This is a genomic window from Flavobacterium sp. LK-23 (genome assembly GCF_058135255.1).
In genome coordinates this window covers 403699-459567 of the sequence record NZ_JBYUVT010000002.1, presented here as the reverse complement: position 1 = coordinate 459567, position 55869 = coordinate 403699, and the positions used below count along the sequence as shown (strand labels likewise).

Genomic DNA, 55869 nt, shown 5'->3' with positions numbered 1-55869 from the left:
TATTTATTCATGCATTGGTTAACTTTTACAACAGATCACGGTCACGAAATTGCGGTTCCGAATTTGTCTAAACTAACTGAAGAGCAAGTTGAAAATAAATTGGATGAACTGGATTTAGATTATGTTCTTTTGGACAGTGTTGATTACAGAAGTGAATACCCAAAATACAGCGTTGTAGAGCAAGATCCACTGCCTGGAACGATGGTAAAAGTGGGTAGAAAAATTTATATTAAGATTAATGCATCTGGTTTTTCTTCTGTGAAAATTCCAGATTTAATCGAAAAAACATATCGTGAAGCTGTACCAACGTTGAAAGCGTTAGGTCTTGAGCCAGGAACGATTACGTATATTCCGAATCTTGGAAAAGATATGGTTTTGGAAATGCGTTTAAAAGGAAGAAACTTAAAAGTAGGAGACCGCGTTTTGAAAGCTTCTAAAATCGATTTGGTTTTAGGAGACGGAAAAGCAAGTTATGTAGATGAAAGTCAGGCAACAGATAGTACTGCAGCGCCTGTAGAAACCCCAAGTGATGAACAATAATATTGAAGAAAATTTAGATCTGGAAGACGAATTATTTGAGCACTACAGATTTGAAGTCCCAAAAGGTCAAGCGTTTTTGCGTATTGACAAATATTTAATGTATTTGATTCCGAATGCCACGCGAAATAAAATTCAGAATGCGGCAACTAATGGAAACATTTTTGTGAATGAGATTCCAGTAAAATCAAATTACAAAGTAAAACCTTTTGATGTGATTACGGTTATGTTGTCGCATCCTCCGTTTGAAAATCATATTCTTCCTGAAGATATTCCGCTGAATATTGTTTATGAAGACGATGCTCTTTTGTTGATAAATAAAGAGCCTGGAATGGTGGTGCATCCTGGTCACGGAAACTATACCGGAACTTTGGTAAATGCTTTGGCGCATCATTTTGATAATTTGCCAATGAATAGCAGTGAACGTCCAGGTTTGGTTCATAGAATCGATAAAGATACTTCTGGTCTTTTGGTTGTCGCTAAAACAGAAGCTGCTATGACGCATTTAGCAAAGCAATTTGAGGCTAAAACTACCGAACGTGAGTATATTGCTTTAGTTTGGGGAAATGTTGCGGCTGAAAGCGGTACAATTGAAGGAAATCTAGCGAGACATTTAAAAGACCGTATGCAAATGGCGGTTTTTGATGATCCAGAAATTGGAAAACCAGCTATTACGCATTATAAAGTTTTGGAGCGTTTTGGTTATGTAACTTTAATTTCTTGTAAACTGGAAACGGGTAGAACGCACCAGATTCGTGCGCATATGAAACACATCGGTCATCCATTGTTTAATGATGAGCGTTACGGTGGGCATTTGATTTTGAAAGGAACGACTTTTACCAAATACAAACAGTTTATTGAGAATTGTTTTAAAGCTTTGCCACGTCAGGCGCTGCATGCAAAAACGCTTGGATTTGTTCACCCAAATACGGGAGAATTAATGCGTTTTGATACAGAATTGCCTCAGGATTTTCAGGATTGTATTGAGAAATGGCGTGTTTATGTCAAGTCGCATAATACGGAAGATGAGAATTAATTAGATAATTTGTCAATTTGAAAATTAGATAATTTATAGTAATAAAAAAAACTCCTTTTGGGAGTTTTTTTGTTTTATCGTTCCAATATTCTGTAGAGGCGCACTGCAGTGCGTCTTCGCAACGAATATCTACAATACGTTAGACGCACTGCAGTGCGCCTCTACTGAAATACTTTGCGTTCTAATTGGGCACATTGTCTAATTGACAAATTATCTAATTTAATTCTGAATATATTTAATTCTTAAATCGGTTATTTTGACTTCTCCGTTGGTTATGAAACCTAGTTTTCCTTTTTGGTTTAGGTTGCTTTTTTCAATGGAACATTCTAAATAAGTTTTGTTGTCTACGGAATAATATAATTGGTTATTTGTAACTCTAATTTTTACTGCATACCATTTGTTGTTTTCTAATTTCATTGGTTTTCTAAACAACGTTTTTCCGCCTCTTTTTCCATACGAATCGTATTTTTTATTATACATTCCGTCGCCAATTACAATGTTTTGATCAATTTGGTATAAGTAGGTTCTAATGTATTTTCCTTTATCCAAATTGAGCATGATTTCGAATAAAGATGAATTTGTCATGTTGACTTTCAAATCAATTTCATAATTTTTAGGAAGCTGTTTTTTTGAAACCAAAACTCCCCAAGGCGAAAGAGAACCGTTTCCTGTAAGGGTATCATTTTTTAAAACCCATTCTTTAGAATCGATTGTCCAATTTGATTTTAGTTTTTTTGAATCCTGTAAAATGTATTCTTTTTTAGAAGTCGATATCGTGCTTGAACACGAACTTAAAATCAGTAAAAAAATAAATGTAATGCTTATTTGCTTTATCATAATTTGGTATTGTTGCGGTATTGCGTAGGGGTGAATTGCTGTACGTTTAACATATTGTGAATATTCGTTGCGGAGACGCACTGCAGTGCATCTCTACAGATATGCTTTGCGTTCTGTCGATAAATTATCTAATTGACCTATTATCTAATTAACTCATTTTAATTCAATTCTGATTGCTATTTTATTTTTCCGATTGATCCCGTTTCTGATGGCAAAAGTTCGAAAACAGAAGTAGGAGCAAGGCCTTGTTCGATTCGGTGCGAAACATAGAGTATAGAAACATTTGTTTCTTGTTTTATGGTGTTAATAAGCTGAATTACCAAATCTACATTTTCGTCGTCTAAACCTTCTACAGGTTCGTCTAAAATTAATAATGGCGGATGTTTTAAAACGGCGCGAACAATTAATGCCACACGCTGCTGTCCGATAGAAAGATCTATAAAACGTTTTTTTCTTAAATGCGTCATTTCAATCACTTCGAGCCATTGCGTTACGATATTTTTCTGATGTGTTGTAGGTTCTGTATACAATCCGATTTGGTCAAAGAATCCCGATAAGATCATCTGTTCCACCGTATGGCCCTTCTGAAACAGATCCATCATTGAAGTAGTGTAAATCCCGATTTGTTTTTTAATATCCCAAACACTTTCGCCAGTTCCTTTTTTTCTTCCAAACAAAAATAAATTTTGTCCAAACCCTTTCGGGTTATCTCCTGTAATCAAAGATAAAATGGTGCTTTTTCCAGAACCATTTGGACCAATTAACTGCCAGAATTCGCCTTGTTTGATTGTCCAGGAAATGTTGTCGAGAATCTTTCTTTCGTCATAACTTACCGAAACATTTTCAAGTCTGATTAGTTCATCTTCTGGAAAAGTATGAGTTTCTGTTGCTTTAGGAATTGCAGTTGTATTTAATGTTTTGAAATGATTTTCGGCTTTTTTAAATGGATGCAATTCGAATGTGTTATCTTTAATTTGAGCTTTATTGGGCGCAAATTCAAGTACATCAACAGTACGATTTAAAAGCTGAATAATTGCAATATCGTTGGTTAGATCTTTTAACGAATCGGCTAAAATTACTCGTGAAGCCTGATCCAAATGATCAAAAGGATTATCGAAAATAATGTAATCTGGTTCTTGATTGATGCAGTATTTTAAAAACTCTTTTTTACGTTCGCCAGACGAAAAAGTTCGAAGTTGTCTGTGCGAATCTGGAGAAGCTTCTACGCTGTCATATTGAAATTCTTTTTCGATGAATTTTTCGATGGCAATATCAGAAAACAGTATTCCTTTTTGATGGTTAAAAACGGCTAATTCGCCCGTTGCTTCGCCATTTAATATATTATCTATTAATTTCTTTTTATTTACCTGATTTGATAAAAGTATATCCCAGTGTTGCATTGTAATTTTTATTTGTATTATTTTTTTTTGCCACAGATTTCGCAGATTAAAAGGATTAAAAAAAAATGTGCTGCCACGAATTACGCGAATTTGCACGAATTTTTTATCATTTATAATTAGTGAAATTAGTGAAACTCGAGGCTAAAAAAATCACCCTAATCTGCGAAATCTGTGGCTAAAAATTATTCTGTTTGTCGAGTTGCCATTTCGCGATCGTTTCTTGACCATTCGCTCCAAGAACCTGCATATAATTTCGGAATTGGAAGTCCAGCGTAATCCATCGCCAATAACGTGTGACAGGCTGTAACGCCAGAGCCGCAATGGACAATTGTGTTTTCTGGTTTTATATCTTTAAGAACAGCTTTGTATTTTTCGGCCAATTCTTCGGCAGATTTAAACAATCCGTTTTCGTCCAAATTTTCAGTTAACGGAACGTTGATAGCTCCAGGAATATGTCCAGCAATTAAATCCAGAGGTTCTGTTAAGCCATCGTAACGGTTTTTGTCACGAACATCGATTACGATATTTTGATCGTTTTTACGAGCTTTTTCGACCTCTTCAATATCTGCTAAAGCCAATTTCCATTCTTGAGAAGGATAGTCTGTTTTTTCAAAAGTCTCATTTCCAGAATTGGTTGGAAAACAAGCTTGAATCGCAACTTGATAACCACCATTTAAAACCTGAATCTTTTCATGTCCAATGGCACGCATCATCCACCAGAATCGCGCAGCGAAATTAGAGCCATTTTTATCATCGTAAACCACAACATGATCGGAAGGTGCAATTCCTAATGCAGAAAGTGTTTTTGCGAATTGTTCAGGAGAAGGCAAGGGGTGTCTTCCGCCATTTGCAGGATTTTCTGGAATTGCTGCCAAATCACGATTTAAATCGATAAATCGAGCACCTTTTAAATGTTCTTTTTGATAATTTTCAAAAGTATTCGTGCCAGCCCGAGCATCAATTAAAATAATTTTAGAATTAGCAATTAATTCTTGAGTCGTAATGATAGGAGAAAGAGTAGTTGACATTTTTTATTTTTTCTTTGAATTTCCAAGCCAAAGCAAAGCATTCAAAATTAATTGACTTTGTGTTTTGTTTTCAAAAGTATATGATAACGTTTTGTTTGTTCCGCCTTCATAATCAATATCGTTGTGTCCCATATTTACGTACAGCATTTTATACTTTTTATTTGTCCAAACCACAGGATAATAACCGCTATGCCAGATTTCGTGGGCTTTTGGACCAGTTCCGAGTGGAAAACTAGATTCGTCAATAGCTACTAAAATTTCAATATCTGGATTTTTGGTTAAATCATTCGACCATCTGTACCATTCATTTGGAGCAGAAGAGAAGGTTTTAGGCAAATTTTTAGTCACAGGGTGCTCATTTTCTACTCTCAAAACTGCCGAAGTTGGTTTCCAAGTATTGCTTCCGTATTCGCCAGAACCTAAGAAGGTGTTGTGATACCAGTTCCAATCTTGATTATAGCTAGAATCATTTAAAGCGAATGCAGAGAAATGAAATCCAATAAAACCGCTGCCATTTTCCATATACTTTTGAAAAGCTTCTCGCTGTTCTTTTTTCTCCGGTCTTGTATCTAAAAATAAAACAACCTGATATTTCGCTAAAAACTTAGCATTTAAATTATCCCAATTGCTTGTAGAATCGTATTGAAATTGATTTTCTGCAGCTAATTTTGGAAAGTATTTATTGGCTTCGTGTACAAAACTAATATGCGCCTGATCGTTTTTAGCCGTATAAAAAGCAATGACTTTGAATTTTGAATGTTCTTTTTTGTTTTGAGAAAAGCCAAAGAAAGAAACTATTAAAGCAAAAAGTAAAATGCTTTTTTTGAATATGGCTTGGTGGTTTTGGTTGAAAATAGTCATGAATATTGAAGCAGTTAAACAGGAATTTTTTCGATTAAAACTTCGTGTTCCGATTTATCAAAATACGTGCAAGTCATTTCAATAATATCAACACGCCATTTTGCAATTCCAGCTTGTGCGCAATGATTACAGAAAGTCATATAATCGGTTTCGCCATGCTGATGTTTTACCAAATTTTCTATAAAAAGTTCTTTGTTTGGAGAATCAGCAACTTTAATTTCCGGATATTTTTCTTCGGCAGCTGCGGTATAATTGTTTAATCCATAGTAAACAGTGCTTCCGTCGTGAACGTAAGTATCATATCCTTTTACGCCTAAAATGATTAAATCCTGGATGTAATTTGGAAAATCTGCACCACTTTTTACTTTTCCATGTGCTTCCTTTATTTGTTCGATTGTAAACATATTTTTAATTTTAGATTGTTGATTTTAGATTTTAGATTTTGCCACGACCCGAGCGGTAGCGAAAAGGCGAAGCAATTGCACGAATTAAATTTTTTGCCACAGATTAAAGGATTAAAATGATTTAATCTGTGCTAATCTTTTTAATCTGTGGCAAAATAAAAAATAATTAGCGCAAATTTGTGTAATTCTTGGCTAATAAACTATTTCAAAAATACGATTAATGATTTTATAAACGAATCAAAAGATTCGATATGTGGCAAATGCCCTGTATTTGGAATTTCTACGAGTTTTGAATTCGGAATTGCTTTCTGTGTTTTTTTGCCCAGTTCAGCATAATTACCCATCGTTTTTCGTACTTCTTCAGAAACTAGTGGCTTTCCTAAAGCGGTTTTATCTCTCGTTCCTATAATCAATAGCGTTGGACATTTAATATTTTTAAATTCATACAAAACAGGTTGTGTAAAAATCATATCGTATAACAGAGCAGAATTCCAAGCAACGCGATCATAGTCTGGTGCCGTTGTCCATCCTGCACCCAGTTCAGCCCATTTTTGATAATCTGCATTCCACTTTCCATCGTAATAATTTGCCATTTGGTATTGCTTGATGCCTTCGTAATTCTGTTTTAATTCCGATTCGTACCACCAATCAACAAGTTTGTACGGAACAACTAATTTCCAGTCTTCCAAACCAATCGGATTTTCTAAAACTAGTTTTTCTGTTGTTTCAGGATACATCAATGCAAAACGTGTCGCCAGCATTCCGCCCATAGAATGTCCTAAAATTGTCGTTTTTTGAATTCCCAAATGATCTAGAAGTTTTTTGGTATTTTTGGCTAACTGCTGAAAAGTGTATTGAAAATGGTCTGGTTTTGTCGATTTCCCAAATCCAATCTGGTCAGGAACAATTACCCGATAACCTTCTTTTGTCAAGGCTTTAATAGTAGTTTCCCAATAAGCGCCATTGAAATTTTTTCCGTGAAGTAACACGATATTTTTTTGATTGTAGTTTTCTGGAATGACATCCATGTAGCTCATTTTCATGTACTGACGCTGACTGCTCAATTCGATAAAATGAACAGGAAACGGATATTCATAATTACTTAAATTAATATCCAGTGCTTTTATATTTCCTTGCTGGCCAAAACCTAAGAAAGGAATTAGTATAAAGAGTAGTTTGAGTATTTTCATTTTAAAGGCATTTATTATTACGACTTATAAAATTAAAGCGAACCATTTTTAAAACAAAGCGTAATATCTTAAAGTTATCAGAAAAAAAGCTTTCAAAATGTTTTCATTGTTTTTAGTGTTAATAATCGATTATTTATTGAGTTTTTATCGATTAAATGAAGCTGATTATGAAAATAATGTATTTTGACGAGTAATGTGGCACTTCAAAGAACTTCTTTTATTAACAGGAAAAATGTATGTAATTTAGTATCAGAATGTTGTAAGCCTTAAAAAATAGTATTATGAAAAAGACACTGCTTTTGCTCCTGCTCACTGTCCCCACATTTGCCCAAGAACTCAATACTTTTGATTTCACCGTTATAAACTCAACCTTAATTTCTCCCAATATAGATCTCGATAAAGGCAGGAGTGTCGTCGCGGCAAATCAAGATCAATATTCAGCTTATTTTCAGTATGCTCTTACCATGTGTGAAGACGATATCATTTTTGGTGCTGGAATTGACAAATCCGAAATCGATCGCACTTATGTGGGTTACATAGGGAAAATTTGCGAAAAATTTAGAGCTACAATTGGTATCGGTTATGTAGATTCTAGAAGCGGTTATGAAGGAACTTTTACAGGTTTCAGTATCTCATGGCATTTTTCTGAAAATACCTATATTGGCGGAAACCTCGAAAATTTGCATTCGTCAATTATTGATTATGAAACTGACGAAAGTTTTGATTATTACAAAAAGCTGGTTCCTAAAGTTTTTGGGAGTTATGAAATTATCCCGCATGTAATTGCTTTTGGACAGTTGAGTTCGAGGGTAAATGATATTGCTTTAAAGTATCAGGTTCGCCGATTTTCTGCTGGCGGATTTTATTCTGGACATTCCGTTGGCGGCATTTTCGGAACTGTTAATGTCGGACGATTTGCCTTTTCGTGCAGTACCACTTTTGAAAAAGTAAACTTTGGATTAAAGTTTGAATAACGAAATTAAAAATACAATTTGGTTAAGAGAAAAATCCCAAAAACAAGATTTAAAATTGTTTTTGGGATTTTTTTATAAGATTACAATTTGCTGGTTTATAGTCCAACAAAATCATCACTTTTTGGGAAAATACTCAAAGCCTGAATCGCGATTTCTGGCGTTGGAGAAGCTAGTTTTCTCAGTTTTGTATCCATCCACGCACCATCAACCGTGATTGTTGCGCAAAGTGTATCGTCTTCTCTTCTAAATTCGTGAATGATCGACCAGCGAGAAGCATCGGCTTTCATTTTTGAAGTTTTAGTATGAATGAATATTTTATCAGAAAGTTTTAATTCTTTTCTAAAAACGCATTCTTCTCTAAACAAAACAGGACCAAAACCTTGCGTTTGCATTACTTTTAATGTTAAACCCAATTCTTCTAAAATTTCGATACGATGCTGCGCACCAAAATCATAATAAGCGCTGTGACGAACGTGAAAATTAGGATCAAGATCTGACCAACGGAAAGATATTTCTTTTGTAAATGAAGCCATTTTTAATATTGTATTTTATTGAAAAACCGAAATTACAAATAAAAAACAAACGAATATCATAAAATTACTATGCGTGCATAATTTTTTTGTTTTAAAATTATAAACAGCTGGTCCAATAATCTATTTTGAAAGCAGTTTTTTGATTTCGCTTGCTATCTTGTCTAGGTTTCCTTCAGCATTTCCTACTGCCACATATTGTATAATTCCGTTTTGATCAATTAAAAAGTTTTTAGGAATTGCATTTGTTGCATATTGATTCCATATTATATTATTTGGATCAATGCCGAAATTAAAATTAAGGCCATCATTTTTTAGTTTCGTTACTTTTTTAGCCACTGCAGTTTCTTTTTCTCCGCTTGAAATTGCTAAAAACACAAAGTTGTCATTTTTAAAAGGTTCAAGAATTTTTGATGGAATATCGTAGAACTCTTGTAGGCAAGGCGCGCACCAGGTTGCCCAGAAATTAACCAGTACCACTTTTCCTTTTAAGTCAGAAAGTTTTACCTCTTTGTCGTCGACAAGTTTTAAGGTAAAGTCTTTGGCTTTGTCGTTTACATTTAAGAGAAATTGTTTTTGTTCGACCTGAGGTTTTGGATCTAAGGCAGTGTCTTTAGTCTTTTTATCATTTTCGATTTTTTCTTGTTCTGTAAAAACTTCTACGACCACTATAAATTCTCTGTCGCCAATTTTATCGCCAAATTTTTTTGCTAGTTCATTTCGTTTTTCTTCACTAACGCCTTTATTCATTGATTTGATGTAGCCCTCATTGCCATATTTCATCACTTGATCCATTGTGGCAATTTCGTTGTTGATAATAATAACGGTTTCAGGTTTTTTTGCGACTTGGTTCTGCGCATAAAAGGATTGAGCAATTAGAAAAATTGCTAGAAGGATAATTTTTTTCATGTGATTGATTTTTGATTGTTTGATGATTGATGATAAGGTAAAAATACGGAATTAAGTTTTCATAATTACATTTTAGATAATTCAACTTCCAGTTTATCAAAGTTTTCTTCGTTTTTATCGACAACATAAGGCTTTAATTTCTGGCATTCTGCCTCAGTTTCAAAAAGCATTTTAAAAACTACTTTGGTTTGGTTTTCGGCAACAGTTTCAAAAGTAGTTAAGATTTGAAAAAGTGGTTTCGTATGGCGTTTCCAAGCAATAAGATTGGGTTTGTCTATTTTGATGAATTCGCATTCATTGGCATAATTTCCAACTTCTGGACCATGCATAATAAATCTCCATTTTCCGCCTTCGCAAAAGTTAAACTCCTGAAAAGTATTAGTAAAACCTTTTGGTCCCCACCAATTTTGTAAATGTTCTGGATCGCTCCAAGCTTTAAAAACAAGTTCTTGCGGGAAATTCAGGATACGTGTGGTTACAATTTCTGAATCTGATGTCGTAGTAAGAATATCTGAAGTCATTTTTTGATAGTTTTAAATTAAGCATCAAATAGGGCTATTAAAATTAAGTTATTTCTAAGAAATGAGAGCTTTATAATATCTTTTTAACTTCTTTAGTAGATTTCTTTTTTTCTTCAATTTCATTTATTTTTTTGACAATCCACGGCAATGTTAATCCTTGCCCGATTAATGTCAATAATACAACTGCAACAGATATAAAGATAATAGCATTTCTGAGCGGAAAAGGAGTTCCGTCTTCTAGGAATTTAGGAAGTCCAATGGCAATGGCTAGGGATACTATGCCTCGCATTCCAGACCAGCTTATAATTAAGCTGTTTCCAAAATCGAGAAGAGCATTTTCACTTACTTTTCTTTTTCCGTTTTTCTTTTTCAGAAATGCTTTTTGCAAGTTTTTCTTTTGAAAAAACACTCTTGTCATTCTAGTTAATAATGCAACGATTGTAATTATTACGGCATAACCAATATAGGGTAAAATCATACCATCGTCTATGTCTTTTAATATATATCGAAAATTGAGTCCGATTAATATGAAAATCAATCCGTTGAGTAGAAAAATAATAACATCCCAAAGACTTTTAGAACTGTTTTTTAAGTGCTCAGGAAAGACTTTACTACTTAAACGCGCCATTGCCAAACCTAGAATAACAACAGCGATTACTCCAGAAACGTGTAAATGCTCGGCAACAAGATAGGTGACAAAAGGCATTAAAAGCATAAAACTCACAACGACATTAATGTTGTTTCTAACCGTTCTTAGTATGATTCCTAATATTTTCCCCATTACCGCGCCTACCAAAAAACCTCCTCCTAATAAGAAAACAAATTGAAAAGCGGCTTTCCAGATTATAAAAGTAGCACCCATAACGGCAGCAACTGCAAAATGATAGGCAACCAATGCTGAGGCGTCGTTTATAAGACTTTCGCCTTCTAATATTGTAAGTGTTTTTTCGGGTAAACCAAGGCCTTTTGTAATGTTTATTGCAGCAACAGCGTCTGTAGCAGAGAGAATCGCACCTAGTACAAAAGCCAAAGGCCATATCATGCCTGGAATCATGTAGTGAGAAACAACTGCAATCCAAAAAGTAGTAAGAAATACAAGTGGGATTGCTAATGTGCTAATAGTACTAAGATTCGTTTTAAAATGTTTTGGGGAAATATTGAAAGAAGCATCATATAACAATGGCGGAAGAAATATCAGGAAAATAATTTCCGGATTGATTTCTATTTCTTGCATTGTAGGGATAAATCCGATGGCAACTCCAACAATAACAAGCAGAATCGGGTAGGGAAGTTTGGCTTTGTCTGCAAAAGCTGATAGTCCTATTACGATTGCAAGTATAAAGATGATAATGCTGTAGTTTTCCATTATTTTAATTTTGAAAAGTGCTAATGTAAAAAATATTGTTTCAACTGTTTATCTGCTTAATAGAAAACATTGAAGCACTTACTATTAATGAATTTTATTTTACTTCGAATATTCTATTTTGATTTTTTAAAGATTTACTAATTAGTATTCCAATAATGAAACCGCTCAAAAGACCACCAATATGAGCAGCATTATCTATTCCACCAGCTAATCCCATAATTAAATTGTAACCTATAAAAATTAATGCTGTAGTTAAAAATGTTTTGCTAAAATCTGGAGGAAATACATTTGTTAATAATAAACCAAGAAATAAACCGTAAAGCCCAAAAATTGCACCTGAAGCACCTATGCTTACCGTTGCTTCATGCCACCAAATACTCGCACAACTTGCCAGTATACCAGTAATCAAGTATATGACTAGATATTTTGTTTTGCCTAATACAGGTTCAATGAATAAGCCAATAAACAAAAGTCCAAACATATTTGATACGAGATGAATTAAACCACCATGAAGAAAAATGTTTGTTAAAAGCCGCCACCATTGTCCATTGATTGTAATCGGTTTGAAATTTCCTCCCCAGTTTAATAAATCTTGTCCATTAAAAGATATAAATCCTAAGCCAGCAATAGCCATTATTAAAAAAATCAAGATATTGGTATATATTAAAATTGGTGTGATGAAGTAGCCTTCTTTTGGTTTTAGAAAATCCAAAAACTCTTTCAAATCTTTATCTTTGGATGTTCCATTTTTTAAGCGTCTTAATTCTATTTCGTTATATTTTGGAATTAATACCATTATCAACCAAACAATATTACCAATTAAAAATATTCCAATGAGCCAATTAAGAGTGTCACCCTTTCTGTTTTCAAATGGTTTATCGTTTGAAATAAATATTATTGAACCTTCAGTGTTCAATTTTGTGACTTTTTTTAATGCCATTTTGTAGCCATCACCAATGTCAGAATTACCAACTCTTTCTAAATAAACGAAATCACTTAAATCTTTTTTATCGAATTCAAATTGACTTAATTTTAAAAACTCTTCATATCTATGTTGTTTTTCTCTTTCATCAAGTCTATTGCTCATAAGATCACTAAATTTTATCCCTAACCAATATTTACAACTTGAATTTGTAGTGTCTTTTTTTTTATCAAACATAGGAACAACTACAAATAAGGTTATACCAAAGTTTTCATTATTCCTTCCTCCAGTTTCAAACGATGCATGAACTCCAATTTTTGATTTATCTGGATAGAAGCGTTTTACTTTGTAATATTTTGTTTGTTCTTGCTTTGAAATCTGACTAATATAATCGATGTGACTTAATTTTCCTGTTGAGTTTTTTAAATAATCTTGAGCAATTAAAGTAGGGACTGAAATTGCAAGCCAAAGAATAAGTAAGTAGAAGTCATTGTAACTTTTTCCCGTTGATTTTTTTAAATGCAAAATTTTTAACCGAGGTCTGAAAAAGAATAATACAGGAATTATGGGAAGTATAAATGGAATACCAAATTCAACAATAATTTCCTTTACAGAAAATAATTGTAATTTGATTAATAAAAACCAATTTAAAAAAGTATAAGCACTACAAAAGCCAATTGAAATAATTAGAAAAGGGATATACAGTATTTTGAGTTTCTGTATTATATTTTTATTCATAAAATTCTATTCGATGTAACTATTTAAATTCTAAATCTAAATCAATTTTCAAAAATAGTATTTTTCTTGTTATTTATAGTGTGTTTTTTTTAGTTTTGAAACGATATAATTTTCCTGTCTAAAATATGGTAAAAGTTGTGCTTTAATTATATTTAAGATGTGAATTTCTTAAAAATTATTTTTAGTTTTTATGAAAACGGATGCCCTAGCCCCGATAGAAGCGGCACCCTTTTATGCCGGGGTTCGGCATAAAAGATAGAGCGGATAGCGGGAAACAGCTTCATAATTGCTTCATAATGACAGGAAAAAAATATGTCGTGCCACGAATGTCAGGTTTTAAAAATGTCATGTTGTCAGATGATTTTTAGGGCACTGACGCTAAAACTGACAATTTTATTTAGTTTTTTATATTGGCACAAAGATTGACTTATGCCACCTGAGTTATAAAATTAAATCAAAAATTAAATATATAAAAAATGGGTAAAATAATCGGAATTGACTTAGGTACGACGAACTCTTGTGTTTCTGTAATGGAAGGTAACGAAGCAGTTGTTATCCCTAACGCAGAAGGAAAAAGAACTACACCATCTATCATCGCTTTTGTTGAAGGTGGAGAAATTAAAGTAGGTGATCCTGCAAAAAGACAAGCAGTAACGAATCCTACAAAAACGATTGCTTCTATTAAACGTTTTATGGGACACACTTTTGCTGAAACTCAAGAAGAGGCAAAAAGAGTTCCTTACAGTGTTGTAAAAGGTGACAACAATACTCCACGTGTGGATATTGACGGTCGTTTATACACTGCTCAAGAATTGTCTGCTATGACACTTCAAAAAATGAAAAAAACTGCTGAAGACTATTTAGGTCAAACAGTAACTGAGGCAGTTATTACTGTTCCTGCATACTTTAACGATGCTCAGCGTCAAGCTACAAAAGAAGCTGGAGAAATCGCTGGTCTTAAAGTTATGCGTATCATCAACGAGCCAACTGCTGCTGCACTTGCTTACGGATTAGATAAAAAAGGAAATGATCAAAAAATTGCTGTTTACGATTTAGGTGGAGGTACTTTTGATATCTCTGTTCTTGAATTAGGAGACGGTGTATTTGAAGTATTATCTACAAATGGTGATACTCACTTAGGTGGTGATGATTTTGACCAAGTTATTATTGACTGGTTAGCTGACGAATTCAAAACTGAAGAAGGTATTGACTTACGTTTAGATCCAATGTCATTACAGCGTTTGAAAGAAGCTGCTGAGAAAGCTAAGATTGAATTATCATCTTCTGCTGAAACAGAAATCAACTTACCATACGTAACTGCTACTGCTTCTGGACCAAAACACTTAGTGAAAAAATTATCTAGAGCTAAATTTGAGCAATTATCTGATTCTTTAGTAAAACGTTCTATGGAGCCAGTTGCTAAAGCATTAAAAGATGCAGGTTTATCTACATCTGATATCGACGAAGTAATCCTTGTAGGAGGTTCTACTCGTATGCCAAGAATCGCTGACGAAGTTGAAAAATTCTTCGGTAAAAAAGCATCTAAAGGTGTTAACCCTGATGAGGTTGTTGCTATTGGAGCTGCTATTCAAGGTGGAGTTTTATCTGGAGATGTAAAAGATGTATTGTTACTTGACGTAACTCCTCTTTCTTTAGGTATCGAAACTATGGGTGGTGTATTGACTAAATTAATCGAGTCTAACACAACTATCCCAACTAAAAAATCTCAAGTATTCTCTACTGCTGCTGATTCTCAACCATCTGTTGAAATCCACGTATTACAAGGAGAAAGAGCAATGGCTGCTGATAACAAAACTATCGGTCGTTTCCACTTAGATGGTATCCCGCCAGCACCAAGAGGAGTTCCTCAAATCGAAGTAACTTTCGATATCGATGCTAATGGTATCATCAAAGTTTCTGCAACTGATAAAGGAACTGGAAAATCTCACGATATCCGTATCGAAGCTTCTTCTGGATTAACAGCTGAAGAAATCGAAAAAATGAAAAAAGATGCTGAAGCTAACGCTGATGCTGACAGAATTGCAAAAGAAAGAGCTGAGAAATTGAACGAAGCTGACAGTACTATCTTCCAAACTGAATCTCAATTGAAAGAGTTAGGAGATAAATTGACAGACGATCAAAAAACAGCTATTGAATACGCTTTAACTGAATTGAGAATGGCTCACCAATCTCAAGATCTTGACGCAATCCAAAAAGGATTAGACAATGTAAATGCAGCTTGGAAAACAGCTACAGAAGCAATGTACGCTCAAGGTGGTGAAGGACAGCAAGCTGCTCCACAACAAGAGCAGTCTTCTGGAGATAACGTTGAAGACGTTGAATTCGAAGAAGTCAAATAAGTACTGATTAACATCAGTTAACAATAGTTATTAAACCGCTGTAAACGAAATGTTTACAGCGGTTTTTCTTTTTTGTTCTTTTTCGTTTATGCTGTTTTTTAGTCGTTTTTTATCATATATTTGTACCATATTTGTACCGGCACTTAAAAGGCGATAATGTGGCACTTATGTATACTTATGGCACTTAAATTGGGGATAAAGGAGATGAAAAGAATAAACAAACAATGTCTTGTATGCGGGGAAGTGTTTCTGCCCAAGACCGTAACTTCTGTCTACTGCTCGCCAAAATGCAGTAAAAAAGCATACAAGCAGAAGGTGAAGCAGCTTAAAAATGAAGCTGATATCAAAGCGATGATAGAGAAAATACCGCAGGATAGGGCATTTCTTTCCGTCTCTGAGGCTGGCATGCTTTTTGGAATTGCCAAAAGAACCCTCTACAGGCTTGTGGGGCAGGGAAAAATTCCGTCAGTTAATCTTGGAACCCGCCTTGTAAGGATCGACCGCAGAGTAATGGAAGGGATGTTCGGCCCTGCCCGCAGCCTGCCGCAGGTTGAAAGCCAACCGAAGAAAAAATTATACAGCCTTGAAAAAGAAGACTGCTATTCCATCGGTGAAATAGCTGAAAGATTTCAGATATCTGAAGGTTCTGTCTACAGCCATATCAGGAAATATTCAATACCTACCAGGCAGATCGGAAAGCATGTATATGCTCCAAAAAGCGAAATTGATAACTTGTATAACGGAAATGATTTTATATGAAACAATTAGCAAAAACCAAGGTGACTGTGCGTCTTCGAAAAGCAGAAGACCGAGAGGAATGGTATGTCTACATAGAAAGCTATCCTGTTGAGGTTTCCGGAAAGAAAACGCCACAGAGAATCCGTGAATACTTAAACAGAACCGTAAAAACCGTGGAGTGGGACAAGCAGAGAACCGCCCGTACAGATGCGCAGGGCATAAAATCCTATAAGCCCAGACGCAGCGATAACGGAATAATAATCACCAGAAGCGAAACCGACCGTGAAATTATGCTCTATGCCGACGGAGTGCGTAAAATCAGGCAGAAAGAATATGATAATACAGATCTGTACAGTGATGCTGAGAACCTATTGGCTGAACAGAAAGAAAAAGCAAAAGAGGATTTTATCAAATACATTGCCTCTGTGGCAGCAAAAAGGCATGCCCGAAGCTCAAAATCTATTATGATCAATTGGGAGCGGACCATAGAGTTTTTAAAAAGCTATTCCAAAGGCAGGCTGGTGTTTTCCCAGATTGACAGCAGAATGGCGGAAGATTTTAAGCTGTTTCTGCTGGCTGCGCCGCTCGGAGGAGGCAAAAAAGGAATACTTTCCCGCAACACTGCAGCAAGGTATTTTTCCATATTTAAAGCGGCTTTAAAACAGGCCTTTATCGACGGATATCTAACCGTTGATTTGTCTTCAAAAATAAAAGGCATACCTGAGCAGGAATCAAGACGCGAATATCTTACCATTAAAGAATTGAACGTGCTGGCTGAAACGCCCTGCGAAAAAGATGTCCTTAAAAGAGCCGCGCTTTTCTCAGCGCTTACCGGCCTGCGGCATTCCGACATTCAGAAACTCCGCTGGAAAGAGATAAGCCTGGAAGACGGCATGGCCAAACTGCATTTCACCCAGAAAAAAACAAGGGGTGTCGAATATATGCCTATTTCTGAGCAGGCTTTGCAGCTCTGTGGAGAGCCAAGGCTTCCCGGGCAGCTTGTTTTTGAGGATCTGCCGGACCCGTCGTGGATTTCAAGACCTCTGAAAAAATGGGTTGAATCTGCCGGCATTAAAAAAAACATTACCTTCCACTGCTTCCGCCATACATTTGCAACACTGCAGCTGTCCAGCGGGACAGACATCTATACGGTCAGCAAAATGCTGGGGCATACCAACGTAAAAACTACTCAAATCTACGCCAAAGTAATAGATGAGAAGAAAAACAGAGCTTCGCAGGCAATACAATTGGAATCTTTAAAGAAAAGAGCGTAATGAAAATAAAGTACTTCGAATATATTACAGTTTACCTGTCTGTTTTTTTAGTCTGTGTTTTTGTCGGTGCAATCGGAAGACTGGTGCTCTTGGAAAAAGGTGCGGATGAATATACGGCCGGTGTTTTTTTTTGGATCAGCACTGGATTTGGAGTTTTAATGTTTGCAATTCTAAGCCTGTTTCTAAACGAATTGGCTGCAGGAATACTGAATCGTTTTTTGAAGGCTGAAAAAAAGCAATCGCCTGAAAGCCTCATTACAAGTGAGGACCTTGTAAAAATAGAAGAAGGGCTTCAGAATGGTTTAATTAAGCCCGAAATGCCTGAAAGTAAAAATTCAGCCCTTGATATTGAGAAGATAAGGGAGGAGCGTCAAAATGCAGCCAGAAATCAAAAACAGGAAAGGATTGATACAGCCATCCGTTATGCAAAGCGGGAGTTTGCGCTGTACGTTTCGGATGAAGATCTGGAACAATTGGGAAGGAATATAATCATATATGCTGAAGGCATAAATTTCGAAAATATTAAGCCGGTAAAAGTAAAAGATCTGTCCAATCTGGATCTTTATCATTTTGGCTGGAATATCTGGAATTGTTTTAAAGCCAGCAGGCAGGACAGAGCCGCACAATTTTTAAAACTGACTTTTGCCGACGCTTTAAAAGATGTTGAGCAGAAAAGCATTAAAACGCATCTGAAAGATGATGAACAGAAAGGTCTTTTAAAGATTGTTGAAGATCTTACATATTTTTAAATGCCGATACTTGTAAATCACTGTGTTTTTCAGGTGTTTCTCTTGTGAAGAAGGACACAGCAGAAACACTTTTTTCATTTGCAACATAACTATTAAAAACGACAGTTATGGACACAAACGAAATCTCTTTTGAGAACCTGCCCAAAGCAGTAGCGCACTTAGTGAAAGAAATTGCCGAGATCAAAGTTCTGATTCAGAATGTGCAGGTATATGAATCTAAAGAAAAAAGTATTCCTATCGGTATTGAAGAAGCAAGCTGGATCATAGGAAAAGCAAAGCCTACAATTTACGCTCTTGTACGGCAGAGAAAAATTCCCTGCTATAAATACGGTAAAAAGCTGTATTTTTTTGAAGAAGAGCTTTTAGAATGGATTTCTAAAGGGAAAAGGAAAACCGTAGAGGAAATCGAAACAGAAGCGATGAAATTGAATCATAACCGGAAGAAATAGCCGGCAGGAATACCTTTGTCGCTCGATTACATCCTCAAAAAGAAAAATACAGCTTCTTTTTAGTATTTTGTGCTTTAACACGATTTGAACCGTTCCAAGAGCAGGATTGAACCTTAAGCCCGAAACCGCTTTCAATGCAGCTTCTGTTTAACGTTAACTAACTGATTAACGGTGGTATGTTTTTGTTAGAAATTTATTAAAAATACTGGATTCTAAACTAAATTAACCCAGCTTTTAAAATCCCCATTAACATTGATCCAAATTTCATGAAGCAGGAAATGAGCTGCATTTCATGCCAAAATTTGTAATGATTGATTTCTGCTGGCTGCAGACTTAACTTTTAGCCACAAAAAAGTATTAGCTCTACCTTTAATTTTCAAAATACTTGCCCGAAAAATGTACAGGCAAGTATTGTTATGAAAATAATTCCAGCATAAATTTTAGCCATTATTATTTTTTATTTTTTTACTGCGAATAATTAATAAAATGGGAATCATTTATCGCTAAAAATAATATTGCTATCGAATTCCGTTTTTTCAAACAAACTATACACTTTATGACGCAAAGAAACAGGGGTGACTTCAATAAAATAAGTCAGCAGTTCTTTTGATGTTGGATAATTAGGAGTTTTTGATTTCAATTTTCCGTTAGAATTGTTCCAATCACGAATAAACCTTTTTAAAGCAAGATTAACCTTTTCTTCCCCAATATAATTCTGAAGAGCGTACATTGCTAAAATTCCTTTTGCATTGAATATATAATCTTGTTTTTCAACTAATTCTAATGGTGCTTCTTGATTAGTATATCTCTTTTTTGCCTGCAGATAGACTTCTTGTTCTTTTTGCAGAAGCTGCTCTATTTTTTTTTTGGAGTATTTCTTTTTCATCACCACTAAGGCAGCATATTGGGCCAGGGTCTCCAAAATCATATTTTTTCCTTGAACATTAGCCGCCTGCAGCTGCATTCCCCACCATTGGTGTGCTAATTCATGCGCTGTTCTGTAGAGAATAATATCCACATCTGATTGGTCATCAATATTGAGCATAAACTCATTGGATTCCGAAAATGTCACTGCACCGGAGAACGACTCTGCTTGCTGGGTGTAAGCAGGAGTTTCTATGATTCGAATATTGCTGTGCTGATAAGGGGCGTAATTTGCTGAAAAATAATCAAAAGATAATTTGAAAGCCTGGATCATTCTCTCCACGTTATACTGATGTCCTTTTTGATAATAGATTTCCAAATCTACGGGGACTGCCAAACTATTATTTTTAGGGTGCCATCTGCTTTTGGAAACTTCATAATCTGCCGATATTATCGCATACTGATTTACTATGGGGTTATCTGTTTTATAATGGAAATAGGAACGATTGCCTAATGTCCATCTCTTTTGTAAAGTGCCTGAGGAAATTGCCTTTTGCCTTTTTTCTGTCCCGATAGTAACTTCAAAATTGATTAAATCAGCGCTGCCTCCGGTACTTGAATAAGTTAATTCCGTTTTATCGTTTCTTTTGGCCATTCCTTTTGCAGCCGGAAGTTCAAATTCTGCCCTGATTCTACTTTCATCAAGCTCGTATTCTTTGCTGTAGCCCAAAGTTGGAAATGCTTTATTTGTCAAGAATGTACCGTTATGAAGTACACTGCTGTTAGAATCATTTTCTTTGAAACCTTTTGTTGTATAGGTCTGTTTAAATTTCATTTTAACAGCCTCACCTGCTTGTAATGGTTTTTTTAAGGTGTAGATATAGAAGCCGTATTGGTTATATTGTTTATCTAAAAAAACTTCCCGTCCAAAATTTACTTCTTCTAAATTTATTTCCGAGCCCAACGGTTTTTGCAGATAGATTTTATAAATAGGTTCTTTTAAGGTATTGGTAAGCATGTAATAGCCTTGAGCAGTATAATCTCCGGTTTTTGGATACAGCTCAACTTGCAGCTTAACATCGGTAATTTTAGGCTGCGGCAGATATTCAAACCTTTTGAGTGTTTTTTCATAATCTGCCCTAAATTCTAATTTATCATCGGTACTTTCATATTTGTTCAGGATATTGGTATTATAGAAAATATAACTTCCCAGCAAAGCAAATACCAGTAATACTGACAATACAAATTTGAGCATGGGTTTTTTAAAGCGCTGCATACCCAGCTCGATGCGTTTTTTTAAACTGGTTTCAGTGCCCCTGACAGAGAGAATCGAAGCGAGGATTAGCAAGAGAATGCCAAATACAATCCAATATGCCTTAATCCACAAATAGGATACTAGAAAGTGACCGTAACCATTCATGTCTGAATAGGAACCCAGACCGCTCCCGCCAAATTTGTAAAGATCGTGCTCGAAACCAAAAAAATCCGAAACAGTATTTAGGATAACAAAAACCATTACTAAAATAAAGCCTGTGAATTTATTATTTGTCAGCGCCTGAAAGAAAAAAGATATAAAAGTGTACAAAACCAGAAAGGGAAAAAACTCAATAAAAAAGCCATAGAAATAAACATCCAGTTCATAGTGATACCAGCCGTTTGCCGTTTGAAAGGTAATCCCAAATATAATTAGTGAGAGTATCAATACGATATAAATCAATAAAAGGCCCAGGAATTTACTCAGCAGGCTTATAATACCCGATATGGATGTTGCGTCATAGATTAAATCCAGCTTAATTTCTCTTTCTTTCCAAATGAGCTCGCCAGAATAGAAGATTAGTATTATTACAAAAAAATATAGCGATAATTCTTTTAATTCTTTTATAACAAGATAGGTTGTAGGATAACTGGCAGCATCATATGCAGTATTCAGATTAATAGAGTTTATTAAAATGATAATTAATGCACAGATGATAATAGCCCAGAATGATACCTGCTTACAAATGGATATAAAATAAAACCATGTAAGTTGTAATAGCTGAACAAATTGTGATTTAAAATTATACTGTATTAATACTATGGGGATTTTGAGATTCTCGTTAGCGGCAGTAGTTAAGTCATGGATAGTCTTTATTTTTTTCTCTTTAGGTTTTTTGTTTTTTGCTGTACTAAAATTAAACTTGAAGTACCCTACTATTAAAATAAGCATTCCTAGAAAAACCCAGAATAATTTATTGTATAGAAGCACACCAGTAAAAGGAACAAGCGTTGAATTGCGTTCTGCCGCTGTAAACAAGGCATTCATATCAGTGAGCGTTGTCAGGGAAAAAGGATCTAAAAGGGCTTGCAGGAAATCGTTCTTTATAGATTTTGTCAATAGAAAGGGAACAAAAAGAAGTACTCCCTGTGTATAGACTACCATTAAGTTTCTGCTTAAAGCGCCACTAACAAAAAACAATGACGATCCAAAAAACAGCATGGGCAGCACTATAATTATAAAGGGCTGAATGTAAGCTAAAAAGTTAAAAGGCATTAAATTTTCCGGATAACGCCAAGGCATAAATTCCCCAAGGGTAAATCCTAATAAAAGCCCTGTAAATACAAACAATAATACTGCAAAAGAGCCTAGAAACCGGCCTAATAAATAATCCCGCTTTTGGATTGGATTAACAAATAATAGGGATTCTATATTGTATTGATAGTCCCGCAATACTGAAACACCCATAATCAAAGAAGTCACCATCATTAAAATTGCGGTAACAGCAGCCATTGCTTTAGCTATTACTATAGGCGCATTTGTTTTTACGGAACCCATATCAATCCCTTGAAAGACAAAGTCCACACCCGCAAGGGAAAAGAAGAATATAAAAATAAAAAAGATATAGGTGTCAGGGCGTTTTATTCGGTATTGGATTTCGAATTTAAATATGTCGTACCACATGGTTAATCGTTAATTTTAATAGATTAGAATAGAAAATTTTACTTGATTAAGTATTCAGGAGAATTAAAGGTTCTTTTTAGAACTGGCAAGAATCTGCGAAAAGTACACATCTTCTAAACCAGCATTTACTGAGATAAAACCATTTTCGGGATTGTTTTCACTTATGACATGAATTATAGGTTTTCCAAGAAATAATTTTTCTGCAATTACTTTATATTCTTTCTTATACTCTTCCAATTCATTTTTATGAATTGTTTTTTGATATATTTTTCCTTCAGTCTGGTTTATTAGTTCCAAAGGATTCCCTTTAAGAAGTACTTCTCCCTTATTGATGATGGCCATGCTCGTGCACAATTCCTTTACATCATCCACGATATGCGTTGATAGTATTACCACTGTGTTTTCACTAAGCTCGCTTAAGATGTTATAAAACCGGTTTCTTTCAACAGGATCGAGTCCGGCAGTGGGCTCATCAACAATAAGTAATTTTGGGTTATTGAGTAATGCCTGCGCGATGCCAAAACGCTGTTTCATTCCGCCTGAAAATCCGCTTAGGTTTTGGTTTTTTACCTCATATAGATTAGTCTTATGTAAAAGGGCATTCACTATTTCGCGGCGTTCTTTTTGCTTAGTAATTCCTTTTAACACCGCTAAGTGGTGCAGGAGGACTTCAGCGGAAATTTTAGGGTACAAACCAAATTGCTGGGGCAGGTATCCCAATACTTTTCTTAGTTCATGTTTCTGTTTAAGGGCATCTATATCTCCGAGTTTCACGCTGCCGGAGTCTGCCTCTTGTAAGGTGGCGATTGTTCTCATTAAAGTTGATTTTCCTGCACCATTGGGACCCAAAAGACCAAACATGCCTACCGGAATATCCAGCGTTATGTTTTGCAGCGCGTTTACACCATTAGAATAGGTTTTGGAGAGATTGGAAATGTTAAGACTGTTCATTTGTTTGAATTTAAATTTTAAACAAACATATTTTCTTAGCTGATATCAATAAAGTAAATGTGATGAACCAGTCTGTTTTGTGACACAAATATACTTGGTGCTCATAAAGTGTTTTCATCACTTATTTCTGGCTGTTGGAAGTGTTGTATGTATTGTTTGTCAACTTATTTTATCAATAATTTTTATTAATTTACATTTGTGATTATGATTTTAGCAACTAACAATAACAAGAGGAATATAATCGGGGCAATTGCTTTAGTTTTAGCAGCAGTCCCAATAGTGGTAATATTTTTTATAGTAATTACCTCAAATAAGGATTCTGTAGTACTTTTTGAAAACTATAGTCCAAAAGTCAGCATTCCGATTATCAGTTTTTATTTCCTGCTCTATCTGGCATTATTTTGCTTTGGTATTTATTGGCTGGTAAAACAAATTTTGTTTATTATTAAACTAAAAAACGAAAACGGGAAAATGGAGCTGCTGCATCTGCAGAATCAGGTAAATCCCCATTTCTTTTTTAATATGCTCAATAATTTGTACGGCTGGGTGGCAAAGGACCAGAAAAAAGCACAGGAATTAATTTTGAAACTTTCTGATATGATGCGTTATAGTATTTATGAAGGCCAGAAAGATTTTGTTACGATAGGAGAGGAAATTGCCTATTTAAAAAACTACATCGACCTGCATACTTTACGTTATCACAAAAAGATAAACGTAAATTTTGAAACTACTGTGGAGGATGATCAGCTTAAAATAATTCCTTTACTTTATATAATGCTTTTGGAGAATGCATTTAAACATGGTGTCGAAAATTTAAGAGAAAATGCATTTGTTACTATTAAACTTAGTTCAAATAATAATACTATATCTTTTAAAGTAGAGAATAACTATGATATGGATTTAGCAGGTCAGTCATCTGGTATCGGTATTAAGAATTTGAAAAGAAGATTAGAATTGGCTTATCCAAAAAAGCATGAATTTTTAGTTTCAAAAAATAATACTACATACAAAGCACTTTTAATTTTAAAATTATAATGATCAGGTATTTAATTATAGATGATGAACATATAGCGCATACTATTATTGAGGAGTATTGTAATATGCTTCCCAATATGCAGTTAAAAAAGAATTGTTATGATGCCTTAGAGGCTCTGGATTATTTAAGAGATCATACGGTAGATTTAATTTTCTTAGATCTAAATATGCCCAAATTAAAAGGATTTGAATTTTTAAAAACACTGGCATCTCCTCCCAAAATTATTGTTACGACAGCTTACCAGCAGTACGCAATTGAAGGTTATGAACTTAATATTATTGACTACCTCTTAAAACCATTTGGTTTTGAACGTTTTTTAAAAGCGATAAACAAAATTTCCAGTTTGACTTCTAAAGTAAGCATTAATCCTGTAGAGGATGAACATTCAGAAAGCATTTTTTTACGTGCAGATAAAAAACACATACAGATTTTTATTGGTATGATCTTATATGTAGAAGCATCAGGAAACTACGTTAAAGTAATTACCAAAAATGACAATGCAATACTTGTTAGAGAAAAACTCTCTGATTTGATGGAATTACTGCCTAAAAATGATTTTATGCAGGTACATAAATCCTTTGCTGTTGCCATTAAACATATTAAAAGTGTGGAAGGAAACAGGATCAAGATCAGTGATTTTACAGTTCCTATTGGGAAACTCTATAAGATGAATGTAAATGGTTTATTAAATTCAAAATTATAAAAGCATCATAATGTTTTCTTTATAAGTTTGTCCAATAGGTACTTTGTATTTATCAATTAATATCCTGTTACCTTCAATCTGTTTAATTTTATCTTTTGCAGCAATAAAAGATTTATGGGTTCTTATAAAATTAAATTTTGGAAGAAGCTGTTCAAAATCTGAAATTTTCTGATGACTTATAATCATGTCATTTTTTAGATATACTTTACAGTAATGTCCATAAGCTTCTATAAACAGTAAATCGTCAAAATGAATTTGATGGTACTTTTTATCACCCCTTAAAAAGAAGCTATTTGTTTTTGGCTCTGCTTCGTTTGTTGGCCCTGCTGTTATACTTTTTTTATTTTGAGCATTATCAATTGTTTTGTTAACTGCTTTTATGAAACGCTCAAAACCAAATGGTTTCAGCAGATAATCAGAGACATTAAGTTCATAACCCTCTAAGGCAAATTCTTTATAGGCTGAGGTTACTATTATTTTAGGTGGATTGGGTAATGTTTTTAAAAAATCGAAGCCAGATAATTTAGGCATATTGATGTCTAAAAATAACAAGTCGACTGAATTTTCATTTAAGAATTCTATAGCTTCAAAGGCATTATAGCAATTTCCTTTCTTTTCCAAATGCATCAAGTTTTCGCAATAGTTTTCAATAATACGATGTGCAATAGGTTCATCATCTATAATTAAATAGTATATCATGTCATTTCTATTTTTAGTTGTAATTTATAAATAGAATCTGTAATGTCAATTTTCATTTGGTGTTTATTAGGATATAATAGCTTCAAACGCTGTTTTAAATTGTTTAATCCAATACCGGGAGTTTGAGATTCCCGCGCTTCAAAGTTATTCTCAATGTCAAAACAGATTAGGTCATTATCAGTTTTTATATTAATGTGAATATAAGCATCTTCCGTTAAACGCTCTACTCCATGCTTAAAAGCATTTTCTAAGGGAATAATAAATAATAATGGCGCAATTTTATATTCAGCCTGCCCCTCATGATTAAAAGAAATATCGACCCTTTTTTGATATCGTATTTTATGTAAATCAATGTAATTCTTTAAATATTCTATTTCATCCTTTAGTGGTATGGTATCTTGTTTTCCCATATAAATGGTATAGCGCATTATGTCAGATAATTTTAAAACGACGTTTGGAGCATCATCAGATTTCTCTATTATTAGACCATATAGATTATTTAAAGTATTGAAAAAAAAGTGCGGATTGATCTGGCTTTTCAATAAAGATAACTCTGCTTTAGCTTTTTTTGATTCTATTGTTTTGAGCCATTTCCATTGCTGATAAAACCATATAAAAAGTAAAATAAAAAAGGGAAGCGTCAGGATAATTTTAATCTCTTTTTCCTGCTGAAAATAATTATTTACATCTTTAGTATAAACCCTTATATAATAGAAATAGCCTAAGGCCAGAACATAAAAACCGATTAGAATCAAGCCATGCTTCTTAAAATAGGAGGGGGCTATAATGGAGAAAAAAGATAATCCAACACCAACTAATCCTACAAATGTTATTGGATTATCAATTATTTTCGAATTCATATCGTTTACAATGATTGCCAAAAAAATGACAATTAAGACAAGTAACTTTAAACTAGTGGCTTTATGCTGTTTTAAAAATGAAAAATAATGGATAGGCAGTGAGATTATCAGCCAGCTAAAAATGAAACTCAATGTGTTGGACAATAGTGCGGTATTATCTATGTAAATAAAATGAAAATGTAACAAAACAGCCGCTATTATCCTTTGGATCACCAATCCATAGATAAAAGCTTTGTATTTTTTAAGAAATTCAGTCATGAGTCAAAATTAACAAAAATTGACTTTTTTACCCTACAATGTGCATCAATTCACTTAAATGAAACATAAACACTACTATTTTCGACTTCAACTAGATTTGATTATACAAATTAATTGTATGTGCTAACTATTTACAGGTTCATGAAAGAAGTTTTAAATCATTTTAGTTTACAGATAGGTTTGCTGTAAATTATAAATATTTAAAAATAAAACATTATGAAAAACTATTTTAAAATGATCCTTCTGACACTATTTTTAATTGTACAAAACACAATGGCACAAGACAGTAAACGGCTATTGGATACAAAAGAGAAAAAGGCCATTGTATCGGCAATAAAAACTCATATTGGAAAATCTTATATCGATTTAGATTTGTCAAAAAGAATGACAATTGAACTGGATAAAAATTTAAAATCTAATAAATATAAAGAAATTACAAGTCCTGTTGAGTTCTCTAAAATACTAACCGAAGATTTACAACGTATTAGCAAAGATTTACATTTAAAAGTTCGATTTGAACCGGAGCATATTACCAGGGAAAAGAATATTATTTCTCAGGAAGCGCAATTAGAAATGGAGAAAAGAATGGCTTTGCAAATGGCCGAAATTAATTACGGATTTAAAGAGGTAAAAATATTGGACGGAAATATTGGCTATTTAAATTTAAACCAATTTGCAGATATAAAATATGCAGAAGAAACTGTTGCAGCTACAATGAATTTCTTAAGCAATACTAATGCAATCATTATCGATCTGCGTGCTAATGGAGGTGGTGTTCCAAGTATGATGCAGTTATTATCGAGTTACTTCTTTTATGAAAAACCTGTTTTATTAAGTGATTTTTATGAACGAGAAACCAATGAAAAAACACAACTATATTCGTTTGAAAATGTAAAGGGAAAACGAAGCACAGACAAGCCGCTTTATATTCTAACCAGTAAGCATACTTTTTCAGCTGCAGAAGCATTTACTTACACATTAAAACATTTGGACAGGGCAGCAGTAGTAGGAGAAATCACTAAAGGTGGCGCTAATAGAACAAAACGAATTAATTTGAATGACGGATTTACAATATCGCTACCTTATATACAATCTATTAATCCGGTTACAAAAACGAATTGGGAAGGAAAAGGTGTTCAGCCAGACATAAAAACGGATGAAAAAGATGCATTTGTATATGCGTATATAGATGCTGTAAAAAAAACAATGAAAAAAAATACGAGTAATGTATTGAACAAAATTGGCTATGCATTTATGCAGGACAAACAAATGGATAGCGCACTGATTGTATTTCAGGAGAATGTAAAATTATTTCCAAATGATTCCAATTCCTGGGATAGTTTAGGTGAAGCGTATTTTTTGAATGAGGATAAAGAGAATGCCTTGAAATCATATAAAAAGTCTTTCGAATTAGACTCAGGTTCAGAATCTGCAAAAGCAATGATTCAGAAATTGGAAAGTATGAATTGACAAGATATCTATAAACAAAAGTAAGATGAATGTATTAATCCAAAAAACATATAAAAAATGGCGCCAATTGTCTTCAATCGGCGCCATTTGGCTGTGGTGGCAGGAACGGACAAATTTCTATAAATTTTATGGAAGATTTGAAGAAATTGACTTACCATATATAGTGTCTGTCTTTCCTTGCTTTATGAATTTGGTTTTGATGTCCTGTTGGGGATTGGTATAAAAATCTATTTGATTTTTTAAGACAGCTTAAATAGAATCCGCCTTAGCTTTGTGCGGCACTTTTGCAGGAAGCTCCAATAGTCGATTTGCCACGGTTTTGCAGCAAAACTTTGCCTTGTGAAATATCTTTATAAACCGCCTTAGCTTTTTGCGGTAAAATTGAAGGTAATTCCAATATTGTACAGTTTTGCCATTTGACCAGCTGAATTGATATTATTAAATTGCAGATCTGCTCTGTCTTAATGGAAGAGAAACTCTAAATTCTGCACCTTTATCTTTTTTTCCGGAGCGGTGATTGTTCCATTATGCCTTTTTGCTATTTTTCTGCAGAGCGAGAGACCCAGGCCGTTTCCTTCATACTCATCTTTGGAATGCAGCCTTTCAAAGTCATTAAAAATCCTTTCAGCGTAGACTGGATCCAGTCCGATTCCATTATCCTTAATGATGATCCTTAAAAAGTCCGAACCATTATCCTTTATAATCGACGATTTTATGGTAACACGCGGGGGCTGATCCGGTTTTGAAAACTTTAGGGCATTTTGAATAAGGTTGTAAAAGAGCTGGTGTATTAGAATTGGTGCCCCTTGGATATCAGGAAGTTCTCGGGTAATTAGTATGGCTCCTTTTTCTTTCATGATAAGCTCGAGATCGGTCTTAATATTTTCAAAAATCTCATTGAGATTTATTTTTTCAACAGTCTGTATGGATTTGTTAATAGTGGAGTAGGCTAAAATCCCTTCAATAATATTCTGCATTCTCTGTGCACTCTGATCCAGTTTGTCAAAATATTTTTTAGATTTTTCTTTTATAAAATCCTGCGCCTCATTTTTTAAGAGATTATTGAAAAACTTAATTTTCCTTACAGGCTCTTTAAGATCATGGCTGACAATATGTGCAAAATGCAGAAGATCATCATTGGAGCGGCGAAGCTCTTCTGTGTTTTGTGCAACCTGTTTTTTTAATTCTTCCTGAAACTTCTTCTGCTCATTAATATCCAGAATAGTTCCTATAATGGTCTGGGGCGATCCATTTAAATCACGAACAATCTTTCCGGTTATTTTTACCCACTTCTCAGATTGGCCGCTGCTGATTATTCTTGCTTCATAAGATATCAGCCCTGTAATTTCGGCTTCTCTATGTGCATTCTCCCGGACAGCCAGATCTTCGGGGTGGATTTTTGAAATTAAAACATCAATATCTTTCAGTTCATCAACTGCTAGAATCTGCTTAAAGTTTCCGCATGAAGCAACTTCTCTGGTTGTTAGATTTATCTCGTATGTTCCTATGCCGGAAGCATCAATTGCCATTTTAAGCCTTTCATCTGCCTTAAGGGTCTTCTCTCTGGATTCATGAAGTTCTGTAACATCTGCAGCGGTATTAAGTACGCCGTAGATATTTTTATCTGGATCGTAAAGCGGAATAAAACTATAGTTCAAGTAATAGGATAAAATTACACCATTTCTGCTGACTTCTACTTTTTCATCCCGGTCCTGAATTGGTATTCCCGTTTTTAAAACGCTAAGAGCCTGATTAGATAAATATTCTTTTTTAGAATCTGGAAGCACTTCGCTAAATGTTCTGCCCAGCACCTGCTTTCCTCTTCCCCACGTTTCGGTCATAGCTTGGTTAGCAAATACAATCATAAGATTATCACCAGTATAGACGGCCGTAGGCAGAAGGGTATTGTCCGCTATGTCTTGCAGAAGAATCGTATTTGGATGCATAGATTATGTTTTTTGGTGCTGTAAAGTTATCCTAAAGCGGTACTGACTGCATTATGCCGGCTTACTAAGATGTTTCATAATTCCCATGTTTAATGTGGAAATTGTGTAAGCTTTTTATGCAGAAACAAACTAATTTTTAAACTCAGTCCAGCAACAATTAATAAAGGGGATCTGAGAGGGGAAGATATAAGTAATCATTAAATGAAAGGTAATTTTCTAAATGGGTATCATTATTTGTCAATGAATCAATTCAATACAATTTAGGATAATAAAAACTTAATCCTGACTCTATTCCTCGTGTTCGAATCCTGTTAAGTTATCTAATTATAGATTGAAAATTCATTTTATTTTTCTTTATGATACGTATTTTTTTGGCTGTTTCTTTGTTTAGAGTAATTATAAAATAAGGATATAAAAGCAAAAATGATTGAAAAGGGAGAAATAGGAATTGCCATTGCAAAACAATTGATTTTGAAACTATACTTAAAGATTATGATGTTGTTGTAAACAGCCAGGATCAAAAAATACTTAAAAAATCGTTGAATGTTTTAAGACCAAATGGAAAATAATTTCTATTTCAGGACCGCCGACACCTGAATTTGCCAAAGAAATGGGACTGCCTTGGTATTTAAAAATCATTATGTCTCTGCTTAGTTATGGCGTAAAAACTAAGGCTGAAAAAAAGCAGGTGCACTACAGTTTCCTATTTATGAGGGCTGAAGGATCTGGTAGAGGAAAATTATAAAAAAGAACTTAAAATCTGCCATTATGCAGAACTTATGCAGATCTCTTCCAGGACATTATCGGGTCTTACCAGCCAATTATTAGATAAAAGTCCCTCTGAGATTATCTGCGAAAGGATTATTGCAGAAGCAGAAAGATTGCTACTCGGCACCAGTTATAATATCAGTGAAATTGGAAATTGCCTGGGTTTTGACGATGACTCTTATTTTGTAAAATATTTTAAAAAATATACCGGTATCTCACCTTTAGATTTCAGGAGATCCAGCTTAAAAGAAATATCTTAATATTAAGCAATACTGATAATCCTTGAGCGTATTATCAATCATTTAGTTCAGAACAGAAAATAATTATTTGCTTTTTTATTATCCATAATCAAACTGGTCAGGACCTGCAATAGGAAAAGATCCCTTAAATCATTCTTTGATTTGCATCTATATTGATGAAGCTTATCACATATGCCAAATAATTTATTTAATGTTTTCCGTTTCATGGTTTTATATTAGCGGAATGCTTAAAAAAATAATTTAATAAGGCCAAAAGGCTCTTGAATTGTTTTATGATAAAAAAAAAAGCACCTGTCAGGGACAGATGCTTTATCAAAGCTATAGTATATTAAGCTATCACTACATTTACTGCGTTCGGCCCTTTTTGGCCTTCTTTTATGTCGTATCGAACCGAGTCGTTTTCACGGATATTTTCCGATAGGCCTGAAACATGGACAAAAATTTCATTTCCTCCGTTATTTGGCGTTATAAATCCGAAACCTTTATCTTCATTGAAGAATTTTACTGTACCTTCCTGCATCTTAAATATTTAATTTGTTCAAATGTAGTGTATTGAAATGCGGTAAAGGGTAAAAAGAAATTAAATTGTGTTTTTATTAACTTTTAGGAAGAAGTTTAAAGGCATAACTGCTGGTCTGCATGCTTTTTTATATTCTTTTTTTATAATTAACAAAGGTTATGAATATTGGCATTATTTTATCTGTTTGCATCGCCGGCTTCTTTAAAGTTTATCAGGCAGGTGAATTGTTTTAGCTTGGTAAGCTGCTTTTTAAGCCCCTGTCATTTTTTATTTTAATTATCCCCTTAAGGCTTACGGTGCTCTGGTCATTATCTGGATTTAAAACGATATATCCCTGCTGTTCCAAAAATATTAAGGCATCTACTGTTTCTGCATGCTTCAGCTTTTCAAGAGACGGATTGCCGATATTCATGCCTGAGGTTTTAAAAACCGGGTTAAGCAGTTCTGAGAGCTCTTCAAAAGTAAGGCATGAATTAATATTTGCTGCAAGTAATTGAAGTATTTTATCAGGAAGCACAAAAGTTTTTTCCACAAAATATTTTTTTTAAAAATAAGAAAATTGAATCAAAAATAAAAAAAATGGGAAGCTATTTTTTTATATAAGGTTTTAAATCACAAAGCATTCTTCCCTCACTCCTGTAAAAGGTGTGAGCTGAAAATAATCAGTTTAGAATTTTTAAGGAAAAAAAAAGCAGGCAGTAAGTAATTAAGATGCCTAAGAGTGCTCTGCATGACAGACAATCCTTGCTGAATTTGAATCCATTTTTCCTGGCAGGCGATCATGTAAAACAGGCTGACGGCATAAAGCAAAATTTTAAGTTCGGCTGGAAGTACTATTTTATAGTGGCCAGGCAGAGTTTTGATATTTTTTAGGAAATTTTTACGGTCTTTGCAGCGTTAATTTGTATATGAATCTATGTAAAATCTAGAGATATGGAGATAAGCTGCGAAGAATTATTATGGGAGATTATTTTTTTGCTTCACGAAAAGATAAAGGATTTTTACATGCATTCTCCAATGGAGTGCTATAAAACCATGAATATCCAGTTTGCAGGCTTTACGCAGCGGGTGCCGTAGTATTATATTGCTTCATGCCTTAATATCAGTACCGTGTACCTGAGCTGCCTGGAGTATGTCATGAAAAAAAACATCCAAACAGTTAACATTTGTTATTGCATGAAAACCTCAGGTTTATTTATTTGCAGTAGTGCCTGATTCAGCATGTTCGTCAGCATGCAAATTTAAACGTAATTAAATCCAGATTTATGTACAGCAGAATAAATGAAAATATAAAAACAATCAGAGAACTTAAAAATTGCACCGAGGAGTATATGGCCTTAAGGCTTAATATCACACAGGCGGGCTACAGCAGGATTGAAAAAGGCTCAAACCGGTTGAGTTTTGAAAAGCTGGAAGAAATTGCCGCAGTCTTTGAAATGGATGTTAGAAACATCATAAAGTTTGACATCAGTCATTATGTGGAACCCGGCTTTAAAAGCATTGCCGGCACAGGACAGGGCAGTGTTTTAAACAGGCTCTACAGTGACAAGATTGCCCTTCTGGAGAAACTGCTGGAAAAAACCGACAAGGAACTCAATCTTTATAAAAATAAATTCGGGTGCCTTTAAGAGAGTTTTCCTCTGGCTTAGAGCAGGCTGCGGCGGCAATGCCTTTGTGGTGCAGGGGCTTGAAATCAGTTAAGAAAAAGTTTTAATTACGGTAAGATTCCTGTTTTTGTTCAGGTTCCGGAAAATTGTGTATATTTAATTATTAGTAATCTTTTGTATCATCAGATTTTAAAGTTTTAAGTCAATATAGATTATAGATATAGCGTTTTAATTTTAAGATTCCTTAAACTTATACTATAAAATAGAGAATATTACGCCATAAAGCTATGAAAAATATCGATTTTGCCGATGACGATCCTGATGACAGGGAAATTTTTGCCGAGCTTTTTTATGAGATGTTCCCTTTGGCGGGCCTGAGGCTTTTTGAAAACGGCAAAGCGCTTATGGAAGCCCTGTCTGTAAAGCCGGATCCGCTTCCAGACCTTATCCTTCTTGATCTGCAGATGCCCTTAAAAGATGGTTTTGAATGTCTTAAAGAAATACGCAGCTGCTCAGAAGATATAAAAGACATTCGGGTTATTATTTTTTCCACCTCGGGAAATCCCCGAACTATGGAGCGTGCCTTTGGTATGGGGGCGGATTTTTATGCCGTCAAGCCCGTATCATACAGGGATTTAAAATTCCTGATACGCAGAGTCATGGAAATTGACTGGAAGGATCCCCATGCGGGTCATGGTTTCCTTTTAAGCTGAAATTTTTTATTTTATTCAAAGGATGATTTGAAGTGGCCCGGCCGGCCTGCTGCTTAGCAGCCGTGGCTGTATTTCTCTGCGCAGTCAAAGCTTTTGCGGGGGGCTAGGCAGTGAGTGCCAAGGCAGAGCAGCCGGATCTGCCGCTGCAGGTATTTTTAATCTCAGGGCACAAGTGATATTATTATCAGTTTTACTTTCAGCATTCACTCCAATTTTCTTTCAGCGTTCATTGCCGCAGTCTGCTGTTATATCAAAGTACTGAAAAGAAACAAGGGATATTGAGCTTTAATGGATTGCGGACATATTTGAAAGACAGAGCTTTTTTACAGTCTGGTGTACAATGCCCTGAAATTATCCAAAGCAGAGGTACCGCTCCGTGTGGCTATCGCCTGCGGTATCATAGAAGACGAGCAGGGGGATTGGATGCAGATCAGTATTGAGGATAATGGCATCGGGCTTGATAATGCTAACAGTGAGCGGATCTTCACGTCCTTTGACTGTTATCATTCCAAAGACCAGTATGAAGGCAGCGGTGTGTAGCTTTCGCTCTGCAGGAAAATTGCTGAGCAGCATGGCGGCACCACAAAAGCCAAAGGACCAGGGCTCGGTCTTTACGTTGCTGCTGCTCTTAAAGCAGCGGAGCAGCAAATTTTAGGCCGTACAGGTTATTTTTTAACATTCAGGCATGCCTGGGTTAGCTTTTTAATAATTATATTTGATTTATAATCACAGCGGTTTATCACCGTAAGTTTTTTTTACAATGCATAGACAAGTACAATTCAGGGTGAGAAAGGATCTGGAGCCTCAGCAGCAGCTCAGGGTAATTAAATTAAAAGGAAGCCTTATTTCAAAAGGCTATACCGAGATTATCCATATCATGGACCAGGACGAGCAGTATCATATCAATACTTTTGAGACCCAGCCCGATAAAAGAAATGAAGTGCAGCAGTATATTGAGGCCTTTATAAGTGAGCAGAACCTCTCGCAGACCATATCAATAGATTACCCAGCTTAACTCAATTAACTCAGGATTTTTACCCAGGCCCGTCTGCTGTACCCAGGCGGGCTTTTTTGTTTTTGGTATCAAAGATCCGAAAAACCGTTTTCTTCACATCAGAAGGCCGGAGCATCCCATACGCCGGGGCAGCTTTTTTTATACCCTAAAAGGTGAGCTTTGGTTTTCATTGCGGTCCGATGCAGGAATCTGTCTTTTTAATTCGGTTTATTATGAAAACGGCCCTCTGCGGGGACGCATTACTGGTTTTAATTTCATTGCTGTATTTTGCAGATGCAGCCTGCCGGTAAGATCAATGGGTGTAAAATTCAGTGTTTTAAGAAAATTCCGGGTGCAGTTTCCCGAAGCCTTGTGATCGGCAATAAAAAATATTTCTTCCCTATTTGTATGGGCCGTGCATTTGCTGTCAGCTTTTAAATCTATCGGATTGAAGAGCTTTACAATATGGGCCTCGGGGAGCAGCGATGCCGTAATTTTGTAGGTCATTGCATGGGTTATGCCCGATAAAAGCGAGTGGGGATCAAAAATCAGGCTGCTGGTATGCAGGATTATTTTTCCTGACATCTCCGGCAGCTTCTTCAAGACACACTCCAGATCATCCTTTGCAAGGAATAAAAGTATAATATCTGCTGCCGCTGCCTTCTCAAGGGAGCCAAGGGTGGCATTGGATCCCATTTTTGCAGTAACTTCCCCTACAAGGCTGTTGCCCCTGGGATTGTGCAGGGTAATTTTATATCCTGCCCTGGCAGACCTTATGGCCAGTTCAAGGGTAAGGCTGCCGATTCCTATGATTCCAATTCTCATAATTATTTAGGTTTAATGATACAGGGCTCATTATATAGAACATACACAGACTCTCAGCCTTGAAGCTCGCGCCGGTTTTTTTTTAAGATTTTTTTAATCAGACTAAAATTAGTACAAATGCCTTGCAGACCTGCCCGTATTTTTACCTGTTTTTGGATTTTTTTTCAAAGACCGGGTCTGATCTCCGGTAAAGGCAGCAGAATTGTCAGCGAGGCCATAGTGCTTTATAAAATCTGGCCGGCGGTTTTTTTTGAATTATTTGTGCCTGCTCTTTGCGGGCTAAATTTCCTGCTGTTTTTAATATTATTGGTTTACAGGAATCTTCTAAGCATTTTTGCGCTACATTTGATGAGTTTAAATCCGCTTTGAGATGATAAATTCTGAGAATGCCCGCACGTCCCCTGAAGGGGCAGATGAAAAAGAGCCGGTAAAGATTATACTGGCCGAGGATGATACCGAAGACCAGGAATTATTCCTTGATGCCTTGGAGGAGGCTGAGGTGCCCTCTGAGGTAACGACCGTTGAAAATGGTCAGGAGCTCCTAGATACGCTCAGGGATGAATCCAAGCCCAATCCCGATATGATTTTTATCGATATCAATATGCCCGTTAAAGGAGGGAAAGAGGCGCTGGAGGAAATAAAGAAAGACGATGGGCTTCGGGACATCCCGGCCGTTATGCTTTCCACTTGGGATCATGCTTCGGATATTGAAGATGCCTTTGAGAAGGGGGCCGACCTATATTTGCAGAAACCCAGTTCTTTTGCCGGATTTGTGCTGCTGCTGAAAAAAGTGTTCTTTCTGCACTGGGCCAAAGCCTTGATGGGTCCGGTTAGAAATTTATTTTTTGTCTCGGAAAAGCATTTGTCAAACCGGGAATGACCGGGGCTTTTTCACTGTGCATTTTAATGGGATCAAAGTCATGCAGCATGATCTGTGTTGTCCGGATCAAAGTCCTCAAAAAAGGGAAGCAGGCAGGTCTTCGTGTAATGGGAATCATATTATCACAATAAAGTACAGGTATCAAATTAATTTTTTCATGGAACTGTCCCGCTGTCTGTTATAATCTTTTGTAGCGGACCACGGCGCAGAAGGATTTCACTGCCAATCGGAGCTAAAATCTGGCGGGCATTTTTTTTTGCTGATCAAAAAAAATCTGTTTTGTAAGAGAGCATCATTTTGGTAAGTTCTGGTTTCAAAAGGACACAATGCAGGGATAGTTTGGTCTTCATTGGTTTACCAGGTATTCTGTAAAACGATTTCTCCTACTGATTCGTTTTTATCTGCCACTGTTTTTATAATGCTGTACCGGGTATAATTTTCAACTGTAATTTCAATAAGATAAGGCTGCGCGCTAAGGTTTTTTATTAAAAATTCCCCATTATGATCCCAGACCTTAAAATCCTGGATTTTTTTTCTCTGATCTGTAAAAGCATTAAGCTCGAAAACCTTAATGGAAAATGATTCAATAGGATTGAATCCGCTATCTACAATCCTTCCCCAGATACTGAAGCTTTCCTTCTGTGATTGAGCAGTGAAAAGGGGCATAAAAATAAGGGTAATTAAAAGTATTCTTTTGATCATAATATTTGATATTAGCTCATATTTACAGGCCTTTCTTGACATAATGAGGTACCAGGCAGTCCATAAGTGAATTTTATCACAGAAGTAGGCTCTCCCGGCATCCAGGGGGCATTGTTTTTAATTTTTATAATTGATCCTGATGGTTTTAAAGTCTCCTCCGCTGCTGTCTGCTGTAAAGAGCCCTATTTTTCCCTGTGATGCACTGCTGAGTTTCTGCACTGTAAGGGAAGGCTGGGCCGCATTGTTTATAAAGGCTTTGACAGTTGCGCCCTCAATTACTAATTTCATTGTAAACCAGCCGTTTGGGTCTGGCGGATTGATGATTTCTTTCTCAAAAACCGCATTGCTCTGCTTTCTTAATCTATCCCAGGTAAAATCGGGATGGGAAATATACTGCACGGCATGAATTCTGCGTATGGAATCTTTAGCAGAGAAATTAAAAGGACGGCAGTAGACAGCATCATAAGTGCTGTCATCGGCACGGTGAAAGGCAATCCCTATAAAACTCCGCTGGAAAACGTCTTTTCCCCGCATTTGGATTTCAATTGTACCGTTTTTAAAGTCCTTAAAAGGCAGCCATACAAGGCCTTCCTTTTTGCTTTGGGCTATTTTTAGATAGGCTCCGCTGTCACTGGAAACAATTTTTACCTCTCTGTTTACCGGTTTCAGCTTACCTTTTTTGTATAAATCAGCAAGTTCAATGGTTTGCCGCTGCTGTCCAAATAGTAAGCAGGGGAGCAGTATCAAGGTAAACATTAAGGCAGATCTGGTGCTGTTTTTCATGGATAGGCTGTTTTTGGAAAAATATTTTCATCCGCAAAAATACAATACAGCCCAAAGAGAATAATTACCGGTTAGATAACAGAACTACCATTTTGATAAGCATTCCTGAATTCTTTTGGGGAAGTCCCGGTCTGCGCCTTGAAGAAACGCGTCAGATGATTGGCCTGGGAGAATTCAAGCCGGTATGAAATTTCATTTACATTAAGCCTGGTATAACACAGCAGGGACTTTATTTCAAAGAGTATAAATTCATTTACCATTTCAGAAACGGTAACTCCGAACTGCTTTTTGATGCATTTATTGAGCGTAACCCTGCTGATGCCCAGCTGCCGGGCGTAATAGTCGATGTTTCTTGTCCTGCGGACTTGCTTCTGCAGGATCTCCTTGAACATAAATGCAGTGCTGTTATTTTCTGTTTCGCAGCAGAGAAGGTAATGCGATGCATAGGCCCTGTTGAGTTTGATCAGTACAGCATACAGCAGTGCCCTTATAAGGTGGTCGCTGTCTGACCTGAATGTTTTTATCTCAGCGAGCAGCTCGCCGATTATATTCTCCAACTGTGAAAAGAAGTCATCACTAACCTTGATAGAGAGCGGTTTGGTTTTGTTGTAGAAATACTGCAGCCTGAAAGTGAAGAGCTTGTCAGAGAAGAAATCAGACAGGAAGCTGTCCTGGAAAAAAAGGAAAGAACACTCAATTTTAGTCTTGTCCAAAAACCATTTTCTTTTTTGAAATGGAGAAATAAAAATCACGGTATGGTCTGAAATTTCAATTCGCTGCTGGTCAAGTTCTAAAATCCCGTTTCCTTTAGAGAAAAATATGATTTCGTAGAAATCGGTATCATGAAGCTCGCTTTCAAAAAAATAGTATGGAATGTCCCTGTAAGTGCCTGTATCGATAAGCAGCTCAGCTTTATATTTGTTTTTTAAGAATTTAAATCTCTTCATTATCAGTATGTTTTCCGCATGATCATTTAGGCTGCAAGGCTGTAAAAATAGTTATTTAGACCCGGATTATGCCATAGCCCGGACCGCTTTTTAATTATTCAAACAGCTTACAGGTGCATAATACTGCATTAAAAGGATTAAAACCAATACGGCGCCTAGATTGGGACGGTCAAAAAAAGAACGGTGCTGAATATCCGCTTTATGCTTTCAGCGGCATCTTCTGGAGGCGGCCGCTTGATAATATAACCGGTAAAAGTAAAAATATAAGATGCAGGTATAAGGATGCCTTTTAAAACAGTGCTGCACATTCAGGGCTGTTCGCTTTGGTTTTCACTTGAAATTTGCTGCGCATTTGCTCTCATAAGCATATAAAAATCTTTTAGGTGCCACCAGGCCGGACACATATCAAGGCTTCCTTTGTAATTCTTAATAGTGGCGTAGCAGCTCTTTAGAAATGCCTGTGAATCTGTAATTTTGGCCCAGGGCTTCCAGTCCACTTCTTTGGGCGGGGGGGCGGCTTCAAAATAGCGTTTTATTTCCTCGGTTGTCATGGGGCAAATTTACGCAAAATGGGCAGTCCTGTCAAGGGATTTGAGCCTGTACTGGGGAGGTGTTTTTCTTTTGACAGACTGTTTTTTCATACGTATCTGAGAGTCAAACAGGTATTTTCATAGATTTGATTCCAGTTCTTTAAAAGCATTTCTAATAAATCCTTCCTTATCAGCATTCATCTGTGCCAGCAATTCTTTTCTTTTTTCAGGAATGTCGGTATACTTTTCCGCCCAAAGATTAATTTCAACAATTATTGGAATTAAATCCATTCCTTTCTGCGTCAATTGATATAATACTTTGGCTTTACTGTCAGGATGTTCCAGTTTCTGGATAATTCCGTTTTCTTCCAATGAAAGCAGCCGGGCAGCCAAAATGTTAGTTGCTATTTTCTCATCAGACTTTGCCAATTCGCCATAGGTGCATTTTTTTTTAAGCATCAAATCCCTAACAATCAGCAGTGACCACTTGTCTCCAAAGGCTTCAAGTGAAAAACTTACCGGGCAGTCTGATCTCTTTTTTTGAGTTTTCATAAAATAAATTTAAAATCACTTGCTTTTCGCAAGTAAATGTATTTATACTGCTGCAGTTTAAAACTTTTAAAGGAATTATTATTGTATTATCTATCATACCGCTGGGGATTTTAGGAGGTGTGCTATTATTGCTTCTCAATGGAAGCCCGATGTCTTTGGTTGCTATAATCGGTTTTATTGGTCTTTCGGGAATTCAGGTAAAGAATTCTTTGCTGCTGGTGGATTTCACCAATCAGCTGAGACAGGAAGGACACTCGATCGAAGAAGCTATTGCAATTGCAGGAGAAACACGTTTTCTGCCTGTAGTACTGACTTCAATTACTGCAATCTGCGGTTTGATTCCGATTGCGTTAAATTCAAATCCTTTGATCGCGCCATTGGCAATTGTGCTAATTGGGGGGTTAATCAGCTCTACAATTTTATCACGAATTGTAACGGCGGTCATGTATAAATTGATTCCTCCCAGTATTGAAAAGATGTAATGAGTCGGAAGTGCTTAACAAACAGGGTAATATATGTAAATAATGGCGCCAATTGCCTTCAATTGGCGCCATTTGGCTTTTATGAGAGGAATGGGACAAATTTCTATACATTTTATGGAAGATTTGAAGAGATTGGTTCCCTATTTTTAGTGTCTGTCTTCATGCGCTTTATAGATTTGGTTTAGATGCACTGTTGGGGATTGAGGGAAAATTAATTACAATTTGGCTGGATTAATCTTTTTGCATTTTGTAAAGTTTTAAAATAAAGCGGTGGCTTTTTCATATTATTATCCAGTAGGTGCTGATTGGCAGCGTTTAGCTCACTATTAAGCGAAAACGGTGGCAAAAGAGCAATTTAGGAATTTACAACAGTTCAATAGGGTCCATTGCATTTGATATGGAATGCCCGCATATTAATTACAGTAGAATATAGGAAATTTTATCGCGCTGATTTGCGCATTGGATAAGAATTTCAATATTTTTACCTAATATATTATGGTGTTAGGCAATAATAAAGTATCCCGATAGCAAATTATCCATAAGCATAAAAAGAAAAAACAATTCATACTTATAATTACAATATGTTAAAAGAATTCTCCTACAAACAATTCGGCAATTTAAATTTTACAAAACAATCCTTTGAAGAAGGCGGATTTGATTCTGTGGAGGAACATATCAAAATTTTATTCTTGCCTAAAAACGCTATTATTCAGGTTGATTTTCAAGAGATAGAGATGAAGACTGATTCCTTATTGTTTATAAATCCAAAGGTGGTGATAAAGCCCTGCGAAATCAAAGCGGGACAATTATTGCATTTCAATCGGGATTTCTACTGCATAGAAATTCACGATAAGGAAGTAGCCTGCGACGGAATTTTGTACAATAATGTTTTTGAAATTCCATTCATTGCATTGGACGAAAATCAATCGGAGGATATTCAGAAAATAATCCGGGAAATTCAATTTGAGATGAAAAATGAGGATGCAAATACTGAGGAAATGCTTCGTATACTGTTAAAACTCATCATACTGAAATCGACCCGAATTTGGAAACACCAGCACCGATTAGCTGAGGATAGCCAGCAGGCCGATGTGCAGTTTTTACGAAAGTTCAGCAAACTGGTTGAACAGCATTTCAGGATGCTCCATACGGTTGCGGACTATGCCGATTTACTGTCTGTAACTCCCAAAAATCTCAGTAAGAAAATTGGAATGGTCAGCAAGAATACTCCCAATGATATCATTAAGGAAAGGATTGTTCTTGAAAGCAAAAGGCTCCTTGCACATACACAGATGACGGTAAAGGAAATTGCCTATAGCCTGAATTATGAAGACGATGCTTATTTCATTCGTTTTTTTACAAAAAACACGGGACTCTCCCCAATTTCATTTAGAAAACAGTTTTAACTATACAAAGCACGGCCATTTAAGCCGTGCTTTTTTTATGCAAACAATTAAAAAGGCTTAACCGACGCTTTGTTCAAAATAAAGGAAAAAGATGCAGTCCAAAGAGAAATGCGTCCATTGAGGCGCCTGGGTATTTAAGCGATTTCATCACCGGATTGAGACAGCAACAATTTTAAAGAAGGGAAAAAAGTGCAGTTCAAAGAGAAAACCATCCATTGATGGGCGCCCGGATTAATCCCAACTTTGCCTTATCAAAAAAACAATAACATTTAAATATAAAAAACATGAACAAGTTTACATTAAAAGACGGAACAGAAATTTACTTCAAAAATTTAGGAGCAGGACAGCCAATTTTCTTTCACCACGGATGGCCGCTGTCATCTGACGACTGGGATGCCCAAATGATGTTTTTCCTTAATCAGGGTTACAGGGTAATCGCCCACGACAGAAGAGGCCATGGAAGATCTACTCAAACATATAAAGGCAACGACATGGATACTTACGCACAGGATGTGGCTGAACTGGCTGAGTTTTTGGATCTTAAAAATGCAATCCATATCGGGCATTCAACTGGCGGAGGAGAAGCTTTGCGTTACGCGGCAAAATATGGAAAAGGACGTGTGTCAAAAGTCGTTTTGATCAGTGCCATTACCCCTTATATGATTGCGGACGAGAGAAACCCAAATGGTGTGCCATTGGCTGTATTTGATGATATCCGCTACAATACTTTACACAACAGACAGCAATTTTACCAAGACCTGACTATTCCTTTTTATGGCTACAACCGTGAAGGAGCGAATGTAAAAAAAGGAATTCAGGACAACTGGTGGAGACAGGGAATGATGGGCGGCATCAAAGCGCAATATGATTGTATTGAAGTTTTCTCTGAAACTGATTTTACTGAAGACCTTAAAAGCATTGATGTTCCAGTATTGGTTCAGCATGGTGACGACGACCAGATTGTGCCTTATGAAACAACTGCTGTAAAAGCAGCTGAGCTTTTGAAAAACGGAAAACTGATCATTTATCCTGGCTTCTCACACGGTATGCCGACTACTGAAGCTGAGACTATCAACAAAGACATTTTGGAATTTATCCAGTCATAAATCAAGAAAGGGAAAAAAGTGCAGTTCAAAGAGAAAACCATCCATTGTCCTTTCCTGCACTTTGCTCCAACTTTGCAACATCAAATCACAATAACCAAATTATTTAAAAAATAACAATCTAAAATTTAGAAAAACATGAAAAATTTAATTTTATCAATCGGTTTATTTACAGCAGTATTATTTAGCAGCGTTTCGTCTGCACAGACAAAAAGAGTTCCAGCATCTTATGGAAGAGAAGAATATGTAGAAGTTGAAAAAAACGTAAAGCTTCACGTTACCGACCTTGGCGAAGGACAGCCAATCGTTTTGATCCACGGATGGCCATTGAGCGATGCAATGTATGAGTATCAATATGCTTACTTTACTCAACAAGGATACAGAGTTATCGGAATTACTTTGAGAGGTTTCGGATTATCTGACAAGCCGGCAGGAAAATACAATTACGATGTTTTTGCAGACGATATCAAAGTGGTTCTTGACAAATTGAACATTCAAAACGCAACAATCGGAGGATTTTCAATGGGAGGTGCGACTGTAGTTCACTATGTGGCCAAATACAAAGCGGCACACGTTTCTAAACTGGCTTTATTCGGAGCGGCAGCGCCAACATGGACAAAAAGAGCCGATTTTAATTATGGTTTTTGGAGTAAAGAAGATGTGGACGGATTAATCCAATTGAACAATACCAACAGACCTCAATTATTGGAAAACTTTGGAAAAATATTCCCTGCTAACGAAACAAGCGTTTCTCCCGGATATGGCGCATGGTTAGGTACTATTCAGGCACAAGCTTCGCCTTATGCAATGGCTGAAGGATTGAAAACGCTTAGAGACAGCGACTTGAGAGAGGATTTGAAAAACATCACAATCCCAACACTAATCCTTCACGGAAAATTGGATAAAATATGTTCTTATGAATTAGCTGAACAAATGCACTCCCTATTAAAAAATTCTACATTGGTACCTTTGGAAAAAAGCGGCCATGCCTTGTTCATCGAAGAATTGGATAAATTCAATTCAGAGTTATTGAAATTTGTAAAAAAATAAAAAATCATAGAGGTTAGTTTTAAAAAATTAGCCTCTTTTTTATCCTTTAAAATAGAATAGAGATGAAAAAAATAGCATTATTTCTAGCCATATTAGTTTTCGCTTCCTGCAGTAATACCAAATCCATAATTGCTGCAAACCATTCCAATCTGCCAAAACCAATTGGCCCATACAGCCATTCCACCAGTTTTGCAGATTTAGTGTTTGTCTCGGGGCAAATAGGCGTTGATCCAAAAACAAACACTTTGAAAAATGGAATTGAAGAACAAACCATTCAGGTTTTCGAAAACTTAAAAGCCGTTCTAGAAAATAACAGCTCCGATTTGGATCATATTGCTAAAACCACGATTTTTATTACCGACATCAAGCAGTTGGAAACCGTGAACAACATTTACGGAAGCTACTTCCACAATCACTTTCCCGCCCGAAGCACAATTGAAATAGTTTCACTGCCAAAAAACGCGAGCATTGAAATAGAATGTATTGCGTTGAAAAAATAGCATTAGCCATTTTTTTTAAAGTTTTATGAATATGAAAGTTTCCATTAAAAGCATATTGAATGCAATTCTATTTTAGCATTGGATTTATCAGGGGAGGTATGGCCGGTCTGAAAGTTCTCTTGCACTTTTTCTTGGCTTTTTAAGATAAAACGGTGTTTTAATTGAGCAAGAAACGGGTTTTTAATAAGAAAAACAGAATATAAATTTGTTTAGATTTAAAATATAAAAAATATGAGAAAATTTAAAATTGTTCCGTTGTCTAAAGAGTTTGTAAGCAAAATCAGGAAAACAAATATTGATGATTTTGGCAATCAGGTTTATGAGCAGCTAGCAACGGGAAAAGGGCCGTGCCGGATTTCGCTCAAACCATTTACTGTCGGTCAGGATATTCGTTTGGTTTTTGCTTACAGTCCTTTCTCACAAAACAATGCTTTTAATCAATCCGGACCAATATTTATTCATAAAGACCAAGTGGAGCAATATTCGGATATTTACAATTTCCCCGCAGCATTAAAAGCAGATAAAGAAAACTTCCCTTTATCCCTGATCGGCTACAGTAAAGAACAAAAAATGATTTTTACTACATTAGTTGGCGATAATGATATCGATTTGCTCATTGCTGAAATCTTTGAAACAAAAAGCGATGTTGAATATCTTCATGCAAGAAATTCGGAAGCCTGCTGTTTTATTTGTAAAATCGAAAGGGTATAGTTATCTGCTTCCAAAAGTAAATTGCTTATCGTTAGTTTTATATGGCAATTTTTCAGCAGATGTTCCCGCTGTATGATCCAATCTTTTGCAGCGAACACCCGCACAAAAGGATTTCACTGCTATCGGGGCTAGGGCTGCCGCAGAGCCCCTTTTTTGTCTTGGAGGACAGCACATTCAGACACAACTGCTGTAGTTCTATAAATACTCAATTTTCGTTTTTAAAATACCTTTTGCTGCATCTTACAAAGCTATTATTACCTCCAGGCACAAAAATAAATAGGTTTTGCGGCTTCAGAAGCAGTGAATCTATGCGATTTATTTTATTGAAAGGAAAATTACGATAATTTATTAAAGTAAGATTCAAAACTGACTGCTTTGAATCTTACTGCAGATACGATTCAAAAAAAAACGGGATTCAGAATTGATTAATAAAACATGAAGCAAGGCAATGATAACAGCGCCAGGTAAGAGGCTGATAACAACTGTATGAAATAATTCAAAATTATGATATTCACTTATGTTTGGTATAATAGCTATGCCATCATTTTCATACTTTAATTTAAGCGATAAAAATACTGCTGTAGATGCGAAATGAAATCCGTTGACAAAAAGGTGGAGAATGTATTCCCATCGCGGCAGCCCTCCCATAAATGCCCTGCTGTCTTTTTCAATGTAAGCATCAACTGCGAGAACTAAAAGATCAAAAAACACAAGCACCGTACCAATTATAAAGCTTATGCTGTACTCTTGCCTGAGGAAGAATAAATATAAAATCGCAGGAAAGAAAACTGCTCTTATCGTATGTGTAAGATGCTCTGCTCTGCTCTGGGGATGATTGTGAAGCTTGTATTTAAAAATATGAAGATACAAGCCGTCATATACTGCAAGTATTGAGAAAAGAATAAGTAAAACGGTGGTAATAATAATTGCTGTTTCCATTTATTTGAATTTATCAGAAGCAAAAATAGTGCGGCAGCCGGTCTGTTTGAAAGGACAAATGTCCTCGAATTTACTTAGTGATTTCTTTTCTAATCCTGCTGAGCGTTCTTCGTGTTATGCCAAGATAACTTGCCATATCCTTTATCGAAACTTTATTTATAATGGAAGGCTGATCTTTGAGCAGCCGCAGGTATTTTTGTTTTGCAGTTTCATTACACAGAACACTTGCATACTGCTCCATTACCATATACTGCCGCTCGGCAATTGTGCGTCCGATATTCTGCCAGATAGGACTCTGCTGATATAGATTCTGAAGGTCAGTGTAACTGATTGTTATAAGCTCAGTGTCTTCAACTGCCTGAATGGAAAGTTCTGAAGGCTGCTGCGAGATAAAGCTTTTATAGGAAGCGGTGAGATTATTTTCTTCACAGAAGCAGGAAGTCACTTCTTCATATTTTTCATTTATATAGTAGGTTCTGAGCAGTCCTTTTTTAATAAAAGCCGCCTCATTAGAGGTTTTGCCGATCTCTGCAAAATAACTGTTTCTGGGTAATGTCCTTGCTTTAAAATACTGCCTGTAATTTTCAAATTCCTGATCGGTGAGAGGCACGATGCTCTTTAAAAATAATTTAAAACTTTCCATAGCAGGTTTTATATCAATACATTAATATGCTTTTCTGAGCATATGTGCGTAAACGTCCGGAAGAGGACTTTCCTCAATTGCGCGCGCTGTTTTTTCAATATCATACGGCACTCTAATGAATTCTACTTTAATGCCGTCTTTTTTGGAAAGATTACTGCTTTTTTCAATGGTTATCACAGCATAACAGCAGTCTGGATTTCTATCTTTTGGTTTTCCAACCGACCCTGCATTAATGGCATGAAAATAACTGCCTTTCTTATTGGGGTTTTCCAATATGCGATGATACGGCAGGTGAGAATGCCCGCAGATTAGAATGTCTGTATTGGAATCAAGAAAGATATCAGTGAAATCTTTCTCATTTTTATCCTCAAGCAGATATTCCCTGCTGCTGTAAGGGCTTCCATGAACCATCAAAATCTTTATAAGTTTGTTAGCCGTCTGATATTCAAGTTTAATATGGGCAGGAAGAGCAGAAAGATATTTTATCTGCTCTTTGCCCACAATCTGGTATGCGTAGCTTTCAATGTCATTTGAACCGTCATTGTGTATCTCGACAGCCTTGACATCGTGATTTCCTGCAAGGGTGGGAATATGCTTTTTACGGATCTCATTGATCACGGCATTGGGGCATAAATTGTAGCCGACCAAATCTCCCAAACAGTAAAGCGCATCTATATTGTGCTCTTCAATACTTTTTAAGGTCTGCTCCAATGCGGGGAAGTTCGCATGTATATCCGATATTATTGCAATTCTCATATTTCTTTTAAGCAGTTTCTGCAGGCAGCTGTTTTGCGAAATACTTCTTTCTGAACCAGAATGCAAGGTTTACCAGTGCTATAAGAGCAGGCACTTCTACCAGAGGGCCTATGACACCCGCGAAGGCCTGGCCGCTGTTTATTCCAAACACGCCGATTGCCACGGCAATGGCAAGCTCAAAATTATTGCCGGTGGCCGTAAATGCTATAGAAGTTGCCTTTGAATAGTCAGCCCCAAAATATTTTCCTGTAAAAAAGCTGATGATAAACATTAAAGTAAAATAAATCACAAGCGGTATTGCAATACGAACAACGTCCATAGGGATCTGAACAATAAGTTCCCCTTTCAGGCTGAACATTACAATAATTGTAAATAGCAGTGAAATAAGAGTAATCGGCGAGATAAACGGCACGTACTTATTCTCAAACCATTCAGAACCTTTTAAAGCTGTCAAAGCATAGCGGCTTATGACTCCCAGAGCAAATGGAATACCTAAATAGATACCGACGCTTTCGGCAATCTGTGCAATGCTGATGTTCACTTCAAAACCGTCATATCCAAAATAGGGAGGAAGAATGGTTATAAAAAGGTACGCGTATACACTGTAAAGCAGCACCTGAAAAATGCTGTTAAGGGCAATAAGTCCTGCTGCATATTCACGGTTTCCGTCTGCCAGATCGTTCCATACCACAACCATTGCGATACAGCGCGCCAGACCGATAAGGATTACCCCGATCATGTATTCAGGATATCCGTTTAAAAACAGCAGCGCCAATAAAAACATTAAGACGGGACCTACAATCCAGTTCAGCAGTAAAGAGGCGCCCAAGACTTTTGTGTTTTTGAAAACCTGTCCCATCTGCTCGTATTTTACTTTTGCCAGAGGCGGATACATCATCAGGATAAGTCCTACTGCCAATGGAATGTTTGTGGTGCCGCTGGAAAAAGAATTGATGAAATCTCCGCTTGAAGGAATAAAGTATCCCACTGCCACGCCTACAGCCATAGCAAGGAAAATCCAAAGGGTTAAGAAGCGGTCAAGGAAGCCTAGTTTTTTGCGTCCGACCACTGGTGCACAGTTATTTGCTGACATTTTATTTTTTTATTTGCGAGAATACGTAAAACATTTCAGTTCCTATCTGCAGGCTTCGCTCCAGATAAGTTTCTTTCTGCTGAGGCGTTCCGTCAGAAATTTTTGGATCTTCAAAGGTAATCGGGATTCTTTTCTCAGCACCTGCTATAAACGGGCATCCGCCGTCAGCCTGCGAGCAGGTCATTATTGCGGCAAATCCGCTTTCAGGATTGAAGTCATCATCATAGGTTTTGGAAAAACCGATGACAGGAAGTTCGTCAGCTGAATATTTTATGGAATAAACGGGGTTTGATCCCTCTGAAAGCGTTTTGATGTTGAATCCTGAATCCTTCAAAGTCTCTGCTGCCATTGGGAAAAGGGCAGTAGCCTCGGTTCCTCCTGAATAGCATGAAACGTTTGTGATGCCGTAATAGGCCGCCGCAGTCTGCGCCCAAACCTGTGATAAGTGGCTCCTTCTGGAATTATGTGTGCAGATTAGGTTTAGTCTGGTTTCCAGCTTACTGTCCACTTTAGTCTGAATGAAGTCAATTAATGGCTGCAGGACTGCTTTGCGATCTTCGGAAATCTGCTTAAAATCAAATGATTTAATGGTATTCTCAATTTGTGGATATAACATAGTTTTTTGGCTGTAAAGGTTTATTGATTATCTGTTTAATGATTAGCAGCATCCTCCGCCCGGAGTGCATGAAGAAGCATTATCAGCATTTAGCTGAGATAATTTTACTTTAGGCTTATCAGATGGAATACCGCACTGCTCCTGAGCAAGACAGGCTGTCTGTTTATTAAGCAGAGTGAAGTTTTTGCCGTTAAAATCCAAATCGTATTTACCGATAGTAGTGTTCTGGTACTCCACTTCAATTTCATTGTCTTCAATTCCCAATACTTTTTCTGAAAGTTCAATGATGTGGATCAGCTTCTGAGGTTTAAGCCTGTGTTCGTAGTCGTTGGCATCCCAAAGCTGGAAATTTACAACAGTTTCTTTTCTTACTGTTCCTCCGCAGTCGATGAAGTTTTTGGTCACCAGGCCTACTTCGGTTACGTGAAAATATTCCGGTACAAATGTGCCGTCCGGCAGTTCAAAATTTACGGCTTCCACTGTTTTAAGCACCTCTTTAATTTCTGAAAGTTTCATAATTTTTTATATTTAGTTAAACTATATTTTTTATTAATTAATAACGGAGCTTCTTCTTTCAAGAAGCGCAGTATCTCTCCAGATACCATTTTGTTTTCCGATTTTCTCCCTTGTTCCAAGTATCCTGAAACCTGCTTTTTCATGAATGCGGAGACTTGCCGTGTTCTCAGGAAAGATCCCTGCCTGAAGCGTCCAGATTCCTTCTGCTTCGCTCTGTCGGACAAGTTCATTTAAAAGGGTAAGCCCGATTCCTTTTCCTGAATGTGCGGGATTTACATATACGCTTACTTCTGCAACTCCTGCATAAACGCAGCGTGAAGAAACAGGCGTAAGGGCAGCCCAGCCAATTACATTACCATCTTCCTGCATCACAACTCGGCATGACTTAAGATGCGACTGATCCCAGTCTTCCCATGAAGGGGCACTGGTCTGGAAAGTGGCATTGCCGGTGTCTATCCCTTTTTGGTAAATTATTTTTACCTGATCCCAGTGTTTGTCCGAAAGTTTTCTGATTTCCATATTTTTATAGATTAGCAGCATTCGCTTCTCTTCTTTACCAAATGATCTGATATATGCTCAAAGAAGCCTTTTATCTTTTCAAGTCCAGGTTCATTGATGCAGTAGCAGATTGAGTTTCCTTCAATGCTTCCTTTAATCAGACCCGCATTCTTTAATTCTTTCAGATGCTGTGAAACTGTCGGCTGAGAGAGGGGAAGTTCGTTTACAATATCTCCGCAGATGCAGGCATCCACTTTTAATAGATATTCGATAATAGCGATACGCGCAGGATGGCCTAACGCTTTGGCTAAAACAGCAAGCTCATTCTGGCTTTCTGTAAAGTGATCTGTTTTTGTTGCTCCCATCGTTTTATGTTTATATTGCAATATTACGATATAAAATTTAAAGAAAAAAGATTTTATGTTTTTCTTTTGCAGTGTAAGATGCATTAGGTAATCATTGCATAAAAATAGCAGATGCAAAAATAGCAGTGAAAAAAATTATTGCTCTTTTAATAGCCTAATGAAAAATTAAATTTCAATTCTCCTAAAACAGCCATTGCAGAATCTCTTTTTTATGTAGTATTGCAAAAGCTTAGATATTCACCATGTAAGCATTATTTGGTTTATGATAAATAGCCGCTAAAAGGGATAGTAAGAACGGAAAAGTTTGGGACAAGCCCATTACCGGCTCTGTAAATCATTAAATGGACAAAATGAAAATATAAAAAAAGAGTATAAATACTGATAATTTAAAAGCAGCAATCTTAATTAGGCTGATGGTTGGATCTGTATTTCTTTCAGAAGGAATTCAGAAATTTTTATTTGCTGAGACAAATGGATCAGGACGATTTAAAAAAAAAGGGTCTGCCTTTGCCTGATTTTTTTAGGTAATTTTGTCGGCACATTTTAAATAGTTTTCGGAGCGTTGATTCTCTTTGGGCTTTTGACAAGACCGGCAAGTATTCCACCTATCACTATTATGCTTGCTGCAGCTGTGACAGCCAAATCGGAAGTTTTGGCCCAAAAAGGGTTTTGGGAAATGATGCATGGAAGCAGAACGGACTGTAATGCTTTTGGGAAGCATTTTTTATCGATTAAAGGCGCAGGGTATGGGTCGGTGGACAATATTTTAAGGAAAAATGGAGACTAAAGCAGATTTAAAAGAGATCGCAAAAGTTTTTCTAAAACTTGGCATTATTGGTTTTGGCGGCCCTGCTGCACATATTGCCATGATGCAGGATGAAGTGGTTAGAAAAAGGAAATGGCTGACCGAACAGCATTTTTTGGACTTAATTGGTGCAGTAAACCTGATTCCAGGACCCAATAGCACGGAAATGGCAGTCCATATCGGCCATGAAAAAGGAGGCTGGAAAGGTTTGATGATCGCAGGGCTTTGTTTTATTTTGCCAGCCGTTTTTATTACGGGAATTTTTGCTTACTTCTATAAGCAGCACGGACAAATCCCGGAAGCACAGCCTTTTATTTATGGAATAAAACCGGCCGTTATTGCTGTTATTGTTGGTGCGGTTTTTCCATTGGCAAAAAAAGCGCTGAAATCAGCAGAACTGGTACTCATCGGACTGCTTGTTTTGGCGGGTTCACTCTCCGGCTTCAATGAAATATATTTGATGTTTGGTGCTGGATTTTTTGCTTTGCTGCTGACTTATATGCGAGACAGAAAGCAAAGCAATATCAAAGGTTTTGTTCCTTTGTCTCTAGTGCAGATCACGCACCCGGCAATTCTGGCACCCGGCAATGCAAATCTGTTTTTTATTTTTCTAAAAATTGGGGCTGTACTTTACGGAAGCGGTTATGTTTTGTTTGCTTTTCTTGACACAGAATTAGTTTCAACAGGGCTTTTAACACGCCAGCAATTGATTGACGCAATTGCAGCAGGGCAATTCACACCGGGACCCGTTTTTTCTTCAGTAACTTTTATAGGTTATCAAATCAACGGTTTCACAGGAGCAGCGGTTTCGACAATTGCCATATTTTTACCTTCTTTTATATTTGTGGCATTGTTAAATCCAATGGTAAAGAGAATGCGAAACTCACAACTATTTGCAGTATTTTTGGACGCGGTAAATGTGGCATCAGTAGCAATAATTGCTGCAGTTTGTTTTGATATGGGAAAAGAAGCGATTACCGACTGGCGGACAATTTTAATCGCAGTTTTAAGTCTGGCAATTGCATTTGGATACAAGAAATTAAATAGTGCTTTTGTAGTTTTAGGCGGTTCGTTAATGGGCTGTCTGCTGACCCTTATATGACCAGAAACATATATGCTGATAAGCCGGGAGGACAGCAGATTTAACAAATATGTAAAAAAAACAAAATATAATAATAAAGCACAGCAGTAAAAAGCAATTACAAAAAAAAGGATGGATAAATTATTTAATAAAAAGTATTTTCTGATTGGTTTGTTTTCACTTTTATATCTTCCATCGGACGCCCAGACTCCTTATTATGATTTAAAATCAGATAAGTGGGGAGTGAAAAACAATGGCCGCATTGCAGTAAAGCCCCAATACGATTTTATTGGTGTTTTCAGGGATGGAAAAGCGCAGATCACGCTAAATAAAAAGCAAGGATACATTGATGAGACTGGCAGAGAAATTATTCATCCGAAATATTGGGCAATATATGAATTTAATCAAGGTCGGGCTATTTTTATTAATCATATAAATGGAACGCAGATTTATCAGTGGGGAGTGGTTAAAGATAATGGAGAAGAAATTGTGCCGGCTAAATATCATCGTATTGGCAATTATGAAAATGGATTTGCAGTTGTAAGCTTAATTTCAAAACTTGGTGTAATAAACACTTCAGGTGTTGAAATTGTAAAGGCAAAATATGATAAAATTATATGGAGCAATAATAAAGCAATAAACAGTTTTATAGTGGAGCTTAACGGAAAACAAGGAATTGTATCGGAAACTGGGGAAGAAACAGTTCCGCTGAAGTATGACAATATTGCCCCTTATAAGGATGGGGCAGCTCAAGTGACTGCACAAAAAAAAATAGGTCTTATTGATCACTTTGGTAAAGAAATCGCAGCGGCAAAATATGAATGCATTGGTAGTTTCCAGGAAAACCTTGCAGTAGTAAAATTAAATAGCAAATCCGGCTGTATTGATAAAAGGGGAAAAGAAATCATTCCCTTGCAATATGATGCGGTTTCCGGATTTTTTGATGGTTATGCCATAGTGATTATCAATAATAAAAGAGGTGTAATTAACCTGAAAAATGAAATAATAATTCCCATAAAATATGATTCGATGTCATATTTTATTAAGGGAATCTCATACGTAGAATCAGCAGGCAAAGAATTTTTCATTAATATCAAAGAAGAGCATGTTGCCGGGGAGCCATATCTGAAGAATTTTAGATTTTAATTAGATTAGCCATGTCTAAATTTCAAAACTAAGTATTAGAATAAAGAGTAAAGATAGATTTTAAAGCAGCGGACATTAATGGTAATTTGTCGTTTATAAGGCTTTAGAGCTTTTAAAAGAAAGGAGCCAGAGATTTGTAAGCAATCTTAAAATAAACCGTAATCTTCTGCAGCAGGCCAATGAAACTTCATAGAGCATCCTTTTGCTGTAATTCTAAGCCGTATTGACAGCCAGACTTCTGCCGAATTAATTTTCGGCCGGGGAATTGGTGATATTTTCAGTGTGCGCAATCGCGGGAAACATTATCAATGAGGACATTTTAGGCAGCATGAGTTTGACTGTAAAGCGGCAGGTTCAAAAATAATTGCAGTATAAGGTCATAAAAAATGCGGCGCTGTAAAAGTTGCCTGCACCCATGTTGAAATGGGGTAACCTTACATCGCTGCTGACCAAAATAAGACCGGAAGCTGATCATGAAACCCATACATAAGAAAACCGCAGTTCGTGCAATGCTGCTTTTGTAGAGAATGTGTCTGTTATTAATGTTAAACGTACTGTTTCATCGATAATGCAGCGCAGTCCAATATTGAAAGAAATGATTGAAAACGGAGAAATTCGAATTGCTGGAGGATCACACGACATTACTACAGGCGAGGTGACATTTTTTCCTGAAACTATTAAATTAGGATCGTAAAAAGCAAGGACAGCAGATTATCTGAATATTGAAAATAAGCAGTGAGAAAAAAGGGCATTCATCGTAGATTAAAATGACATTATTTCATTGTTCACTATGAAAAAATGTCAGAATTATCCCCTGGCATATTATTTGTTTTTTTTCCTTGTGCGCACCGTTGTGCAAGTTCAAAAATTTATTGTATAACAATTTTAAAAATTACTGTTATGAATCTTATTAAAAGAAACGGAAGCCATGTGCCGGCTTTCCAACGCTTGTTTTTTGATGATGTTTTTGGCCGCGATCTTTTCAATTGGGAAAACAACAATTTTTCAACCACAAGCACCACACTGCCTTCAGTGAATATTAAGGAAACTGATGAGAATTATGAAGTGGAGGTTGCCGCTCCCGGTATGAGCAGGGATGACTTCAAGGTTACCCTTGATAATGGACAGCTGCTTATTTCTTCGTCTAAACAGGAACATGTAAATAAAGAGGAAGAAAATTACACCCGCAGAGAGTTCAGCTACCAGTCTTTCCAGAGAAGTTTTGTACTGCCTAAAAATGTAGTGGACGAAGATAGAATTCGTGCCCGTTACGAAAATGGAATTTTACTGCTGTCGATTCCAAAACTGGAACAGGCCAGACAAAAGTCACCAAGGATGATAGAGATTTCTTAAAAACTTTTATCAATTTTTTTATTGAAAGCTGCCCTATAAAGGCAGCTTTCTTGATAATAATTTAAAAATATGCTCTCACAATTATTCTCAGGGATCGCTGTGCTTTCTCTTATTGTCTTATTGCTGATTTTACTGCTTCGGCGGTTAAAGCAGCCTTACTTTATCGCCTACATAGCG

At 36.2% G+C, this 55869-nt stretch carries 60 protein-coding genes (2 of these 60 cut by a window edge); 27 read left to right on the top strand and 33 right to left on the bottom strand.

The genetic code is table 11. From position 1 onward, the window contains the following. Both AC3Y25_RS05450 and AC3Y25_RS05445 read left to right on the top strand, forming a co-directional pair. Positions 1–540 carry the 3' portion of a PASTA domain-containing protein gene (locus tag AC3Y25_RS05450; protein WP_095927824.1) on the top strand. Its footprint begins 81 nt before the window's first position, so 540 of the gene's 621 nt are visible here — the last part of the coding sequence; its start codon lies beyond the left edge, outside the window; its stop codon occupies positions 538–540. Continuing rightward, a complete protein-coding gene (locus AC3Y25_RS05445; protein ID WP_095927823.1) occupies positions 530–1573 on the top strand; it encodes an RluA family pseudouridine synthase in 1044 nt (347 codons plus the stop codon). The genes AC3Y25_RS05450 and AC3Y25_RS05445 overlap by 11 nt, the downstream gene beginning before the upstream one ends. Positions 1574–1792: 219 nt before the next feature. Here the strand turns inward: AC3Y25_RS05445 and AC3Y25_RS05440 are convergent, their stop codons facing one another. The 6 genes from AC3Y25_RS05440 to AC3Y25_RS05415 all read right to left on the bottom strand — a co-directional run bounded on the left by AC3Y25_RS05440 (position 1793) and on the right by AC3Y25_RS05415 (position 7293). After that, positions 1793–2410: a 3-keto-alpha-glucoside-1,2-lyase-like domain-containing protein gene (locus AC3Y25_RS05440; protein WP_489902014.1), complete on the bottom strand. Its 618-nt coding sequence runs from the start codon at positions 2408–2410 to the stop codon at positions 1793–1795. A gap of 176 nt (positions 2411–2586) precedes the next feature. Further along, a complete protein-coding gene (locus tag AC3Y25_RS05435) occupies positions 2587–3810 on the bottom strand; it encodes an ATP-binding cassette domain-containing protein (protein WP_489902013.1) in 1224 nt (407 codons plus the stop codon). Between the two features lie 182 nt (positions 3811–3992). After that, on the bottom strand, positions 3993–4838 hold the full coding sequence (locus AC3Y25_RS05430; protein ID WP_489902012.1) for a sulfurtransferase: 846 nt from the start codon (positions 4836–4838) through the stop codon (positions 3993–3995). A gap of 3 nt (positions 4839–4841) precedes the next feature. Continuing rightward, the gene (locus AC3Y25_RS05425; RefSeq protein WP_489902011.1) at positions 4842–5699 is read right to left on the bottom strand and encodes a ThuA domain-containing protein; all 858 of its coding nucleotides are present in this window, start codon (positions 5697–5699) and stop codon (positions 4842–4844) included. Positions 5700–5713: 14 nt separating this feature from the next. Next, the gene (locus tag AC3Y25_RS05420; RefSeq protein WP_489902010.1) at positions 5714–6103 is read right to left on the bottom strand and encodes a DUF1398 domain-containing protein; all 390 of its coding nucleotides are present in this window, start codon (positions 6101–6103) and stop codon (positions 5714–5716) included. Between the two features lie 200 nt (positions 6104–6303). Then, complete coding sequence (locus AC3Y25_RS05415) at positions 6304–7293, bottom strand: alpha/beta fold hydrolase (RefSeq protein ID WP_489902009.1); 990 nt, start codon at positions 7291–7293, stop codon at positions 6304–6306. A 281-nt stretch (positions 7294–7574) separates the two neighbouring features. Between AC3Y25_RS05415 and AC3Y25_RS05410 the strand changes: the two genes are divergently transcribed. Beyond that, entirely contained in the window at positions 7575–8267 is a 693-nt protein-coding gene (locus AC3Y25_RS05410; protein ID WP_489902008.1) for a hypothetical protein, read from the top strand. 95 nt (positions 8268–8362) lie between these two features. Here AC3Y25_RS05410 and AC3Y25_RS05405 read toward each other — a convergent pair whose 3' ends face one another. The 5 genes from AC3Y25_RS05405 to AC3Y25_RS05385 all read right to left on the bottom strand — a co-directional run bounded on the left by AC3Y25_RS05405 (position 8363) and on the right by AC3Y25_RS05385 (position 13253). Next, positions 8363–8800 (bottom strand): acyl-CoA thioesterase, encoded by a 438-nt coding sequence (locus tag AC3Y25_RS05405; protein ID WP_057122622.1) that lies wholly within the window; start codon positions 8798–8800, stop codon positions 8363–8365. Between the two features lie 120 nt (positions 8801–8920). Then, positions 8921–9706, bottom strand: a complete 786-nt coding sequence (locus AC3Y25_RS05400) for a TlpA disulfide reductase family protein (protein ID WP_489902007.1) — start codon at positions 9704–9706, stop codon at positions 8921–8923. 65 nt (positions 9707–9771) lie between these two features. Further along, positions 9772–10227, bottom strand: coding sequence for an SRPBCC family protein (locus tag AC3Y25_RS05395; protein WP_489902006.1), 456 nt, complete (start codon positions 10225–10227; stop codon positions 9772–9774). Positions 10228–10297: 70 nt separating this feature from the next. Continuing rightward, the gene (locus tag AC3Y25_RS05390; protein WP_489902005.1) at positions 10298–11593 is read right to left on the bottom strand and encodes a Na+/H+ antiporter; all 1296 of its coding nucleotides are present in this window, start codon (positions 11591–11593) and stop codon (positions 10298–10300) included. 94 nt (positions 11594–11687) lie between these two features. Next, positions 11688–13253, bottom strand: a complete 1566-nt coding sequence (locus AC3Y25_RS05385) for a rhomboid family intramembrane serine protease (RefSeq protein WP_489902004.1) — start codon at positions 13251–13253, stop codon at positions 11688–11690. Positions 13254–13729: 476 nt separating this feature from the next. Between AC3Y25_RS05385 and dnaK the strand changes: the two genes are divergently transcribed. The 5 genes from dnaK to AC3Y25_RS05360 all read left to right on the top strand — a co-directional run bounded on the left by dnaK (position 13730) and on the right by AC3Y25_RS05360 (position 18823). Next, positions 13730–15613 carry a molecular chaperone DnaK gene (dnaK, locus tag AC3Y25_RS05380; protein WP_248726323.1) on the top strand — a complete coding sequence of 628 codons (1884 nt, stop codon included), beginning with the start codon at positions 13730–13732 and terminating at the stop codon, positions 15611–15613. A gap of 204 nt (positions 15614–15817) precedes the next feature. Beyond that, positions 15818–16372 (top strand): helix-turn-helix domain-containing protein, encoded by a 555-nt coding sequence (locus tag AC3Y25_RS05375; protein ID WP_482491144.1) that lies wholly within the window; start codon positions 15818–15820, stop codon positions 16370–16372. Beyond that, on the top strand, positions 16369–17625 hold the full coding sequence (locus AC3Y25_RS05370) for a tyrosine-type recombinase/integrase (RefSeq protein ID WP_482491145.1): 1257 nt from the start codon (positions 16369–16371) through the stop codon (positions 17623–17625). The genes AC3Y25_RS05375 and AC3Y25_RS05370 overlap by 4 nt, the downstream gene beginning before the upstream one ends. Then, positions 17625–18374: a hypothetical protein gene (locus AC3Y25_RS05365; protein ID WP_489902003.1), complete on the top strand. Its 750-nt coding sequence runs from the start codon at positions 17625–17627 to the stop codon at positions 18372–18374. Before AC3Y25_RS05370 ends, AC3Y25_RS05365 begins: the two co-directional genes overlap by 1 nt. Positions 18375–18481: 107 nt before the next feature. Beyond that, positions 18482–18823, top strand: a complete 342-nt coding sequence (locus AC3Y25_RS05360; protein WP_095927806.1) for a helix-turn-helix domain-containing protein — start codon at positions 18482–18484, stop codon at positions 18821–18823. A 493-nt stretch (positions 18824–19316) separates the two neighbouring features. Here AC3Y25_RS05360 and AC3Y25_RS05355 read toward each other — a convergent pair whose 3' ends face one another. Together AC3Y25_RS05355 and AC3Y25_RS05350 are read right to left on the bottom strand one after the other, a co-directional pair. Then, on the bottom strand, positions 19317–22625 hold the full coding sequence (locus AC3Y25_RS05355; protein WP_489902002.1) for an ABC transporter permease/M1 family aminopeptidase: 3309 nt from the start codon (positions 22623–22625) through the stop codon (positions 19317–19319). A 63-nt stretch (positions 22626–22688) separates the two neighbouring features. Then, positions 22689–23576: an ABC transporter ATP-binding protein gene (locus tag AC3Y25_RS05350; protein WP_095927804.1), complete on the bottom strand. Its 888-nt coding sequence runs from the start codon at positions 23574–23576 to the stop codon at positions 22689–22691. Positions 23577–23780: 204 nt separating this feature from the next. Here AC3Y25_RS05350 and AC3Y25_RS05345 point away from each other — a divergent pair, with 204 nt between their 5' ends. Together AC3Y25_RS05345 and AC3Y25_RS05340 are read left to right on the top strand one after the other, a co-directional pair. Further along, a complete protein-coding gene (locus tag AC3Y25_RS05345; RefSeq protein WP_095927803.1) occupies positions 23781–24611 on the top strand; it encodes a sensor histidine kinase in 831 nt (276 codons plus the stop codon). Then, the gene (locus AC3Y25_RS05340; RefSeq protein ID WP_095927802.1) at positions 24611–25315 is read left to right on the top strand and encodes a LytR/AlgR family response regulator transcription factor; all 705 of its coding nucleotides are present in this window, start codon (positions 24611–24613) and stop codon (positions 25313–25315) included. The genes AC3Y25_RS05345 and AC3Y25_RS05340 overlap by 1 nt, the downstream gene beginning before the upstream one ends. Here the strand turns inward: AC3Y25_RS05340 and AC3Y25_RS05335 are convergent. Together AC3Y25_RS05335 and AC3Y25_RS05330 are read right to left on the bottom strand one after the other, a co-directional pair. Continuing rightward, positions 25310–26014 (bottom strand): LytR/AlgR family response regulator transcription factor, encoded by a 705-nt coding sequence (locus tag AC3Y25_RS05335; RefSeq protein ID WP_095927801.1) that lies wholly within the window; start codon positions 26012–26014, stop codon positions 25310–25312. The two genes, AC3Y25_RS05340 and AC3Y25_RS05335, sit on opposite strands and share 6 nt — an antisense overlap. After that, a complete protein-coding gene (locus tag AC3Y25_RS05330; protein ID WP_095927800.1) occupies positions 26011–27132 on the bottom strand; it encodes a sensor histidine kinase in 1122 nt (373 codons plus the stop codon). The genes AC3Y25_RS05335 and AC3Y25_RS05330 overlap by 4 nt, the downstream gene beginning before the upstream one ends. A 216-nt stretch (positions 27133–27348) precedes the next feature. Here AC3Y25_RS05330 and AC3Y25_RS05325 point away from each other — a divergent pair, with 216 nt between their 5' ends. Beyond that, positions 27349–28602 (top strand): S41 family peptidase, encoded by a 1254-nt coding sequence (locus AC3Y25_RS05325; RefSeq protein WP_095927799.1) that lies wholly within the window; start codon positions 27349–27351, stop codon positions 28600–28602. A 265-nt stretch (positions 28603–28867) separates the two neighbouring features. Here the strand turns inward: AC3Y25_RS05325 and AC3Y25_RS05320 are convergent, their stop codons facing one another. After that, on the bottom strand, positions 28868–28999 hold the full coding sequence (locus tag AC3Y25_RS05320) for a hypothetical protein (protein ID WP_256385508.1): 132 nt from the start codon (positions 28997–28999) through the stop codon (positions 28868–28870). A gap of 64 nt (positions 29000–29063) precedes the next feature. After that, positions 29064–30548: a sensor histidine kinase gene (locus tag AC3Y25_RS05315; RefSeq protein WP_253251744.1), complete on the bottom strand. Its 1485-nt coding sequence runs from the start codon at positions 30546–30548 to the stop codon at positions 29064–29066. A 779-nt stretch (positions 30549–31327) separates the two neighbouring features. On the opposite strand from AC3Y25_RS05315, the gene AC3Y25_RS05310 reads away from it, so the two are divergent. Continuing rightward, positions 31328–31576, top strand: coding sequence for a helix-turn-helix domain-containing protein (locus AC3Y25_RS05310; protein WP_091490902.1), 249 nt, complete (start codon positions 31328–31330; stop codon positions 31574–31576). Positions 31577–31904: 328 nt separating this feature from the next. Here AC3Y25_RS05310 and AC3Y25_RS05305 read toward each other — a convergent pair whose 3' ends face one another. Together AC3Y25_RS05305 and AC3Y25_RS05300 are read right to left on the bottom strand one after the other, a co-directional pair. Next, positions 31905–32096 (bottom strand): cold-shock protein, encoded by a 192-nt coding sequence (locus AC3Y25_RS05305; RefSeq protein ID WP_091490900.1) that lies wholly within the window; start codon positions 32094–32096, stop codon positions 31905–31907. Between the two features lie 229 nt (positions 32097–32325). Next, on the bottom strand, positions 32326–32628 hold the full coding sequence (locus AC3Y25_RS05300; protein ID WP_095927798.1) for a hypothetical protein: 303 nt from the start codon (positions 32626–32628) through the stop codon (positions 32326–32328). Positions 32629–33361: 733 nt separating this feature from the next. Here AC3Y25_RS05300 and AC3Y25_RS05295 point away from each other — a divergent pair. The 4 genes from AC3Y25_RS05295 (at position 33362) to AC3Y25_RS05280 (ending at position 35431) form a co-directional block, all read left to right on the top strand. Next, on the top strand, positions 33362–33724 hold the full coding sequence (locus AC3Y25_RS05295) for a helix-turn-helix transcriptional regulator (RefSeq protein ID WP_095927797.1): 363 nt from the start codon (positions 33362–33364) through the stop codon (positions 33722–33724). Positions 33725–33990: 266 nt separating this feature from the next. After that, positions 33991–34416, top strand: coding sequence for a response regulator (locus AC3Y25_RS05290; protein WP_095927796.1), 426 nt, complete (start codon positions 33991–33993; stop codon positions 34414–34416). A 330-nt stretch (positions 34417–34746) separates the two neighbouring features. Beyond that, positions 34747–34956 carry an ATP-binding protein gene (locus AC3Y25_RS05285; RefSeq protein WP_095927795.1) on the top strand — a complete coding sequence of 70 codons (210 nt, stop codon included), beginning with the start codon at positions 34747–34749 and terminating at the stop codon, positions 34954–34956. Between the two features lie 220 nt (positions 34957–35176). Then, positions 35177–35431: a hypothetical protein gene (locus AC3Y25_RS05280; RefSeq protein WP_095927794.1), complete on the top strand. Its 255-nt coding sequence runs from the start codon at positions 35177–35179 to the stop codon at positions 35429–35431. 210 nt (positions 35432–35641) lie between these two features. On the opposite strand, the gene AC3Y25_RS05275 is transcribed toward AC3Y25_RS05280, so the two are convergent. Then, entirely contained in the window at positions 35642–36235 is a 594-nt protein-coding gene (locus tag AC3Y25_RS05275) for an NAD(P)-binding domain-containing protein (RefSeq protein WP_095927793.1), read from the bottom strand. A 370-nt stretch (positions 36236–36605) separates the two neighbouring features. On the opposite strand from AC3Y25_RS05275, the gene AC3Y25_RS05270 reads away from it, so the two are divergent. Further along, positions 36606–37115: a response regulator gene (locus AC3Y25_RS05270; RefSeq protein WP_095927791.1), complete on the top strand. Its 510-nt coding sequence runs from the start codon at positions 36606–36608 to the stop codon at positions 37113–37115. 354 nt (positions 37116–37469) lie between these two features. On the opposite strand, the gene AC3Y25_RS05265 is transcribed toward AC3Y25_RS05270, so the two are convergent. From AC3Y25_RS05265 to AC3Y25_RS05245, 5 genes are all read right to left on the bottom strand, one after another. Next, a complete protein-coding gene (locus tag AC3Y25_RS05265) occupies positions 37470–37817 on the bottom strand; it encodes a carboxypeptidase regulatory-like domain-containing protein (protein ID WP_141248107.1) in 348 nt (115 codons plus the stop codon). A gap of 117 nt (positions 37818–37934) precedes the next feature. Next, positions 37935–38600, bottom strand: coding sequence for a hypothetical protein (locus tag AC3Y25_RS05260; RefSeq protein ID WP_091490881.1), 666 nt, complete (start codon positions 38598–38600; stop codon positions 37935–37937). A 71-nt stretch (positions 38601–38671) separates the two neighbouring features. Beyond that, the gene (locus AC3Y25_RS05255; RefSeq protein WP_091490879.1) at positions 38672–39547 is read right to left on the bottom strand and encodes a helix-turn-helix domain-containing protein; all 876 of its coding nucleotides are present in this window, start codon (positions 39545–39547) and stop codon (positions 38672–38674) included. Positions 39548–39855: 308 nt separating this feature from the next. Continuing rightward, positions 39856–40098 (bottom strand): DUF6965 family protein, encoded by a 243-nt coding sequence (locus AC3Y25_RS05250; RefSeq protein WP_095927789.1) that lies wholly within the window; start codon positions 40096–40098, stop codon positions 39856–39858. A gap of 117 nt (positions 40099–40215) precedes the next feature. Beyond that, entirely contained in the window at positions 40216–40629 is a 414-nt protein-coding gene (locus AC3Y25_RS05245) for a winged helix-turn-helix transcriptional regulator (protein WP_095927788.1), read from the bottom strand. 14 nt (positions 40630–40643) lie between these two features. Here AC3Y25_RS05245 and AC3Y25_RS05240 point away from each other — a divergent pair, with 14 nt between their 5' ends. The 6 genes from AC3Y25_RS05240 (at position 40644) to AC3Y25_RS05215 (ending at position 45881) form a co-directional block, all read left to right on the top strand. Next, complete coding sequence (locus tag AC3Y25_RS05240; protein ID WP_256385510.1) at positions 40644–41111, top strand: efflux RND transporter permease subunit; 468 nt, start codon at positions 40644–40646, stop codon at positions 41109–41111. A 581-nt stretch (positions 41112–41692) separates the two neighbouring features. Further along, on the top strand, positions 41693–42517 hold the full coding sequence (locus tag AC3Y25_RS05235; protein WP_095927787.1) for a helix-turn-helix domain-containing protein: 825 nt from the start codon (positions 41693–41695) through the stop codon (positions 42515–42517). 284 nt (positions 42518–42801) lie between these two features. After that, entirely contained in the window at positions 42802–43623 is an 822-nt protein-coding gene (locus AC3Y25_RS05230) for an alpha/beta fold hydrolase (protein ID WP_095927786.1), read from the top strand. A gap of 135 nt (positions 43624–43758) precedes the next feature. Then, the gene (locus AC3Y25_RS05225; RefSeq protein WP_095927785.1) at positions 43759–44670 is read left to right on the top strand and encodes an alpha/beta fold hydrolase; all 912 of its coding nucleotides are present in this window, start codon (positions 43759–43761) and stop codon (positions 44668–44670) included. Between the two features lie 62 nt (positions 44671–44732). Next, a complete protein-coding gene (locus AC3Y25_RS05220; protein WP_095927784.1) occupies positions 44733–45170 on the top strand; it encodes a Rid family detoxifying hydrolase in 438 nt (145 codons plus the stop codon). A 231-nt stretch (positions 45171–45401) separates the two neighbouring features. Continuing rightward, positions 45402–45881 (top strand): DUF1203 domain-containing protein, encoded by a 480-nt coding sequence (locus tag AC3Y25_RS05215; RefSeq protein WP_095927783.1) that lies wholly within the window; start codon positions 45402–45404, stop codon positions 45879–45881. Between the two features lie 360 nt (positions 45882–46241). Here AC3Y25_RS05215 and AC3Y25_RS05210 read toward each other — a convergent pair whose 3' ends face one another. From AC3Y25_RS05210 to AC3Y25_RS05175, 8 genes are all read right to left on the bottom strand, one after another. Then, positions 46242–46820, bottom strand: a complete 579-nt coding sequence (locus AC3Y25_RS05210) for a hypothetical protein (protein WP_216359036.1) — start codon at positions 46818–46820, stop codon at positions 46242–46244. A 70-nt stretch (positions 46821–46890) separates the two neighbouring features. Continuing rightward, entirely contained in the window at positions 46891–47463 is a 573-nt protein-coding gene (locus AC3Y25_RS05205) for a Crp/Fnr family transcriptional regulator (protein ID WP_095927782.1), read from the bottom strand. Between the two features lie 21 nt (positions 47464–47484). Further along, entirely contained in the window at positions 47485–48219 is a 735-nt protein-coding gene (locus AC3Y25_RS05200; RefSeq protein WP_095927781.1) for a metallophosphoesterase family protein, read from the bottom strand. Positions 48220–48226: 7 nt separating this feature from the next. Then, positions 48227–49312, bottom strand: a complete 1086-nt coding sequence (gene arsB, locus AC3Y25_RS05195) for an ACR3 family arsenite efflux transporter (protein WP_095927780.1) — start codon at positions 49310–49312, stop codon at positions 48227–48229. A 1-nt stretch (position 49313) separates the two neighbouring features. Next, the gene (locus tag AC3Y25_RS05190; RefSeq protein WP_095927779.1) at positions 49314–49928 is read right to left on the bottom strand and encodes an arsenate-mycothiol transferase ArsC; all 615 of its coding nucleotides are present in this window, start codon (positions 49926–49928) and stop codon (positions 49314–49316) included. A 42-nt stretch (positions 49929–49970) separates the two neighbouring features. Further along, complete coding sequence (locus AC3Y25_RS05185; protein WP_095927778.1) at positions 49971–50444, bottom strand: DUF6428 family protein; 474 nt, start codon at positions 50442–50444, stop codon at positions 49971–49973. Positions 50445–50477: 33 nt separating this feature from the next. Then, positions 50478–50984, bottom strand: a complete 507-nt coding sequence (locus AC3Y25_RS05180) for a GNAT family N-acetyltransferase (protein ID WP_489902001.1) — start codon at positions 50982–50984, stop codon at positions 50478–50480. Further along, the gene (locus tag AC3Y25_RS05175; RefSeq protein ID WP_095927850.1) at positions 50975–51307 is read right to left on the bottom strand and encodes an ArsR/SmtB family transcription factor; all 333 of its coding nucleotides are present in this window, start codon (positions 51305–51307) and stop codon (positions 50975–50977) included. The genes AC3Y25_RS05180 and AC3Y25_RS05175 overlap by 10 nt, the downstream gene beginning before the upstream one ends. 776 nt (positions 51308–52083) lie before the next feature. Between AC3Y25_RS05175 and chrA the strand changes: the two genes are divergently transcribed. From chrA to AC3Y25_RS05155, 4 genes are all read left to right on the top strand, one after another. Then, the gene (chrA, locus tag AC3Y25_RS05170; protein ID WP_095927776.1) at positions 52084–53214 is read left to right on the top strand and encodes a chromate efflux transporter; all 1131 of its coding nucleotides are present in this window, start codon (positions 52084–52086) and stop codon (positions 53212–53214) included. Between the two features lie 111 nt (positions 53215–53325). Next, the gene (locus AC3Y25_RS05165; protein ID WP_095927775.1) at positions 53326–54339 is read left to right on the top strand and encodes a WG repeat-containing protein; all 1014 of its coding nucleotides are present in this window, start codon (positions 53326–53328) and stop codon (positions 54337–54339) included. A 900-nt stretch (positions 54340–55239) separates the two neighbouring features. Then, on the top strand, positions 55240–55692 hold the full coding sequence (locus AC3Y25_RS05160) for an Hsp20/alpha crystallin family protein (RefSeq protein ID WP_095927774.1): 453 nt from the start codon (positions 55240–55242) through the stop codon (positions 55690–55692). 69 nt (positions 55693–55761) lie between these two features. Further along, positions 55762–55869, top strand: partial view of a cation:proton antiporter gene (locus AC3Y25_RS05155; RefSeq protein ID WP_095927773.1) — the beginning only. Its footprint extends 1047 nt past the window's final position; the window shows 108 of its 1155 coding nt (coding positions 1–108); its start codon is at positions 55762–55764; its stop codon lies off the right edge, out of view.

What these genes read in the sequence shown, in the direction of transcription:
- AC3Y25_RS05260 (WP_091490881.1), bottom strand. Translation starts at nt 38,600, where the DNA reads ATGAAAAACAGCACCAGATCTGCCTTAATGTTTACCTTGATACTGCTC.
- AC3Y25_RS05205 (WP_095927782.1), bottom strand. Translation starts at nt 47,463, where the DNA reads ATGGAAAGTTTTAAATTATTTTTAAAGAGCATCGTGCCTCTCACCGAT.
- AC3Y25_RS05250 (WP_095927789.1), bottom strand. Translation starts at nt 40,098, where the DNA reads ATGACAACCGAGGAAATAAAACGCTATTTTGAAGCCGCCCCCCCGCCC.
- AC3Y25_RS05390 (WP_489902005.1), bottom strand. Translation starts at nt 11,593, where the DNA reads ATGGAAAACTACAGCATTATCATCTTTATACTTGCAATCGTAATAGGA.
- AC3Y25_RS05385 (WP_489902004.1), bottom strand. Translation starts at nt 13,253, where the DNA reads ATGAATAAAAATATAATACAGAAACTCAAAATACTGTATATCCCTTTT.
- AC3Y25_RS05290 (WP_095927796.1), top strand. Translation starts at nt 33,991, where the DNA reads ATGAAAAATATCGATTTTGCCGATGACGATCCTGATGACAGGGAAATT.
- AC3Y25_RS05255 (WP_091490879.1), bottom strand. Translation starts at nt 39,547, where the DNA reads ATGAAGAGATTTAAATTCTTAAAAAACAAATATAAAGCTGAGCTGCTT.
- AC3Y25_RS05345 (WP_095927803.1), top strand. Translation starts at nt 23,781, where the DNA reads ATGATTTTAGCAACTAACAATAACAAGAGGAATATAATCGGGGCAATT.
- AC3Y25_RS05395 (WP_489902006.1), bottom strand. Translation starts at nt 10,227, where the DNA reads ATGACTTCAGATATTCTTACTACGACATCAGATTCAGAAATTGTAACC.
- AC3Y25_RS05365 (WP_489902003.1), top strand. Translation starts at nt 17,625, where the DNA reads ATGAAAATAAAGTACTTCGAATATATTACAGTTTACCTGTCTGTTTTT.
- AC3Y25_RS05310 (WP_091490902.1), top strand. Translation starts at nt 31,328, where the DNA reads ATGCAGATCTCTTCCAGGACATTATCGGGTCTTACCAGCCAATTATTA.
- AC3Y25_RS05165 (WP_095927775.1), top strand. Translation starts at nt 53,326, where the DNA reads ATGGATAAATTATTTAATAAAAAGTATTTTCTGATTGGTTTGTTTTCA.
- arsB (WP_095927780.1), bottom strand. Translation starts at nt 49,312, where the DNA reads ATGTCAGCAAATAACTGTGCACCAGTGGTCGGACGCAAAAAACTAGGC.
- AC3Y25_RS05400 (WP_489902007.1), bottom strand. Translation starts at nt 9,706, where the DNA reads ATGAAAAAAATTATCCTTCTAGCAATTTTTCTAATTGCTCAATCCTTT.
- AC3Y25_RS05160 (WP_095927774.1), top strand. Translation starts at nt 55,240, where the DNA reads ATGAATCTTATTAAAAGAAACGGAAGCCATGTGCCGGCTTTCCAACGC.
- AC3Y25_RS05355 (WP_489902002.1), bottom strand. Translation starts at nt 22,625, where the DNA reads ATGTGGTACGACATATTTAAATTCGAAATCCAATACCGAATAAAACGC.
- AC3Y25_RS05175 (WP_095927850.1), bottom strand. Translation starts at nt 51,307, where the DNA reads ATGGGAGCAACAAAAACAGATCACTTTACAGAAAGCCAGAATGAGCTT.
- AC3Y25_RS05220 (WP_095927784.1), top strand. Translation starts at nt 44,733, where the DNA reads ATGAAAAAAATAGCATTATTTCTAGCCATATTAGTTTTCGCTTCCTGC.
- AC3Y25_RS05425 (WP_489902011.1), bottom strand. Translation starts at nt 5,699, where the DNA reads ATGACTATTTTCAACCAAAACCACCAAGCCATATTCAAAAAAAGCATT.
- AC3Y25_RS05315 (WP_253251744.1), bottom strand. Translation starts at nt 30,548, where the DNA reads ATGCATCCAAATACGATTCTTCTGCAAGACATAGCGGACAATACCCTT.
- AC3Y25_RS05270 (WP_095927791.1), top strand. Translation starts at nt 36,606, where the DNA reads ATGATAAATTCTGAGAATGCCCGCACGTCCCCTGAAGGGGCAGATGAA.
- AC3Y25_RS05430 (WP_489902012.1), bottom strand. Translation starts at nt 4,838, where the DNA reads ATGTCAACTACTCTTTCTCCTATCATTACGACTCAAGAATTAATTGCT.
- AC3Y25_RS05265 (WP_141248107.1), bottom strand. Translation starts at nt 37,817, where the DNA reads ATGATCAAAAGAATACTTTTAATTACCCTTATTTTTATGCCCCTTTTC.
- chrA (WP_095927776.1), top strand. Translation starts at nt 52,084, where the DNA reads ATGGAGACTAAAGCAGATTTAAAAGAGATCGCAAAAGTTTTTCTAAAA.
- AC3Y25_RS05215 (WP_095927783.1), top strand. Translation starts at nt 45,402, where the DNA reads ATGAGAAAATTTAAAATTGTTCCGTTGTCTAAAGAGTTTGTAAGCAAA.
- AC3Y25_RS05440 (WP_489902014.1), bottom strand. Translation starts at nt 2,410, where the DNA reads ATGATAAAGCAAATAAGCATTACATTTATTTTTTTACTGATTTTAAGT.
- AC3Y25_RS05435 (WP_489902013.1), bottom strand. Translation starts at nt 3,810, where the DNA reads ATGCAACACTGGGATATACTTTTATCAAATCAGGTAAATAAAAAGAAA.
- AC3Y25_RS05325 (WP_095927799.1), top strand. Translation starts at nt 27,349, where the DNA reads ATGAAAAACTATTTTAAAATGATCCTTCTGACACTATTTTTAATTGTA.
- AC3Y25_RS05235 (WP_095927787.1), top strand. Translation starts at nt 41,693, where the DNA reads ATGTTAAAAGAATTCTCCTACAAACAATTCGGCAATTTAAATTTTACA.
- AC3Y25_RS05370 (WP_482491145.1), top strand. Translation starts at nt 16,369, where the DNA reads ATGAAACAATTAGCAAAAACCAAGGTGACTGTGCGTCTTCGAAAAGCA.
- dnaK (WP_248726323.1), top strand. Translation starts at nt 13,730, where the DNA reads ATGGGTAAAATAATCGGAATTGACTTAGGTACGACGAACTCTTGTGTT.
- AC3Y25_RS05180 (WP_489902001.1), bottom strand. Translation starts at nt 50,984, where the DNA reads ATGCTGCTAATCTATAAAAATATGGAAATCAGAAAACTTTCGGACAAA.
- AC3Y25_RS05340 (WP_095927802.1), top strand. Translation starts at nt 24,611, where the DNA reads ATGATCAGGTATTTAATTATAGATGATGAACATATAGCGCATACTATT.
- AC3Y25_RS05410 (WP_489902008.1), top strand. Translation starts at nt 7,575, where the DNA reads ATGAAAAAGACACTGCTTTTGCTCCTGCTCACTGTCCCCACATTTGCC.
- AC3Y25_RS05200 (WP_095927781.1), bottom strand. Translation starts at nt 48,219, where the DNA reads ATGAGAATTGCAATAATATCGGATATACATGCGAACTTCCCCGCATTG.
- AC3Y25_RS05295 (WP_095927797.1), top strand. Translation starts at nt 33,362, where the DNA reads ATGTACAGCAGAATAAATGAAAATATAAAAACAATCAGAGAACTTAAA.
- AC3Y25_RS05445 (WP_095927823.1), top strand. Translation starts at nt 530, where the DNA reads ATGAACAATAATATTGAAGAAAATTTAGATCTGGAAGACGAATTATTT.
- AC3Y25_RS05415 (WP_489902009.1), bottom strand. Translation starts at nt 7,293, where the DNA reads ATGAAAATACTCAAACTACTCTTTATACTAATTCCTTTCTTAGGTTTT.
- AC3Y25_RS05350 (WP_095927804.1), bottom strand. Translation starts at nt 23,576, where the DNA reads ATGAACAGTCTTAACATTTCCAATCTCTCCAAAACCTATTCTAATGGT.
- AC3Y25_RS05185 (WP_095927778.1), bottom strand. Translation starts at nt 50,444, where the DNA reads ATGAAACTTTCAGAAATTAAAGAGGTGCTTAAAACAGTGGAAGCCGTA.
- AC3Y25_RS05305 (WP_091490900.1), bottom strand. Translation starts at nt 32,096, where the DNA reads ATGCAGGAAGGTACAGTAAAATTCTTCAATGAAGATAAAGGTTTCGGA.
- AC3Y25_RS05420 (WP_489902010.1), bottom strand. Translation starts at nt 6,103, where the DNA reads ATGTTTACAATCGAACAAATAAAGGAAGCACATGGAAAAGTAAAAAGT.
- AC3Y25_RS05375 (WP_482491144.1), top strand. Translation starts at nt 15,818, where the DNA reads ATGAAAAGAATAAACAAACAATGTCTTGTATGCGGGGAAGTGTTTCTG.
- AC3Y25_RS05275 (WP_095927793.1), bottom strand. Translation starts at nt 36,235, where the DNA reads ATGAGAATTGGAATCATAGGAATCGGCAGCCTTACCCTTGAACTGGCC.
- AC3Y25_RS05245 (WP_095927788.1), bottom strand. Translation starts at nt 40,629, where the DNA reads ATGAAAACTCAAAAAAAGAGATCAGACTGCCCGGTAAGTTTTTCACTT.
- AC3Y25_RS05230 (WP_095927786.1), top strand. Translation starts at nt 42,802, where the DNA reads ATGAACAAGTTTACATTAAAAGACGGAACAGAAATTTACTTCAAAAAT.
- AC3Y25_RS05190 (WP_095927779.1), bottom strand. Translation starts at nt 49,928, where the DNA reads ATGTTATATCCACAAATTGAGAATACCATTAAATCATTTGATTTTAAG.
- AC3Y25_RS05405 (WP_057122622.1), bottom strand. Translation starts at nt 8,800, where the DNA reads ATGGCTTCATTTACAAAAGAAATATCTTTCCGTTGGTCAGATCTTGAT.
- AC3Y25_RS05360 (WP_095927806.1), top strand. Translation starts at nt 18,482, where the DNA reads ATGGACACAAACGAAATCTCTTTTGAGAACCTGCCCAAAGCAGTAGCG.
- AC3Y25_RS05225 (WP_095927785.1), top strand. Translation starts at nt 43,759, where the DNA reads ATGAAAAATTTAATTTTATCAATCGGTTTATTTACAGCAGTATTATTT.
- AC3Y25_RS05280 (WP_095927794.1), top strand. Translation starts at nt 35,177, where the DNA reads ATGCATAGACAAGTACAATTCAGGGTGAGAAAGGATCTGGAGCCTCAG.
- AC3Y25_RS05335 (WP_095927801.1), bottom strand. Translation starts at nt 26,014, where the DNA reads ATGATATACTATTTAATTATAGATGATGAACCTATTGCACATCGTATT.
- AC3Y25_RS05210 (WP_216359036.1), bottom strand. Translation starts at nt 46,820, where the DNA reads ATGGAAACAGCAATTATTATTACCACCGTTTTACTTATTCTTTTCTCA.
- AC3Y25_RS05330 (WP_095927800.1), bottom strand. Translation starts at nt 27,132, where the DNA reads ATGACTGAATTTCTTAAAAAATACAAAGCTTTTATCTATGGATTGGTG.